Annotated in this window: 49 protein-coding genes and 1 tRNA gene (1 of these 50 running past the window's edge); 20 read left to right on the top strand and 30 right to left on the bottom strand. The window is 46.3% G+C overall.

Translation table 11 applies throughout. The features are described from left to right. Positions 1-1,528, bottom strand: partial view of a DUF294 nucleotidyltransferase-like domain-containing protein gene (locus tag R7Q41_RS21435; RefSeq protein ID WP_318144656.1) — the 5' portion only. 299 nt of this gene lie to the left of the window's left edge; the window shows 1,528 of its 1,827 coding nt (coding positions 1-1,528); it begins with the start codon at positions 1,526-1,528; its stop codon lies off the left edge, out of view. 233 nt (positions 1,529-1,761) lie between these two features. Between R7Q41_RS21435 and R7Q41_RS21430 the strand changes: the two genes are divergently transcribed. Together R7Q41_RS21430 and R7Q41_RS21425 are read left to right on the top strand one after the other, a co-directional pair. After that, positions 1,762-2,949: a 3-phenylpropionate MFS transporter gene (locus R7Q41_RS21430; protein WP_169628950.1), complete on the top strand. Its 1,188-nt coding sequence runs from the start codon at positions 1,762-1,764 to the stop codon at positions 2,947-2,949. A gap of 135 nt (positions 2,950-3,084) precedes the next feature. After that, positions 3,085-6,516, top strand: a complete 3,432-nt coding sequence (locus R7Q41_RS21425; RefSeq protein WP_169628951.1) for a PAS-domain containing protein — start codon at positions 3,085-3,087, stop codon at positions 6,514-6,516. 91 nt (positions 6,517-6,607) lie between these two features. On the opposite strand, the gene R7Q41_RS21420 is transcribed toward R7Q41_RS21425, so the two are convergent. The 5 genes from R7Q41_RS21420 to R7Q41_RS21400 form a co-directional block, all read right to left on the bottom strand. Continuing rightward, positions 6,608-7,993, bottom strand: a complete 1,386-nt coding sequence (locus R7Q41_RS21420) for a class II fumarate hydratase (protein WP_005386369.1) — start codon at positions 7,991-7,993, stop codon at positions 6,608-6,610. A gap of 17 nt (positions 7,994-8,010) precedes the next feature. Further along, positions 8,011-8,388 (bottom strand): hypothetical protein, encoded by a 378-nt coding sequence (locus tag R7Q41_RS21415; protein ID WP_005382370.1) that lies wholly within the window; start codon positions 8,386-8,388, stop codon positions 8,011-8,013. A gap of 199 nt (positions 8,389-8,587) precedes the next feature. Next, on the bottom strand, positions 8,588-9,070 hold the full coding sequence (locus R7Q41_RS21410; RefSeq protein ID WP_005382371.1) for a hypothetical protein: 483 nt from the start codon (positions 9,068-9,070) through the stop codon (positions 8,588-8,590). Positions 9,071-9,178: 108 nt separating this feature from the next. Next, complete coding sequence (locus tag R7Q41_RS21405) at positions 9,179-10,906, bottom strand: sodium:solute symporter family protein (RefSeq protein ID WP_005382372.1); 1,728 nt, start codon at positions 10,904-10,906, stop codon at positions 9,179-9,181. A 12-nt stretch (positions 10,907-10,918) separates the two neighbouring features. After that, the gene (locus R7Q41_RS21400; RefSeq protein ID WP_005382373.1) at positions 10,919-11,182 is read right to left on the bottom strand and encodes a DUF4212 domain-containing protein; all 264 of its coding nucleotides are present in this window, start codon (positions 11,180-11,182) and stop codon (positions 10,919-10,921) included. A 519-nt stretch (positions 11,183-11,701) separates the two neighbouring features. On the opposite strand from R7Q41_RS21400, the gene R7Q41_RS21395 reads away from it, so the two are divergent. Further along, positions 11,702-13,453 (top strand): potassium/proton antiporter, encoded by a 1,752-nt coding sequence (locus R7Q41_RS21395; protein WP_017821771.1) that lies wholly within the window; start codon positions 11,702-11,704, stop codon positions 13,451-13,453. Here the strand turns inward: R7Q41_RS21395 and R7Q41_RS21390 are convergent. The 4 genes from R7Q41_RS21390 to aspA all read right to left on the bottom strand — a co-directional run bounded on the left by R7Q41_RS21390 (position 13,450) and on the right by aspA (position 19,203). Next, positions 13,450-14,079 carry a response regulator gene (locus tag R7Q41_RS21390; RefSeq protein WP_005382375.1) on the bottom strand — a complete coding sequence of 210 codons (630 nt, stop codon included), beginning with the start codon at positions 14,077-14,079 and terminating at the stop codon, positions 13,450-13,452. The two genes, R7Q41_RS21395 and R7Q41_RS21390, sit on opposite strands and share 4 nt — an antisense overlap. A 194-nt stretch (positions 14,080-14,273) precedes the next feature. Next, positions 14,274-16,106, bottom strand: a complete 1,833-nt coding sequence (locus R7Q41_RS21385; RefSeq protein ID WP_017821772.1) for a protein-disulfide reductase DsbD — start codon at positions 16,104-16,106, stop codon at positions 14,274-14,276. 161 nt (positions 16,107-16,267) lie between these two features. Continuing rightward, complete coding sequence (locus R7Q41_RS21380; protein WP_005382378.1) at positions 16,268-17,575, bottom strand: anaerobic C4-dicarboxylate transporter; 1,308 nt, start codon at positions 17,573-17,575, stop codon at positions 16,268-16,270. 176 nt (positions 17,576-17,751) lie between these two features. Beyond that, positions 17,752-19,203, bottom strand: coding sequence for an aspartate ammonia-lyase (gene aspA, locus R7Q41_RS21375; protein ID WP_005382379.1), 1,452 nt, complete (start codon positions 19,201-19,203; stop codon positions 17,752-17,754). Between the two features lie 431 nt (positions 19,204-19,634). Between aspA and R7Q41_RS21370 the strand changes: the two genes are divergently transcribed. After that, positions 19,635-20,153, top strand: coding sequence for an FxsA family protein (locus tag R7Q41_RS21370; RefSeq protein WP_005386383.1), 519 nt, complete (start codon positions 19,635-19,637; stop codon positions 20,151-20,153). Positions 20,154-20,223: 70 nt separating this feature from the next. Here R7Q41_RS21370 and trmL read toward each other — a convergent pair whose 3' ends face one another. The 4 genes from trmL to R7Q41_RS21350 all read right to left on the bottom strand — a co-directional run bounded on the left by trmL (position 20,224) and on the right by R7Q41_RS21350 (position 23,706). Further along, positions 20,224-20,703: a tRNA (uridine(34)/cytosine(34)/5-carboxymethylaminomethyluridine(34)-2'-O)-methyltransferase TrmL gene (trmL, locus tag R7Q41_RS21365; protein WP_005382381.1), complete on the bottom strand. Its 480-nt coding sequence runs from the start codon at positions 20,701-20,703 to the stop codon at positions 20,224-20,226. Between the two features lie 136 nt (positions 20,704-20,839). Beyond that, the gene (locus tag R7Q41_RS21360) at positions 20,840-21,448 is read right to left on the bottom strand and encodes a superoxide dismutase (protein ID WP_005382382.1); all 609 of its coding nucleotides are present in this window, start codon (positions 21,446-21,448) and stop codon (positions 20,840-20,842) included. Between the two features lie 174 nt (positions 21,449-21,622). After that, positions 21,623-23,017, bottom strand: a complete 1,395-nt coding sequence (gene cpxA, locus R7Q41_RS21355; RefSeq protein WP_005382383.1) for an envelope stress sensor histidine kinase CpxA — start codon at positions 23,015-23,017, stop codon at positions 21,623-21,625. Beyond that, positions 23,017-23,706 carry a response regulator gene (locus R7Q41_RS21350; RefSeq protein ID WP_318144655.1) on the bottom strand — a complete coding sequence of 230 codons (690 nt, stop codon included), beginning with the start codon at positions 23,704-23,706 and terminating at the stop codon, positions 23,017-23,019. Before R7Q41_RS21350 ends, cpxA begins: the two co-directional genes overlap by 1 nt. 190 nt (positions 23,707-23,896) lie before the next feature. On the opposite strand from R7Q41_RS21350, the gene R7Q41_RS21345 reads away from it, so the two are divergent. The 3 genes from R7Q41_RS21345 (at position 23,897) to pfkA (ending at position 26,675) form a co-directional block, all read left to right on the top strand. Continuing rightward, positions 23,897-24,409 (top strand): CpxP family protein, encoded by a 513-nt coding sequence (locus R7Q41_RS21345; RefSeq protein WP_017821773.1) that lies wholly within the window; start codon positions 23,897-23,899, stop codon positions 24,407-24,409. Positions 24,410-24,520: 111 nt separating this feature from the next. Further along, a complete protein-coding gene (gene fieF, locus R7Q41_RS21340; RefSeq protein ID WP_025768809.1) occupies positions 24,521-25,429 on the top strand; it encodes a CDF family cation-efflux transporter FieF in 909 nt (302 codons plus the stop codon). 283 nt (positions 25,430-25,712) lie between these two features. Beyond that, on the top strand, positions 25,713-26,675 hold the full coding sequence (gene pfkA, locus R7Q41_RS21335) for a 6-phosphofructokinase (RefSeq protein ID WP_005381521.1): 963 nt from the start codon (positions 25,713-25,715) through the stop codon (positions 26,673-26,675). 90 nt (positions 26,676-26,765) lie between these two features. Here pfkA and R7Q41_RS21330 read toward each other — a convergent pair whose 3' ends face one another. Then, positions 26,766-28,148, bottom strand: a complete 1,383-nt coding sequence (locus tag R7Q41_RS21330) for an MATE family efflux transporter (RefSeq protein WP_017821828.1) — start codon at positions 28,146-28,148, stop codon at positions 26,766-26,768. A 240-nt stretch (positions 28,149-28,388) separates the two neighbouring features. On the opposite strand from R7Q41_RS21330, the gene R7Q41_RS21325 reads away from it, so the two are divergent. The 4 genes from R7Q41_RS21325 to R7Q41_RS21310 all read left to right on the top strand — a co-directional run bounded on the left by R7Q41_RS21325 (position 28,389) and on the right by R7Q41_RS21310 (position 34,487). Continuing rightward, positions 28,389-28,679 (top strand): co-chaperone GroES, encoded by a 291-nt coding sequence (locus R7Q41_RS21325; protein ID WP_005381516.1) that lies wholly within the window; start codon positions 28,389-28,391, stop codon positions 28,677-28,679. Between the two features lie 77 nt (positions 28,680-28,756). Beyond that, positions 28,757-30,403 carry a chaperonin GroEL gene (groL, locus tag R7Q41_RS21320; RefSeq protein WP_005381509.1) on the top strand — a complete coding sequence of 549 codons (1,647 nt, stop codon included), beginning with the start codon at positions 28,757-28,759 and terminating at the stop codon, positions 30,401-30,403. Between the two features lie 1,122 nt (positions 30,404-31,525). Then, a complete protein-coding gene (gene ltrA, locus R7Q41_RS21315) occupies positions 31,526-33,190 on the top strand; it encodes a group II intron reverse transcriptase/maturase (RefSeq protein ID WP_144361825.1) in 1,665 nt (554 codons plus the stop codon). 733 nt (positions 33,191-33,923) lie between these two features. After that, entirely contained in the window at positions 33,924-34,487 is a 564-nt protein-coding gene (locus R7Q41_RS21310; protein WP_017821829.1) for a VC2662 family protein, read from the top strand. A 100-nt stretch (positions 34,488-34,587) separates the two neighbouring features. Here R7Q41_RS21310 and R7Q41_RS21305 read toward each other — a convergent pair whose 3' ends face one another. Both R7Q41_RS21305 and epmB read right to left on the bottom strand, forming a co-directional pair. Next, a complete protein-coding gene (locus tag R7Q41_RS21305; RefSeq protein ID WP_005381504.1) occupies positions 34,588-35,085 on the bottom strand; it encodes an MgtC/SapB family protein in 498 nt (165 codons plus the stop codon). Between the two features lie 94 nt (positions 35,086-35,179). Further along, complete coding sequence (gene epmB, locus R7Q41_RS21300; protein WP_017821830.1) at positions 35,180-36,202, bottom strand: EF-P beta-lysylation protein EpmB; 1,023 nt, start codon at positions 36,200-36,202, stop codon at positions 35,180-35,182. 32 nt (positions 36,203-36,234) lie between these two features. Here epmB and efp point away from each other — a divergent pair, with 32 nt between their 5' ends. Both efp and R7Q41_RS21290 read left to right on the top strand, forming a co-directional pair. Then, positions 36,235-36,801 carry an elongation factor P gene (efp, locus tag R7Q41_RS21295; protein WP_005381500.1) on the top strand — a complete coding sequence of 189 codons (567 nt, stop codon included), beginning with the start codon at positions 36,235-36,237 and terminating at the stop codon, positions 36,799-36,801. Between the two features lie 267 nt (positions 36,802-37,068). Next, positions 37,069-38,472, top strand: a complete 1,404-nt coding sequence (locus R7Q41_RS21290) for an SPFH domain-containing protein (RefSeq protein WP_005386397.1) — start codon at positions 37,069-37,071, stop codon at positions 38,470-38,472. A gap of 102 nt (positions 38,473-38,574) precedes the next feature. On the opposite strand, the gene frdD is transcribed toward R7Q41_RS21290, so the two are convergent. The 4 genes from frdD to frdA are packed head-to-tail and all read right to left on the bottom strand — an operon-like array spanning position 38,575 to position 41,907. After that, positions 38,575-38,952 carry a fumarate reductase subunit FrdD gene (gene frdD / locus R7Q41_RS21285; RefSeq protein WP_005381493.1) on the bottom strand — a complete coding sequence of 126 codons (378 nt, stop codon included), beginning with the start codon at positions 38,950-38,952 and terminating at the stop codon, positions 38,575-38,577. Between the two features lie 11 nt (positions 38,953-38,963). After that, a complete protein-coding gene (frdC, locus tag R7Q41_RS21280) occupies positions 38,964-39,347 on the bottom strand; it encodes a fumarate reductase subunit FrdC (protein WP_005381491.1) in 384 nt (127 codons plus the stop codon). Positions 39,348-39,349: 2 nt separating this feature from the next. Further along, positions 39,350-40,108, bottom strand: a complete 759-nt coding sequence (locus R7Q41_RS21275; protein WP_005381489.1) for a succinate dehydrogenase/fumarate reductase iron-sulfur subunit — start codon at positions 40,106-40,108, stop codon at positions 39,350-39,352. Further along, entirely contained in the window at positions 40,108-41,907 is a 1,800-nt protein-coding gene (frdA, locus tag R7Q41_RS21270) for a fumarate reductase (quinol) flavoprotein subunit (RefSeq protein WP_017821831.1), read from the bottom strand. The genes R7Q41_RS21275 and frdA overlap by 1 nt, the downstream gene beginning before the upstream one ends. Before the next feature lie 435 nt (positions 41,908-42,342). Between frdA and epmA the strand changes: the two genes are divergently transcribed. From epmA to R7Q41_RS21250, 4 genes are all read left to right on the top strand, one after another. Continuing rightward, the gene (gene epmA / locus R7Q41_RS21265) at positions 42,343-43,314 is read left to right on the top strand and encodes an elongation factor P--(R)-beta-lysine ligase (RefSeq protein WP_005381485.1); all 972 of its coding nucleotides are present in this window, start codon (positions 42,343-42,345) and stop codon (positions 43,312-43,314) included. Positions 43,315-43,323: 9 nt separating this feature from the next. Then, complete coding sequence (locus R7Q41_RS21260; protein WP_213896509.1) at positions 43,324-43,698, top strand: VanZ family protein; 375 nt, start codon at positions 43,324-43,326, stop codon at positions 43,696-43,698. 21 nt (positions 43,699-43,719) lie between these two features. After that, positions 43,720-44,355, top strand: a complete 636-nt coding sequence (locus tag R7Q41_RS21255; RefSeq protein ID WP_005381480.1) for a TetR/AcrR family transcriptional regulator — start codon at positions 43,720-43,722, stop codon at positions 44,353-44,355. A 144-nt stretch (positions 44,356-44,499) separates the two neighbouring features. Then, positions 44,500-45,456 carry a DHH family phosphoesterase gene (locus R7Q41_RS21250; RefSeq protein WP_318109339.1) on the top strand — a complete coding sequence of 319 codons (957 nt, stop codon included), beginning with the start codon at positions 44,500-44,502 and terminating at the stop codon, positions 45,454-45,456. A 73-nt stretch (positions 45,457-45,529) separates the two neighbouring features. Here R7Q41_RS21250 and R7Q41_RS21245 read toward each other — a convergent pair whose 3' ends face one another. The 5 genes from R7Q41_RS21245 to R7Q41_RS21225 all read right to left on the bottom strand — a co-directional run bounded on the left by R7Q41_RS21245 (position 45,530) and on the right by R7Q41_RS21225 (position 49,959). After that, positions 45,530-46,675, bottom strand: coding sequence for a murein hydrolase activator EnvC family protein (locus R7Q41_RS21245; RefSeq protein ID WP_065274934.1), 1,146 nt, complete (start codon positions 46,673-46,675; stop codon positions 45,530-45,532). Between the two features lie 27 nt (positions 46,676-46,702). Further along, positions 46,703-47,524 carry a serine O-acetyltransferase gene (gene cysE / locus R7Q41_RS21240; protein WP_318109341.1) on the bottom strand — a complete coding sequence of 274 codons (822 nt, stop codon included), beginning with the start codon at positions 47,522-47,524 and terminating at the stop codon, positions 46,703-46,705. A gap of 78 nt (positions 47,525-47,602) precedes the next feature. Beyond that, positions 47,603-48,640: an NAD(P)H-dependent glycerol-3-phosphate dehydrogenase gene (gene gpsA, locus R7Q41_RS21235; RefSeq protein WP_005381474.1), complete on the bottom strand. Its 1,038-nt coding sequence runs from the start codon at positions 48,638-48,640 to the stop codon at positions 47,603-47,605. Positions 48,641-48,835: 195 nt separating this feature from the next. Next, positions 48,836-49,300, bottom strand: a complete 465-nt coding sequence (gene secB / locus R7Q41_RS21230) for a protein-export chaperone SecB (protein ID WP_005386410.1) — start codon at positions 49,298-49,300, stop codon at positions 48,836-48,838. A 224-nt stretch (positions 49,301-49,524) separates the two neighbouring features. Further along, positions 49,525-49,959, bottom strand: a complete 435-nt coding sequence (locus R7Q41_RS21225; protein WP_005386415.1) for a rhodanese-like domain-containing protein — start codon at positions 49,957-49,959, stop codon at positions 49,525-49,527. A gap of 547 nt (positions 49,960-50,506) precedes the next feature. Here R7Q41_RS21225 and gpmM point away from each other — a divergent pair. Continuing rightward, positions 50,507-52,039 (top strand): 2,3-bisphosphoglycerate-independent phosphoglycerate mutase, encoded by a 1,533-nt coding sequence (gpmM, locus tag R7Q41_RS21220; protein ID WP_258662959.1) that lies wholly within the window; start codon positions 50,507-50,509, stop codon positions 52,037-52,039. A gap of 86 nt (positions 52,040-52,125) precedes the next feature. On the opposite strand, the gene R7Q41_RS21215 is transcribed toward gpmM, so the two are convergent. The 4 genes from R7Q41_RS21215 to rsgA form a co-directional block, all read right to left on the bottom strand. Further along, positions 52,126-53,013 (bottom strand): DMT family transporter, encoded by an 888-nt coding sequence (locus R7Q41_RS21215; protein ID WP_025768800.1) that lies wholly within the window; start codon positions 53,011-53,013, stop codon positions 52,126-52,128. A gap of 132 nt (positions 53,014-53,145) precedes the next feature. Continuing rightward, complete coding sequence (locus tag R7Q41_RS21210; RefSeq protein WP_318105798.1) at positions 53,146-54,561, bottom strand: SLC13 family permease; 1,416 nt, start codon at positions 54,559-54,561, stop codon at positions 53,146-53,148. 165 nt (positions 54,562-54,726) lie between these two features. Continuing rightward, positions 54,727-55,584, bottom strand: a complete 858-nt coding sequence (asd, locus tag R7Q41_RS21205; RefSeq protein WP_033907177.1) for an archaetidylserine decarboxylase — start codon at positions 55,582-55,584, stop codon at positions 54,727-54,729. 116 nt (positions 55,585-55,700) lie between these two features. Beyond that, positions 55,701-56,765, bottom strand: a complete 1,065-nt coding sequence (gene rsgA, locus R7Q41_RS21200) for a small ribosomal subunit biogenesis GTPase RsgA (RefSeq protein ID WP_005386419.1) — start codon at positions 56,763-56,765, stop codon at positions 55,701-55,703. A 129-nt stretch (positions 56,766-56,894) separates the two neighbouring features. Here rsgA and orn point away from each other — a divergent pair, with 129 nt between their 5' ends. Both orn and R7Q41_RS21190 read left to right on the top strand, forming a co-directional pair. Further along, positions 56,895-57,440, top strand: a complete 546-nt coding sequence (gene orn, locus R7Q41_RS21195; RefSeq protein ID WP_017635574.1) for an oligoribonuclease — start codon at positions 56,895-56,897, stop codon at positions 57,438-57,440. Positions 57,441-57,596: 156 nt separating this feature from the next. Continuing rightward, positions 57,597-57,669: transfer RNA gene (locus tag R7Q41_RS21190), tRNA-Gly, on the top strand. The last annotated feature ends 2 nt before the right edge of the window (positions 57,670-57,671 follow it).

Raw genomic sequence — 57,671 nt, 5'->3', positions numbered from 1 at the left:
CAATTGGGAAAATACCGCCGCGTTTAATGTCCAATCCGTCTTTAGCACTTTTTACGTTGCCAAATAGAGTTAGGGGCACCGAAAACTGCAAGGCAGGGCGAGTAAAGTCAGACAATATCAACATGCGATCTTTCATTGTGTCACGAAGATGCGCCGCAATTGGAGCCAGCAGCTCGCAATTCCCAGCAACAGCATGGGCGTCACTGAAAATAGCTAAGTCCATGATTTGTTCTGGTTCGGCTTTAGCTATCCAGTGGTTTAGGGTACTTATCCATTCTTGCTGTGTTTTGACCCATTTCGGGTTGTTAACCATCACTTTACCAGGGCAAAGTGGATAACCGAGCTGTTGTAGGGTGTGTGTGAAGGATCGCATCACTTGTTCGCAATGAGGCCATTCCAAACCATCTTGAATAATCAGGGCATTGTCTTGATCGGTTTTGAGAATTTGCTCTCCTCGGCCTTCAGAGCCGAGTACGATCAAGCAACAATGGTCGTGCAAGGCTGGTGGTATCACTAACTCGAACGCTTTCTCGATAATTTGTTCGTTTACGGCTGAGATAAGCTCCATGATGAAGCGAGTGCGGATGCCGTTTTTCAATAAGCTCTCGACCAATTGACGTTGGCGGTTTGAGGCCAAAGCGAGCTCTTCCACGCTGCTTGCTCGAGCAATACTGAGCGTTAACACGTGAGAGTGGGTTGAGAACGCGCTGAGAATTTGGGTCATATCCAGCATGCCGACGGCTCTGTTGCCTTCACATACCATGAGGCGTTTCATTCTATTTCTGGTCATTGTGATCATGGCGTTGAATAGAAAGTCACCATCATCAACGTGATAAACAGGAAAGCTCGCGATCTCACCCACTGGTGTGTCGAGCGCGCAACCATCTATCATCACAGAATGCAGCATATTAGTACGAGTCACTATTGCGTACGGGTGGGCTGATGGCCATTTTTCCAATCGTGGATCATCGCCATGGAGTTGAACCAATGCAGCGTCAATCCCATTTTCTTTTAAGGCACGCGTTACCTCGTGAATTGGTGTATTTGGTTCAAGAATCATCGGTGGGTGATAAATGCTGCGGTCAACTTTAGTGAGAATAAACTCCGCTAAGTTTTGCTGTTGATGGGCCGCTTCGGTGAGCTCTTGCCGTTTCGATAAATTGTTATCGAAATAGGCTGCAAACTGGCCATTTTCGTTGTAAAGGGCAAGGAAAACTTCTTTCGGCAGTAGGTAAGAGAGCGTGTCCTCAAGCGCGATGTAGTGATGACGTACCTTGTCTTCAAGTAACGAGCGTACATCGAACATATCGTCGTTGGCATAATGTGCGAACACTTCCTGTTGATCGTTGGAGCGCTCTTCTACCGCGCCTTTGATCAGAATATGTAAGTGGGGGTTCTTCTGTCCGCAGGATAAAATAACATCTCGAGCTCGATAGTAGGCGACGTCCAGAGAAGATCGCAGTCGCGTTTGTTGTGCTTCAGTTAAGCGATCGAACGGTGGAGATTGCATGTTAAATTTGTCAGGCATGAGAACACCCAATAATGATGGAAGGAACACTCTCTAAGTCTGACAAATTTCTTACCGGAAGCCAGACGACTTTGGTCTAAATTACGATGTTTTCGCTTGAAGATGCCAAATGTCGCAAAGTTAGTATTCCATCGAGGAAACGATAAGTTTCTTATTCTTCCCTTTTTATAATACGCATGGCGATCCATAATTCCCGGCTCGAACGTTGGTGTTCCCGTTTTAGGATATTAGTAATGTTGAAACCTTCTCCGTATGGCTGGATTTCCCAGTACTTTCTCGGATTCTTCTTTGCGTATGGCGTGTATCTGCCATTTTGGTCACTTTGGTTTAAGGATCAGGGCGTATCTTCGACAGATATCGGTTTGCTGGTCGGGTTAGGCCTTGCGACACGTTGTGTTGCCAATATCGTGATCACCCCACGAGTACACAAAGTCGAACATCTTATGCCTGCTTTACGTTGGTTGAGTTTCGCTGCCCTCCTTTTTGTTGGATTTCACTTTTTTACGGGTGGTAGCTTTTGGTTAATGGCACTAGCGACAGTGTTGTTCAATCTTTGTTGTGGACCGATTATTCCGTTGTCGGACGCGATGGCAAATTACTACGCTCGCCTGAAAATGCTCGATTATGGCCGCACGCGGCTATGGGGTTCGATCGCCTTTATCGCAGGCTCGACGGCAGTGGGCTACCTGGTGGCTGAATTTGGCTCCGATATGATCTTGTACACTGCGATGTTCGGCGTGTTTATCTCGTTGCTGTTTGCTATGCGACCGACTAACCCAATGCCTGTAACGCACGGTGGGCAAAGCGCAGAACGTCCAAAGCTGACCGCTCTTTTGACCGACAAGCCGATACTAAAATTCTTAGTGTTGGTGTCACTAATTCAGGGCAGTCATGCGGCTTACTACGGCTTTAGTGCGATTCACTGGAAGGCCGCTGGTCACTCGGAAGATGTCATTGGCTACTTGTGGAGCTTAGGAGTGGCCGCAGAAGTGGCAATGTTTGCATTGAGTAAGCGCTTATTCGTAGGTTGGTCAATACGCGCGCTGTTTATTGCTGCTGCCGTTGGTGTAATGATGCGTTGGGGTATTACGGCGTCGACAACATCAATTATTGCTTTGGTGGTTGTTCAACTATTGCATGGTGTGACTTTCGCTACCGCACACATTGCCGCGATCCAATATATCCAAAACTCCGAAGAAAATAAGATCGTAGCGTTGCAAGCGTTGTATAACGCGATTCCGTTGGGCGCATTTATCGCGTTAATGACCGTATTGAGTGGCTGGGGTTATGAGCACTGGGGACCGCTTGTGTTCTGGGGCATGGCCGCGATGGGGTTATTGGCTCTGTTCATCAAGCTTGATTCGCAAGACCCACATCAGGTGGTTGATGTATCAGACAAGCCACTTGAAACACAGAATTAGACTTATGTAACAAAGGTTAAAAACTAAGCTTTGTCTCCGTTATCAAAGCAGTGTTAAATGAAACCTCTCCCTCATGGAGAGGTTTTTTTATTCTCTTGCTTTAAAAGTAGCAAGAAAGGCAAGAAAGGATATCGGATGCAAGGATGGCTGGTGGTTCCCGTTTCTTTAGCGTATTTGGGAGCTTTATTTATCATCGCGTGGTACGGCGACATTCAGAAAAGGTGGCTAGCGCGCTGGCGGCCTTGGATTTATAGCCTTTCCATTGCGGTGTACTGTACATCGTGGACCTTCTACGGCACGGTCGGGCAGGCCAGCAGTAATCCTTGGTCTTTCTTACCCATCTATATTGCTCCCATTTTAGTGTTTACCATCGGATGGCGCGTTTTAGCTCGGCTTATTTTGATTGCTAAACGGGAACACATCACGTCGATTGCTGACTTTATCGGAGCACGCTACGGTAAATCCCAAGGTTTGGCCGTGGTTGTTACGCTCATAGCGGTTGCGGGAATTTTGCCGTACATCGCTTTACAGCTGCGTGGTATCACTATGGGGCTTGAAATTATTGCTCCGGAGCTGGCTACTGATTTTGGTTATCAAAACGATAGCGTGTCGTGGTTTGTTGTGGTCGCATTGGCGATTTTTACGATGCTATTCGGTACCCGCCACATTGATAACACGGAACACCATCGTGGGATGATGATGGCAATTGCCTTCGAATCCATTATCAAACTGCTGGCTTTTTTAGTGGTTGGTGTCTTCATTGTTTGGTTGGCGATGAACACCGAGAATTTGAGCTTAATTGATGTTGCCGCACAGACGTATCAGTCACCAAATATCCCGACTATATTGATTCATACTGTACTCACGATGCTGGCGATCGTTTGCCTTCCGCGACAATTCCATACGATGGTGGTGGAAAATGAACGTGCTCAAGATTTGCATGTGGCTCGTTGGTTGTTCCCCATTTATCTGATCTTAATGGGGATTTTTGTTTTACCTATTGCGTGGGTAGGGCAAGGTCTCTTGAGTGGCGCTTCGCCTGATACTTATGTCATCAGTGTGCCGATGTCGGTCGGGGCGAGTGAAATCGCCTTGCTTGCGTTTCTAGGCGGTACTTCAGCGGCAAGTGGCATGGTTATCGTATCGACGATTGCCTTAGCGATCATGGTCTCGAATGACTTGGTTATGCCATTGCTATTGCGTCGCATGCGACTGACGCAGCGTAACCATCACCATTTTTCTGAATTATTACTGCGGATCCGCCGTGGTTTGATTTTAGTTTTGTTGATTGGCGCGTGGTGTTTCTATCAAGCGTTGGACACCATTCATTCACTTTCTGCTATCGGCTTTCTCTCGTTCGCGGCTATCACGCAATTCGCTCCTGCGCTGGTTGGCGGTATGTATTGGCGTCAAGGGAATAAGAAAGGTGTGTATGTTGGCCTCGCGGTGGGTTTTGCTACCTGGTTGATTACGTTAATGAGCCAAACAGACATGCTTGCCGGAGACGCCAGTAATAACTTCCTGATCTGGTTGATTACGCCACCAGAGGTATTGGCTAGTTTTGATATCGCGATTTCAGATTGGGGGATGATCCTCAGCGTGGTCGCTAATGCAGTGTGTTTTGTTGTGGTTTCTATGGCTACCCGACCAAGCCTAAGTGAGCGCTTACAATCGGCATCATTCGTTGGTACACCGTTGCCTGAAAGCGAAAATATGAGTCTGTACCAGAGCCGCGTTACGGTTGCAGAACTGGAAATGCTAGCGTCCAGATTTGTAGGACGAACGCGAGTTAAAGCGGCGTTTCAAGCCTACTGGAGCCAGCAACGAGAAGAGTTGATGCCGAATCAACAAGCGCCATCTTCTCTGATTCGGCATACGGAGCGTGTGCTAGCAGGGGTATTTGGAGCATCTTCTGCTAAGTTAGTACTTACTTCCGCTCTGCAAGGAAGAAACATGCAGCTTGAAGAGGTGGCGACTATCGTCGATGAAGCCTCTGAACTGTACGATTTTAGTCGGGGTTTACTCCAAGGCGCGATTGAGCATATTGGGCAAGGTATTGCGGTCGTCGATAAGCAACTACGCTTGGTAGCGTGGAACCAACGCTATTTAGAACTCTTTGAATTTCCGCCAGGCCTGATTCAAGTAGGTCGACCGATTGCGGATGTGATTCGGCACAATGCAGAGCAGGGGTTGTGTGGCCCTGGTGACCCTGATGACCACGTCCGTCGCCGTGTTTATCACCTTGAGCAAGGGACTCGGCACACCTCCTCTCGGGTTCGTCCCGATGGTCGCGTGATAGAGGTGCAAGGTAACCCAATGCCAGGTGGTGGCTTTGTGATGAGCTTTACCGACATCACCGTATTCCGTGATGCAGAGCAAGCACTGAAAGACGCCAACGAGACATTGGAAGAAAGGGTACGTCTGCGGACTCGAGAATTAGAACAACTTAACAAGCAGCTGGTGGAAGCGACGCAGCGCTCGGATTTGGAATCGAAATCCAAATCACGGTTCTTGGCGGCAGTAAGCCATGACTTGATGCAACCGCTCAACGCGGCGCGTCTATTCGCTTCTTCACTATCGGAAGTCGCCAAAGACAGCGAAGCCAAAAAGCTGTCAGCACACATTGAAAGTGCTTTAGAGGCTGCCGAAGACTTAATTGGAGATTTGCTGGATATCTCGCGTTTGGAATCGGGCAAGTTGGAAGTCAACGTGCATGGCTTTGCGTTAAATGATGTGTTATCGAATTTGAATGCTGAGTTTAGTGCGTTAGCCAAACAGCAAGGTATAGAGTTCACCATGATTCCGTCCTCACTCATGGTTAAGTCGGATCCCAAACTGCTGCGCCGTGTGGTGCAAAACTTCCTGACCAATGCGTTTCGTTATAACCCGAATGGCAAAGTCGCACTCGGTGTTCGCCGCGTGAAAGGGCGAGTGCGTATTGATGTATGGGATAATGGAGTGGGGATTGAAGAAGAGAAGCAGCAAGAGATTTTTGAAGAGTTTAATCGCGGAACTCAAGTTCGTTCCGACCAAGGTCTCGGACTTGGTTTGGCGATTTCGAAAGGAATTGCTCAGGTACTTGGGCATGAAATTTCGATGCGCTCTTGGGTTGGAAAAGGCAGTGTTTTTTCCATCACCCTAGATAAAGCTGATCATGTTCAGCCTCATCCAGTTCGCGTGGCGATGAATAAGCAATCTGAACTTGGTCATCTGAGAATCCTATGTGTCGATAATGAGCCTGACATTCTAGTCGGCATGGAAAACTTACTTTCCCGATGGGGTTGCGATACACGAGTTGCGATTGATTTAGTTGAAAGTCTACAAGCGCTTGAGGATGGTTGGATTCCGGATGTAATTTTCTCCGATTACCGACTTGATGATGGTCGTACTGGTTTAGAAGTGCTACAGCAATGCCGCCTGAGATTAGGCCACAGCTTTGAAGGCGTCATCATCAGTGCAGATCGTACCGATGATATGCTTGATGGCATCAAAGCAAATGGGTTCAGCTTTATTGCTAAGCCAGTTAAGCCGCTTAAGCTGCGTTCGGTGCTCAATCGAGTCGCTTAGGATTGGAGTGTTTGAAAAATCGCTATAAAAAGAGACCTCCGAATGGAGGTCTCGATGTTTGTAATCTTAGTTGATAGGCTGAGTTTGCCGCTTATTCTGCGACGCCGCCTTGGGTCAGTTTGGCTGGATTAAGCAATCGCTCTAGTGTGGCTCTATCCAAATCAGTTTCTTCTTCCGCGACATCAATAATCGCGCGCCCCTGTTTGTAGGCTTTTTTCGCGACTTCTGCCGCTTTTAGGTAACCAATGACCGGGTTGAGAGCCGTGACCAAAATTGGGTTTTTGGCGAGTGCTACATCCAAGTTATCTTGGCGAACTTCAAACGTCGCAATGGCTTTGTCAGCTAAAGCGGTTGCGCTGTTAGAGAGTAACTCGATGCTCTCCAATACGTTATGAGCAATAACTGGCAACATGACGTTAAGCTGGAAGTTGCCCGCTTGGCCTGCGACGGTAATGGTGGTGTCATTACCAATGACTTGCGCTGATGCCATAGCTGCGGCTTCTGGGATCACAGGATTTACTTTGCCAGGCATGATGGAAGAACCCGGCTGCAAGCCTTGTAATTCAATTTCACCTAAACCAGCCAATGGGCCTGAATTCATCCAACGAAGATCATTTGCGATCTTCATGATCGCAACTGCTGCTGTTTTGAGCTGTCCCGACAGAGCGACGATCGCATCTTGACTGCTTAAATTGAAAAAGAAGTTATCACTGGCCGTGAACTGAATGCGAGTTGATTGGGTTAGGTTGCTAGCGAATAAGTCTGCAAAGCGTGGATCGGCATTGATCCCCGTTCCAACCGCCGTACCACCTTGGGCTAAGGCTTTTACAGCAGGAAGTGTTTGTTCAATCGCTTGTTTTGCATGCTCGATTTGGAACTGCCAACCGCCAAGTTCTTGAGCAAAGGTAATTGGCATCGCGTCCATTAAGTGGGTGCGACCGGTTTTTACAACATCTTTCAATGCTTGCTGTTTAGACTCTAGTGTTTGGCTGAGGTGTGACAGGGCCGGGAAGAGCTGTTTTTCGATGGCTAATGCTGCGCTAACTTGAATGGCCGTCGGTACCACATCGTTGCTGCTTTGCCCCATGTTGACGTGATCATTAGGGCTAACAGTGCCGCCTAGATGCTGGGAGGCCAGTGTTGCAATTACTTCATTCGCATTCATATTTGAGCTAGTGCCTGATCCTGTTTGGAACACGTCAATTGGGAATTGCTCAATATGATTGCCTTCGATAATTGCTTGAGCTGCGTCAGCAATCGCGTTGGCAATATCTCCTTCAAGCAGCCCTAGCTGTGCGTTGGTGAGTGCCGCAGTCTGCTTGATGTGTGCTAACGCTTTGATAAAACCAGATGGCATTTTATGTTGACTGAATGAGAAGTTATCGACGGCGCGTTGAGTTTGGGCTTGGTAGAGAGCATCTGCAGGGACCGTTACTTCGCCCATACTGTCAGTTTCTATGCGGAATTCGGTGCTCATGGTAGGGATCCTTTTGGTTAATCGAGTGAGATTTGAATCAGGCGTAATTGTTGTTGTAGTGCGAGAAATTTCACGTCGCCTTGTTCAAACTGGTAGTAATAGCGTTTGAGGCAGAATAATGGCGTATGGATAGAATCGAGACAGACACGACGGAAGATACGGCTGCGAGTTGAGTCTTGAATTGCGTCTAGTAAATGGAAATAAACCTGACGTAAAAACAGCTCACACAACAATAGATTTTCTTCATCGGCATCGTGTTCATAACAAGAAGACAACACCATTCCCCAATGAATATAGTCATGAATCACGTCTGGCTCAAAGCCATGTGGTGCGGCGAGAAGGAATCTATCTTGGGCTTTAAAAAATGCGTTAAAGATGTCCCGTTTGTTGTCCATAACCACCTCTCATTAAATGTAATGATAATTATTATCAATTAAGTTGTGGGTTGGCAACCCTTTTTAGAGTAAGAGGTTGTTGAAGAAAGACTTACGGAAACAAAAGCCGACGCAAAGGCGTCGGCTGAGTAGGAATTCATTTATGCTGAGTGAAACTAAGTCACTGTCGTTTGAATACCGGTGAATTAGCTTGTCGCCGTTATTCAGTAAATAAGGTTTCGTACTTCACAAATGCGGTTTGTGTTTCACCATAATACAGTGTGCCGCCTGATTGAATGACGACTCTTAACCAGCTTTCTGCAGATGCAGGCTTTGGTAAGGTGATGTACCAGCTTTGGCCTGCTTGATCGGCGGGCTTCATATCAATCGGTTGAGCGTTTTTCTCTTTGTCACTCACAATAGAAACTTTAACCCCTTCGAGTGGGTAAGCGGCGTTGAGTGACAATTCTAAGTTATTTTTAGTGAGTTTTTCAGAGCGAAATTTCACTTTAAAATCGCCATTTTCCATATCACACAGACCACTGGTGTAACGACAATTAGACTTACTCGCGAGTTTGTAAGTTTCCCCTTCTTGCGCCGCGTGGGGTTTCTCGCTGAGGGCCATATCGGTACCGAAGTAAGCGATCAAAGAGAGAACTGGCGCAATCAGTAGAGCGAGAATAAAGTGCTTGTTTTTGAACATCTTGGCTTCCTTGCAACGACATACTGCGAATATGGTAACTGAAAAGTGAGAATAAAAAAGCCCCGGACGGCTGGTTCCAAACGGGGCTTTTGTGGTTTTGATTAGTTTTTAGTGATCCACTGCACTACCAGCACCTACTGGTACGCGAACGTGTTCGACTAGGTCTTTTACTTCTTGTGGCGTTTCTGCAGTTACTTTGGATACAGCGAATGCAACAATGAAGTTAAATAGTGCGCCGATAGCACCAAACGCGTTTGGCTCAATACCCAGGAACCAGTTTGTTCCCCAGCTTTCTAGATATTTCCAATCAGCGACGAAAAGAATGCCTTTGTGTTGGAATACGTAGAACAGCGTAATACTGATACCTGCAATCATACCGGCGATTGCGCCTTCTTTGTTGATGCTCTTGCTGAAGATGCCCATCATCAATGCAGGGAAGATGGATGAAGCGGCAAGACCAAAGGCGAGTGCTACCGTACCTGCGGCAAATCCAGGCGGATTTAAACCGAGATAGCCTGCGGCTGCTATCGCTACTGCCATTGATATTCGACTAGCAAGTAGCTCTTTTTTCTCGGATATGTTCGGATTGATAACCCCTTTGATTAAGTCATGGGAAATAGCTGAAGAAATGGCGAGTAGTAAACCTGCTGCGGTAGATAGTGCAGCTGCAAGACCACCTGCTGCCACAAGTGCAATCACCCAGTTTGGTAGTTTAGCGATCTCTGGGTTAGCCAATACCATGATGTCGTTATCAACGCGCAGTTCGTTGGTGGACGCATCTGAAGTGTATTGGATATTGCCATCGCCATTTTTATCGTCAAAACCGAGTAGTCCAGTTGTTTCCCAGTTTTTGAACCACGCAGGACGCTCGTCATACGCTAGGTGCTGACCCGGAGCTGGATTTACCGTATTCATTAGGTTGAGGCGAGCCATCGCTGATACCGCTGGTGCAGTAGTGTAAAGGATTGCGATGAAGATCAGAGCCCAGCCTGCTGATGTACGTGCGTCGCGAACCTTCGGCACGGTAAAGAAACGGATAATTACGTGTGGTAGACCGGCAGTACCAATCATCAGTGACATGGTGTAGACAAACATATTAAGTGTGTCGCCACGTACTTGGGTCGTGTATTCACTGAATCCGAGTTCGGTCACCACTTGGTCAAGCCGATCGAGTAGATAGACATCGGTACCAGCCATGGTACTCCCCAGACCAATTTGTGGGATTGGGTTACCAGTGAGTTGCAGAGAGATAAAGATTGCAGGGATAGTGTAAGCAAGAATGAGTACGCAATATTGAGCAATCTGCGTGTAAGTGATGCCTTTCATGCCGCCAAGAACCGCGTACATGAAAACGATACACATACCAATTAATAGGCCGGTGGAGTAATCCACTTCTAAGAAGCGACCAAACGCAACGCCCACGCCTTTCATCTGACCGATAACATAAGTCACTGATGCGATGATAAGACAAACAACCGCTACGATACGTGCTGTGTTGGAGTAAAAGCGTTCACCAACAAACTCTGGCACCGTAAACTTACCAAATTTGCGTAGGTAAGGTGCTAGCAACAGCGCAAGCAGAACGTAGCCACCAGTCCAACCCATTAGAAATACTGAGCCGCCATAGCCCATGAAGGCAATTAAGCCTGCCATTGAGATAAACGACGCTGCGGACATCCAATCGGCTGCGGTTGCCATACCGTTTGCAATCGGGTTTACACCGCCACCAGCAACATAAAACTCTTTGGTTGATCCGGCGCGAGCCCAAATAGCAATCCCGATGTACAGGATGAACGTGGCGCCAACGACCAGGTAGGTAATAGTTTTCAAATCCATCTGAGTGACTCCTTATTCGTCCACGCCGAATTCACGGTCAATTTGGCGCATCTTCCATGCGTAATAGAAAATAATTCCTAGGAAGGCATAGATGGAGCCTTGTTGAGCAAACCAGAAACCGAGTTTGTAACCGCCTAGTTGAAATTGATTTAGTACGTCGACAAATAAAATGCCGCAGCCGAAAGACACGACGAACCAGATGACCATTAGGCCGATCATGAGCTTCACGTTTTTGTCCCAATAGGCTTTGGCTCTTTCTTCGCTTTCAAATGCCATTGCCGTCTCCTTACGATTGGTATTGTTGTTAATGAAATGTTTCAATATGTACATTAGCAAGGTGTTGGCAATAACTCTTTTCAACTTTAGTCGGGGTGTTAAAAATGAAGAACCCCCATATTATGGGCTTTTGCAGCGAACAAAGGGGTAAAACGTTATGTTAATAAACTGTTAAGTTAGCCAAAGGTCTAAAGGTTGATTGGATAAACAGGCATGATTAAGACGGGCCATTAATCTTTTCTTCATTGAACTTGGAGATGCTGTGTAAGTATTGGTGGTGATCTTGTGGCTCTTAAAGAGAGAAGGCGTAGATAAGAAAGCTCACAAGTAATTTATTTACATAAAGTTTTCGCATCAAATCACCGTTTTAACGCACAATAAAGTAATATAACTGAGTCATTCTCGTACAACCTCGCATTTTGAGACGGTGTAAAGGGGAGGCAGATTAGGGCATTACCTCATTAACGAAGTAGCCTGCTCATCACAATTATTATCGTTTTTCATTAAGGGAGGGTGAGAATGGACGCAGACACCATTAACAGTTTTTTTCTAATAGGTGCGTTGTTAATCGCACTTAGCGTTCTTTTAAGCCCAGTGTCTTCTAAGTTGGGAATCCCAATTCTTTTGGTATTTTTAGCCGTTGGAATGCTAGCGGGGGAAGACGGCTTAGGCGGCATTTTATTCGATAACTTTTCGATCGCTTATTTGGTTAGTAACCTCGCATTAGCCATCATTTTGCTTGATGGTGGGATGAGAACGCGGGTCGCCAGCTTTAGGGTTGCGTTATGGCCCTCGGTCTCTTTGGCGACATTTGGCGTTGCGATCACCACCATTTTAACCGGGCTGATGGCAACGTGGTTATTCGACTTAGATTTATTGCAAGGCATATTGGTTGGTGCGATTGTTGGTTCCACCGATGCTGCCGCGGTCTTCTCTCTACTCAAAGGTCGTAGCCTGAACGAACGTGTTGGTTCAACGCTGGAAATTGAATCCGGCACCAATGACCCAATGGCGGTGTTTCTGACCGTAACTCTGATTGCTATTTTAGCGAACCCTGGCGCAGATTTAAGTGCGGGCTTTTTGGCGTTCAGTTTTCTTAAGCAGTTTGGTATTGGCGCGTTACTTGGCTTCGCTGGTGGCTGGCTCTTATGGAAAGTTATCAATCGCAATCAATTACCAGATGGGCTGTATTCTATTTTAACGGTCAGTGGTGGCTTGCTTATTTTCGCTTTATCTAACACTTTGGGTGGCAGTGGTATTTTGTCGATTTACCTTGTTGGTCTTTTATTAGGTAACCGTCCAACACGCAGCCGCCACTCTATTCTTCATGTTTTAGATGGTATGACGTGGCTAGCTCAAATTGGTATGTTCTTGGTGCTTGGTTTGTTGGTTACGCCATCCAATTTACTCTCTATTGCGTTGCCAGGTCTTGCGCTTGCTTTCGGGATGATTTTGTTTGCCCGACCAATCTCAGTTTGGATTGGTTTACTGCCATTCAAGAGTTTCACGCCACGTGAAAAGTGGTTTGTCTCTTGGGTAGGATTGCGTGGCGCTGTACCTATCATCCTCGCGGTATTTCCGATGATGGCAGGGTTGCCAGATGCTCAACTGTACTTCAATTTGGCATTCTTTGTAGTAATGGTGTCTTTGATAGTACAAGGGGGCACGTTGACTAAGGCGATGTCTCTTGCAAAGGTCGAGCTACCTTCTAAGCCTGAGCCAATTTCGCGTACGGGTGTAGAGATTTACCCGACCAGTGAGTGGGAGCTGTTTATCTATAGACTTAAAGCAGATAAATGGTGCATTGGTGAGCCATTACGTAGTCTTTCGATGCCGGAAGGAACGCGTATCGCCGCTGTATTTCGCAGTAAAGAGCTATTGCACCCATCCGGCAGTACGCGTCTTGAGGAAGATGATACCTTGTGTGTATTAGCACAAGAAAAGGATTTAGATGCACTGAGCTTACTGTTTAGTGAAGCCCCAGAGAAAGCGTCGCTAGCGCGATTCTTCGGTGACTTCTTCCTCGATATTGAAGTGAAGCTTGCCGATATTGCCGTGATGTATGGTTTGAATCTGGGGGATGAACCGCTGGATAAAAGTTTGAGAAACCTTGTCGAAGAGCAATTAGGTAGCACGCCAGTATTGGGAGACCATTTCGAGTGGCAAGGTTTGCATTGGATCGTCGCTGATGTTGTTGATCAGCAGGTCACTAAAGTCGGTATCCGATTGCCAAACGAAAAAAGTAAGTCTGACGATAAGACGTCAATCTAGTCGCTCATTTCCGTCAGCATAATCACGGCTTGCGTGCGGTTCTTTACACCGAGCTTACGGAAAATCGCTGTCATGTGCGCTTTTATGGTGGCTTCTGAAACATTCAATTCGTAAGCGATTTGCTTGTTCAGCAAGCCATCGGACAACATTCCCAACACTTTATATTGCTGCGGTGTTAGCGCAGCAATCTTTTCCGCTAAGTCATTACATGCCGCGTTATTGGTGATCAACCCTTCAGGGAAGTATGGGTCGCCATTCAGCACTTGATTGAGCGCGTTCACTAATTCGCGCATGTCGCTGGACTTGGGAATAAAACCAAATGCACCATGGCTTTTCACTTGCGTCACGATCGCCGGCTCTTCACTCGCTGAAACGACGACGATAGGTAAATCTGGATGCTCTGCTCGCAAATGAATCAAGCCAGACATACCATTTGCTCCTGGCATTTTGAGATCCAATAGCACTAAATCTGGCTCTTCCTCTCGCTCCAACAAAGCCAGAAGTGCGTCGAGTGAGTCCGCTTCCAGCAAATTTGCACCACTAATAGCCATGTGGATAGATTGAAACAAGGCATTCCGGAAGAGTGGGTGATCATCTGCAATAATGATGGTGTAGGTCGAATCCATGACGTTAAACACTTTTGACTATTTCGTTAAATTTATTATTGTCCAGCTTTGAGAGAGTGGACAATATTTATTCGCTAAAAGTCTGAACCAAATCGACTTTTATTAGGAAAATTGCATATAAACGCAATGTTCTTATTCAAATCTGAGCAACAAAAAAAGCCAGTGGACATCACTGGCGTTTGAATATCTGGTTATCAGAACTGCTTGATATGCTCTAAGAAAGGCTCGGCTTGCATAAAGCCCGTCAAACGAGCGTTTGAAACGTGTTCACCACTGGCATCCCAAAACTCAATTGTTGGTAAACCAAGCACACTCATGTGCTTCAGTAGTTCGATGTCTTGCACTTGGTTTTTGGTCACGTCTGCTTGCAGAAGAACGAAGTCTTGCAGTTTGGCTTCGACGCTTGGGTCATGGAAGGTGTACTTTTCAAACTCTTTACATGCTACACACCAATCGGCGTAGAAATCGAGCATGACGGGTTTACCTGCCGCTTTCGCAAGTGCCAGTTGTTCTTCAAGCTCCGCCACGTTAGCAATGCGAGTAAAGCTAACAGTGGCTTGCTGAGTTTGTGTTTTGCTGTTGCCAAACCAGTAATTTAAGATAGGTTGTGCTGAGGCTAGCAAACCTAAGACGGCGATTATGCCCACGGCACTTTGTTTCCAGCCACCAAACTCTAGACTGTTTTTGATGTGGTATAGCCAACCAAAAGCAGCAATACCCAGTGCTGACCACAGAATCGTTGACCACATTTCTGGCATGATGCGTTCTAGTAAGAAGATAGGCGCGGCAAGCAGAATAAAGCCGAAGAGTGTTTTCACACGGTCCATCCAACCACCTGCTTTTGGTAGCAACTTGTTGCCAAATACCGCTACAAGGATCAACGGAATACCCATGCCCATCGCTAGCGCGTAAAGGGCGACCCCACCGGTGAGTAAGTCGCCACTTTGTGCGACGTAAAGCAGCGCACCAGAGAGTGGGGCGGTAGTACACGGAGAACAAACCAAGCCAGATATTGCCCCCATTGCAAACACGCCAGCACTGCTACCACCTTGCTGCTTGTTACTTAAGTTATTCAGCCACGTTTGCACGCTGCTTGGTAGCTGTAATGAGTACAGACCAAACATAGAAAAAGCGAGTGCGATGAACAGTACGCTCAAACCAATCAGCACATAAGGGTGTTGCATTGCCGCTTGGAACTGCATGCCAGCAGACGCGACCACAAGGCCGAGTAGGGTGTAAGTCAGCGCCATGCCTTGCACGTAGACGAATGACAAGCCTAGCGCGCGGCGTTGGCTTAGTTTGCCACTGCCAAGCACTATGCTGGTCAGAATTGGGTACATCGGTAGCACACAAGGTGTAAATGCCAAGCCCACACCAAGCGCCAAGAACAGAAGTGGTGTCCACCAGTTATCAGCAAGGTTGGCTGCAAGGCTATCTTGCTGTGTTACTGGCGCCGATGATGTGTCACCAGACGTAGATGATTGCGCCGCTGGTGGCGTTGCTGTTGGTGCCTGTTCTGCTTTTGATGCAGTTGTCGCCGTTGTTGAATCTGAGTTCGACGAAGTAAACGCGCTGATAGGAATCACGCGAGTTTCTGGCGGGTAACAGAAGCCTGCTTTCGCACAACCTTGGTATTGCACGACTACGCGAGCACCGTCTTGCCAATCATGCATTGGTACATTAACGAAGAGAGGTTGAGTATAGATATGCACGTCACCAAAGAATTCATCTTTATGCGGTGTGCCGTCTTCCATTTGCAGTTCGCCTAGCGATACTTTCTCACCAGCTACAGACAAGCGCTCTTGATATAGGTAGTACCCGTCACGTACCTGCCAATCGAGCATCAATTTGTCATCTTGCTGGTAGAAGTTAAATGGAAACGCCTGATCAACCGGAACAAAGCTGTCGCTGCTGCTACCAAAACTGTTGTTCTGGCTACTGTTAAACTGGTCTTTGCCAAATAAAGCTAAAGACGGAGTGGAAAAGGTAATGAGCCCTAAGAGTAAAACGGAAAGTAATGCGCGCATAAAAGAGTCAATTCATCTTAGATAATTGCCGTTAGTGTAACTCAATCAGACCCGGAGGCGAGTCAATAAGTTTCATGAAAATGAAGATTTATTGAGCATAAATCAAGACAACAGGGAATAAAAAAGGGAGCCGAAGCTCCCCGAGTAAGACTCTGTTTCTACTAGATCAGTAGACCACCGAATGCGAAGCCAAGTGCTACCGCAGAAGCGATGGTTACCACACCAGGTACAAAGAATGGGTGGTTGAATACGTACTTACCGATACGAGTTGAACCCGTGTCGTCCATCTCAACCGCTGCTAGAAGCGTTGGGTAAGTTGGCAGCACGAATAGCGCACTTACTGCTGCGAAAGATGCAACTGCGGTAAGTGGTGCCACACCGATTGCTAGTGCTGCTGGCATCAGCGCAACAGTAGTTGCACCTTGCGAGTAAAGCAGCATTGAAGCGAAGAATAGAACAAGTGCTAGCATCCATGGGTAGTCTGCTAGTAGCGCACCAGCCACTTCTTTGATGCCGTCAACGTGCGCGTTAACGAACGTAGAACCTAGCCATGCCACACCAAGAACACACACACACGCTGTCATACCAGAGCGGAATGTTGCTGCGGCTGGGATTTTGCCAGCATCGATTTTACAGCTCATTACGATAGCTGCCGCAGCTGCTAGCATTACCGTCATGATAGCTTCGTTACGACCTAGAGCAGGGTTCTCGATAAGGCCAACAGAGCCAGAAATTGCTGCTGCGTAACACACGACAAATGCGATTGCGCCTAGGAAGATGAAGGTTGCTTTCTTCGCTGTTGGTAGGATTTCGCGTTTTGCTTCTGTATTTAGCTTGATTAAGCCTTTTTCTAGACGCTCTTGGTATTCAGCATCGTCTTTTAGCTCACAGCCCATGAAGTTCGCCACGAACGCACCGATCATGCACGCGATGAACGTCGTTGGGATACAGATTGCTAGTAGTGTTAGGTAGTCAACGCCAAATGGGTGCAGCATTGCCGCGAACGCTACAACAGCCGCTGAGATTGGTGATGCGGTGATAGCGATTTGCGATGCCACGACCGCGATAGACAGTGGACGAGAAGGGCGCACGCCTTGGCCTTTCGCTACTTCTGCAATCACTGGCAAAGTAGAGAATGCCGTGTGGCCAGTACCCGCCATTAATGTCATTAGGTAAGTTACGATAGGCGCATAAAAGGTGATGCGCTCAGGATGCTTGCGCAAAAAGTTTTCAGCAACTTGCACCATCCAGTCTAAACCACCAGCTACTTGCATTGCTGCGATAGCGGTGATTACAGACATGATGATCAAAATTACGTCAACGGGAATGTAAGCTTGGCTTGTTGGTACGCCCAAGATCAAAGACAACGCAATGACCCCAGCACCACCGGCAAAACCAATGCCGATACCACCGATTCTTGCCCCCAAATAGATGAAGAGCAGAACCACGAAGAGTTCGACCATGACCATATTGATACCTCTTTAGTTTTTTATTTGATTCTGATTTTTTGAACACTCAGGAACAGGAGTAAATGCTCAGAGAATGAGAACCTAGTGGTTTAGCGGCAATAAAAGCATATAAAAAATGTGGTTAACCGTATGAGAGCCTAAAAAAGGGGCCTGAGTGGCCCCCTTCGGATTCGTTATTACTCGTAACGTTTTGCTTTGTAAGTAGGATGCATGAAGTTTTCTACTGACAAGATTTCATCAAGCTCCTCTGCTGTAAGCAGACCGCGCTCTAGCACGACTTCACGAACACTTTTACCAGTTTCCGCACAAATCTTACCTACGATGTCACCTTCGTGGTGGCCGATGTATGGGTTTAGGTAAGTGACGATACCGATAGAGTTGTAAACGTAGTTTTCGCAAACTTCTTTGTTCACAGTGATGCCGTCGATACATTTATCACGTAGGTTCACACACGCGTTGTGTAGTAGAGAGATAGACTCAAACACACTTTGTGCGATCACAGGTTCCATTACGTTTAGCTGTAGCTGACCGCCTTCTGCTGCGAAAGAAACCGTGTTGTCGTTACCGAGAACTTTGAAGCAAACTTGGTTTACTACTTCTGGGATAACTGGGTTTACTTTAGCTGGCATGATTGAAGAGCCTGCTTGCATTTCAGGTAGGTTCAATTCATTTAGACCCGCACGAGGACCAGAAGAAAGTAGACGAAGGTCGTTACAGATCTTCGATAGTTTCACTGCTAGGCGTTTTAGCGCGCCGTGAGTCATTACGTATGCGCCACAGTCAGACGTTGCTTCGATCAGGTCTTCTGCTGCAACAACATCAAGGCCTGTTACTTCCGCTAGGTGTTTTACTGCAAGCGCTTGGTAGCCAGTTGGTGTATTTAGACCAGTACCGATTGCGGTTGCGCCTAGGTTGATTTCTAGGAGGAGTTTAGATGTGTAATCTAGAGCACGAATCTCTTCGTTTAGTGTTACCGCCCACGCATGGAACTCTTGACCAACTGTCATTGGTACCGCGTCTTGAAGCTGAGTACGGCCCATTTTCAGTACATCTTTAAACTCAACGGCTTTAAGTTCGAATGCGCCTTTTAGGTACTCAATTGCTTCCATTAGCTTGTGTACGCTGTTGTATACCGCAATACGGAAACCTGTTGGGTACGCACAGTTGGTTGATTGGCTCTTGTTTACATGGTCATTTGGGTTAACAAATTCGTATTGGCCTTTCTCTTTACCCATCAACTCAAGCGCAACGTTTGCGATCACTTCGTTCGTGTTCATGTTAACTGAAGTGCCTGCACCGCCTTGGAATACGTCTGATGGGAACTGATCCATACACTTGCCAGTTTCTAGGATCAAATCACACGCTTCGATGATGTAGTTTGCAACGTCTTTTGGAATAGCGCCAAGTTCTTTGTTTGCTAACGCTGCTGCTTTTTTGGTCATTACCATGCCGCGTACAAATTCTGGTACGTCAGAGATGGTCATATTAGAGATGTTGAAGTTCTCGATCGCACGTAGCGTATGAATACCGTAGTACGCATCTGCAGGGACATGACGTTGACCTAATAGATCTTCTTCAATACGAGTGGCTGGGTTTGCTGTTTTTGGAGCATCAGATAGGGTAGCCATAGCAGGATCCTTAGATGATAATTCTGATAATAAAGTTATTTATTAGCCATTTCTGCAATCTAGAATCCATTCATCAGAATTTTTGGCTGGAAAATCCGTCCTGACTTATGTGGCACATGATACTGCACCTAGCGCATAAAAATAGTAACTAGATCACCTTTTTCGTTTTTCATGAGTCAATAATTTGCAAAGTATGAACGGGTTATTAATAACCCTTTATAGGTACTCGATTTTCCTCGACAAACATGAGTTTTTAGAGTTCGAAATTAGCACTTTAAAAGCACGAAAAAATCGGTATGCAATTGAATGAAACGCGTTCCCGCTACTTTGTCTAAAAGAGAAGGAGACCAGTATGAACACGCTTTTTTACAACGATTCGTTTGAGCTTAGTCTGCTTTTACCATTACACTGAATTAAACAAAGGAGGGCGTGTGTTTCCTATCTTATTATTAGCGTTTATTTTTGTTCCGATCATTGAAATCGGCTTATTTATTCAGGTGGGCGGCTTTTTAGGTTTATGGCCGACCATTGCACTAGTCTTAATCACTGCATTTGTTGGTGCGTCGTTGGTTCGTAGCCAAGGTATACAAACACTGATGTCAGTACAGGGGCGTCTTGAACAAGGTGAAATTCCAGCCCAGCAAATTTTTGAAGGCGTAATGCTAGCGGTGGCTGGCGTGCTACTGTTAACCCCGGGCTTTATGACCGATGCCCTTGGTATGTTGGTGTTGCTTCCTGCGCCACGCGCCGCGATAGCTAAATACTTGATGAGCAAAATGGTGGTGAAAACCATGCATGGTGGTGGCTTCCAAGGTGGTTTCTCTAACCAGGGGCCATTTGAGCAAGACCCGTTCCGTCGTGACCCTTTTGATTCCCAGTCAGATAATGGCAAGACCTTCGAAGGGGAATACGAGCGTAAAGACGATGATGATCGCAACAAGCTCAACTGATTGAGTTAGACAGTAAAGAAAACAAAAGGGCGCACCAAGCGCCCTTTTCTGTATTTGGAATTCGTGCTGCTTACAATGCGCCTTCAAAGCCCATTTGACGCCATGCTTCAAAAGCAATGATCGCAACGGCATTCGAAAGGTTTAGGCTGCGCGCATCTGGCATCATTGGAATGCGAATACGCTGCTCCATTGGCAAGCTATCGATGATTTCAGCAGGCAAGCCACGAGTTTCTGGACCAAACATCAAAACATCACCCGCTTGGTATTGTGCATCAACGTGGTGACCTGTGGTTTTGGTGGTGCAGGCAAACAATCGATAGTTACCTTGCTTCTCTTTCTCTAAATACTCTAAGAACGCTTGATAGTTTTTATGGCGTGTTACGCGAGCTAAATCATGGTAATCCAAACCAGCACGGCGGACTTTTTTCTCTTCAAGATCGAAACCCAGAGGTTCAATTAAGTGAAGGTTTGCACCGCAGTTGGCGCATAGTCGAATGATGTTGCCGGTGTTCGGCGCGATTTCTGGTTCGTATAAAGCGATATCAAACATGGTATTGAAATAGAGTTGGTCAAAGAGAGGGGCAGTATATACCCAAGTCACCGAGATATGCGAGATTCAGCAAGATTGACCTGGGTATGAAAGCAGGCATTAGCGCGGATGTTAATACCGTGAGTAGTGATGCTCTTTATAAGAGAGCGTGAGCATAGTTTTCTTCAACTGCTCGCCAGTTGACGACGTTCCACCACGCATCAATATATTCTGGGCGACGGTTTTGGTAGCTGATGTAATACGCGTGCTCCCACACGTCTAATGCGAGGATTGGTTCACCGCGCACATCCACTACGTCCATCAGAGGGTTGTCTTGATTACTGGTGGACGTAATGTGAATCTCACCATCTTTTACGATCAGCCATGCAAAGCCAGACCCAAAGGTATTGATGGCAGCTTGGGCAAACGCCTCTTTAAATTGCGCAAAGCTACCAAATTTATCGTTAATTGCTTGAGCAAGCGCGCCTTGAGGCTCTCCGCCACCGTTTGGTGACATGCAATTCCAATAAATGATGTGGTTGTAATAGCCGCCACCATTATTACGTACTGCTGGACTGAGCTTAGAGATATTGTCAAAGATCTCGTCTAATGACTGAGTTTCGAGCTCGCTCCCTTCAACGGCATTTACAAACTTATCAAAGTACGTCTTGTGGTGTTTGCTGTAATGCACTTCCATGGTTTTCGCGTCGATGTACGGCTCTAGTGAATCGTACGGGTAAGGCAGAGCGGGAAATGTATGTGACATAGTAAATCCTCCTTAATTGGAAAATTTACTTTAATGCTAACGATAATTATTATCAACTTTGATCTTTGTAAGGGTATTCTAAGAAGCCTCGCCAATTTCTAAAGTGAGGGTGGGGCTGTGAATCACTCACTCTAGAAATATGGTGCGAATTATTGTTAGTTCATCAAATTGAGACTAACAATTGATCGGTAAGGTGATACTCATGCGCAATCCGCCTAACGGACTTCGGCTGGCTGCGATCGTGCCACTGTGCTGGCGAATGGCACTTTCGGTAATGGTTAGGCCGAGACCTGTGCCGCCAGAGTGGCGATCGCGTGCCGTGGAAACGCGATAGAACGGGCGAAAAATCGCGGCCAGTTCCTCTTCTGGTACACCTTCTCCATTATCGTCAACCGTGATACGAAGCGTATCGTCATCGGCTTTGATGTCGATTTGTACCTCATCTTTTCCGTAGTAAATGGCGTTACGAACGATATTTTCCACCGCACTCATCAGCAGTTTAGGGTTACCGGAAATATTGCGCTTAGGTAATTCTGAATAGTGTAGCTGTTTGCCCATTTGCTCTGCTTCAAACTGCGCATCTTTAATGATTTCTTCCCATAAACTTTCTAGTGGCTGTGTTTCGCGAGTCATATGACTGTTCGCCTGCATGCGAGAAAGCTCTAATAGTTCACTGATCATCTGTTCCAAGCGCTGCGCTTCGGTATCGATACGAGTCAGTTCTGGGCTTTCGCCTTGTTTACGCGTCGCTAATGCGCTTGCCATGCGCAGACGAGTTAAAGGTGAGCGCAGCTCGTGAGAGATATCGGATAGCAAACGTTGTTGTCCTGAAATCATTTGATTAACCGCTTCGACCATCTGGTTGAAGCTGCTGCCTGCTTGACGAAATTCCGCCGTACCTTTTTCTAAATTTGGGTCTGTGACAAATTCACCTTTCGCCACACGTTGAGCAGCGGCTTCAAGACGACGTGCAGGCTGACTCAAAGCCCAAGCAAGCCATAACAGCAATGGTGTACTAACCAGCATGACTGCAAGCAAGAGCTGGAATGGGTGATCAAACAGACGCAGGAGTAGAGGTGGTGGCTCATTCCATTTGAAGCCCACGTACATCAAGATATCGGAACCTGCCAAAGTGATAGGAATTGGGCCCGCAATCATGTATCGACCATACAGCTTCTGCTTTGGATTATTGTAATCTTCGATACTGGTGACAAAGTTTTGCATGGCACGCAATTGAAAATTGCTGCGTTTTTCTGTCGTAAGAACATTACCGCTGTAGTCAGAAAAAAAGACTCGTGGGCGAGGGTCGTGCTTGCCGTGACGGTTGCCCTCGATACGAAAAAGTATGCGGCCTAAATCAGTTTGCTGGCTGTATTTTTGTTGGATTGAGTCACGCGTTTCTACCATACGTTTGTAGTGTTCTTCTGGAATATCGCGAGCTTTGCGTGGGTCCAAATGTGGCAGTGATAGCACGGCTATCAATACTAATAACATGGTGAACCAAAAAATGGCAAAGATGCGTCCATACAGGCTATTGATGTTTGGCAGTTTGATGCGTGATAGGCGCATTAATCCTCCTCAAGCAGCATGTAGCCACGACCACGCAGGGTTTTAATTCGCGGCTTGCCATTGCTTTGATCTGGTAATTTTTTACGTAAGTTCGAGACATGCATATCGATAGCGCGATCAAAAGCAGCGAGTCGTTTACCAAGCACATCTAAGCTCAGTGTCTCTTTGGTCAGCACTTGTCCTGGGTTTTGTACGAAGTGGGTGAGTAGCGCAAACTCGGTTGCTGTGAGATCGAGTAACTGTTGCTCACAATACGCTTCTTGCTTACCGGGATAGAGGCGGATTTCTTGATACTCAATGCAATCGCTGTTTTTGGTATTTTTTTGTGTGCTGCTAGTGCGGCGTGAAATCGCGCGGATTCGCGCTAACAGCTCTCGGTCACTAAAAGGTTTTGGTAAATAATCATCCGCGCCCAGTTCCAAGCCGATCACGCGATCAATTTCTTCCCCTTTAGCGGTCAGCATCAAGACGGGAGTTTCCCAATTTTCACGTAAGCGTTTCAGCGTTTCCATGCCATTGAGTTTTGGCATCATGACATCCAACAAAATCAAATCAATCTTATCATTGATCGCGGCTAAGCCGGCTTCACCGTCATTTGCTTCGCTGACGTCAAACCCTTCGAAACTGAGTACTTCTTTTAATAAGCTAGTTAGCTCGATATCGTCATCGATTAAAAGAATGTTTGCCATGGGGGCACCTATAGTAAGTTACCGATAGCCTAATATTACATTGGAATGATGCGCAACGAAGAGGAGAAAAATCACTCTTTACGATTCTTTACGCTCCCTATACGTCGCTTTACCTAGCGGGTCGTATTCTATACTCAAGCGCTGTGAGAACAGCTCAGAAGAACCACTCACCTGTGTAAGGAATCGTATTATGAAGTCTGCAAAAAAACTTGTGTTAGCTGCTGTTGTTCTACCTCTTACTCTTGGCGCCGCAAGCGCATTCGCTTACGGTGGTAAAAACCATCATAAAGGTCCTCGTGACGAATGCGGCATGGGTATGGACCGAGGTGTCATGCGTCAACTAGACCTGACTGATGCACAAAAAGATCAGCTAAAAGAAATGCGTGAAGCAAACAAAGCAGAAATGAAAGCAAAATTCGCTGATGGCAAAGAAGCACGTATGGCTGAGCGTCAAGCGCATCACGCAAAAGTGCAATCGCTTTTGCTGGCGGATAATTTTGATGAAGCTCAAGCTACCGAATTAGCAAAAGAGATGGTTGAGCGCCAAACGGAACGTCGCGTGCAAATGCTAGAAAGAAAGCACCAAATGCTTAGCGTATTAACACCTGAGCAGAAAGCGAAATTTGTTGAGCTACAAAATGAACGTATGCAAGAGTGTGGCGACAGAATGCACAAGCTCATGGAAAAGTCGCGCAATAATTAAGTCATGAATTGATGTTATATAAAGAGGCAGCCATTGGTTGCCTCTTTTTGATCTGGTTATTTCATGGTCATTCAATATACTCAACGTATGGTTTTAGTTAACTCTTTGATTATGAAACAGCAATACGCACGTTTAGTTACGACCGCCGCTTGGACTGCAACCATTGTGGCGACGCTTCTTCTGATAGTAAAAGTTATCACGTGGTGGGTAACCGGCTCAGTGAGCTTATTGGCGTCATTGATTGACTCCATGTTAGATATCGCGGCTTCGGTTGTGAATCTTGTGGTGGTTCGTTACGCCTTACAACCGGCAGACCGCGAACATACGTTTGGACATGGTAAAGCTGAGTCCTTAGCGGCCCTAGCCCAAGCAATGTTTATTTCGGGCTCGGCAGTATTTTTGATTCTTAACGGGATTGACCGATTTTTCCGCCCACATGCTTTACACGCACCGGAGTTAGGTGTGTATGTATCGCTGTTTGCGATTGTGGTCACACTTGGCTTGGTGATGTTCCAAAAACATGTGGTTCGCGTGACGGGGAGCCAAGCAATAGCGGCGGATTCTCTGCATTATCAGACTGACTTGTATATGAATGCTGCGATCATGGTTGCTCTGGGGCTCAGTTATTTTGGAGTGACTCAAGCGGATGCTGTGTTTGCGATTGGTATTGGTGTCTTCATTCTTTATAGCGCTTTCAAAATGGTCAGCGAAGCGATTCAAACCTTACTTGATAGAAAGTTGCCCGATGAAGAGCTTGAGCAAATTAACCAAGCTTGTTTGAGCGTAAAAGGGGTATTGGGCGTGCATCAGTTACGCACGCGAATGTCAGGACCGACGCGCTTTATACAGTTGCATTTAGAGCTAGACGATAACTTACGATTAATTGAGGCGCATTACATTGCTGATAAAGTGGAAGATAATTTATTGGCTCTGTTTCCTGATGCGGATGTATTGATCCATCAAGATCCATTGTCTGTCGTTTTCGGACCAGAGAAAGAGCAGAAAGCACAAGATTGGTAGGCTTGAAAAATCCATCAGTGCCCGACGACAAACAGGTACTTATTGACTATCTTTCCATCAATACTTATTAAGATTCGTGATCCTGATATGAATCAACAAAGTTTCATAGAGAAACTGTAATACTCTTACATAAGTAGAAAAGTTACATAAAAAAGTGCGTTTTCATTGGTAATCCTGTAGAGGAAATGTAACATAACGCACAGTTCTGGATTATGCAGGTTGCTTGGTAACAAGGGGCCTAAAAGAAAATTAAATAATTGATTGCCAAAGATCGAGGGTGAGCATGATTAAGAAGATCGGTGTTTTAACAAGTGGCGGTGACGCACCTGGTATGAACGCTGCGATACGCGGCGTAGTACGTACAGCACTATCCGAAGGATTGGAAGTATTCGGTGTGTACGACGGCTACCTAGGCCTATACGAAGGCCGCATCGAGAAGCTAGATCGTTCTAGCGTTTCAGATGTGATCAACAAAGGTGGTACGTTCCTAGGTTCTGCACGTTTCCCTGAATTTAAACAAGTGGAAGTTCGTGAAAAAGCGATTGAGAACCTGAAAAAACATGGTATCGATGCACTAGTGGTAATCGGTGGTGATGGTTCGTACATGGGTGCGAAGAAACTGACTGAAATGGGTTACCCATGTATCGGTCTTCCGGGCACAATCGACAACGATATCGCAGGTACGGATTACACTGTGGGCTACCTAAGTGCACTAAACACCGTTATCGATGCAATCGACCGTCTACGTGATACTTCTTCATCTCACCAACGCATTTCAATTGTAGAAATCATGGGCCGTCACTGTGGTGATTTGACTCTGATGTCTGCAATTGCGGGCGGTTGTGAATACATCATCACTCCGGAAACTGGTCTAGACAAAGACAAGCTGATCAGCAACATCCAAGATGGTATCGCTAAAGGTAAGAAACACGCGATCATCGCGCTTACTGAGCTAATGATGGATGCTAATGAACTAGCACGTGACATCGAAGCCGCGACAGGTCGTGAAACTCGTGCAACAGTACTTGGTCACATCCAACGTGGTGGTCGTCCAACTGCATTTGACCGCGTACTAGCATCTCGTATGGGTAACTACGCTGTTCACCTATTGATCGAAGGTCATGGTGGTCGTTGTGTAGGTATCGTGAAAGAGCAACTTGTTCACCACGATATCATCGACGCAATCGAAAACATGAAGCGTCCAGTACGCAACGATCTATACAAAGTTGCTGAAGAGTTGTTCTAAGCAAGCTTGAAATAGATAAACAAAACCGCGGCTTTCCGCGGTTTTTTTGTATTTGAGAATCAACAAAAAGAAACTAGTGATAGACGAGTGTTAAGACACGCTGCTCTGCTCTATGAGCGTTAATTTTCGCTCGCGCAGCGCAAACAAGTAGCCCAGTAGCCCACCCAACGTATTCCCAACCGCGATACCGATAAACAAGCCTTCAATGCTGTAGATTTGGCTCCCGATCCACGCCGATGGCAAGGTAAAAATGAACAGCCGCATAAAGCTCCACTGGAATGCACGCAATGGCTTGTGCATCGCATTCAAACCACTGACTAACATCATTACGATGCCTTGGAAGCCATAACTAAATGGCACCACCAGTAAATAATGCCAAAGCAGGTTTTTCACCGCATCTTCCTGAGAAAACAGCGCAGCCAGAGGAATGCTCAGTGGCACCATCATCAAGAAGATAAACCCTTGGAATACCACTGCAAAACGCATGCTAATAAATAAACCGGAAAAGGCTCGTTGCGGTTGTTTGGCTCCTAAATTTTGTGCCATAAACGGTGTGAGGGCAGAGGTCAGCGACATCAATACTAAAATCAATATAGACTCAATACGCTGCGCTGCGCCGTAAGCAGCAACCGCCGCTGTACCGTGGTTGGATAACAGCATCATCAGAATGGCACCGGACAATGGATTCATCGCGTTTGATAGCGCTGCAGGGGTACCAATTTTTAGTGTCTGTTGCCAGTCTTGTTTCAGCAAAGCCCATTGGGGTTGAGCAAGCAATTTTTCCCGTTTAATTAGCACATAGAATGAGCCACACAAAGCACCTAACCAGCTAAAGGCACTTGCTATGGCTGCGCCTTGAATGCCAAGTTCCGGAAAAGGGCCATAACCGAAAATCAACAATGGATCGAGCATGCCATTAATCAAACCAGCCAACATCATGACTTTTGCTGGTGTTTTTGTGTCGCCAGTAGCTCGGATAGCACTGTTGCCCGCCATTGGGATCACTAGCAGAGGAATGGTGAGATACCAGACCTGCATATATTGCTCAATAAGAGGGATGAGATCATCAGACGCACCAAGAAAACGAAACAATGGCGCAATGGTGGTAAAGCCAATAGAAGACGCGATAGCCACAAGTAACACGGCTAACAACAAACCGTGGGTGGTGAACCGAGCAGCTTGTGGTGCATGACCTTGCCCAAGCAAGCGACCAATATTGGTCGATAGTCCCATCCCAATCCCCATCGTAATGCAGTTAACCGCAAAGGTGACAGGGAAGGTATAGCTGATAGCTGCTAGCGCTTGAGTGCCAAGCAACGAGATAAAAAACGTGTCCACCAAGTTAAACATCAAAATTGCGATCATGCCCATGGTCATGGGTACGGTCATTTTCCGCAGCGTTTCAGGAATGGGTGCGGTCAACAAACCATGCTTATCGGTCGCTTGGGGTTCCAGCTTGTTATTTTCCTGCATGTGTGACAACTATCTGGTGAGCAAACTGCAAGGATACAAGAAAGCGAGATGCCGAGCGAGTGAGCATTTCTAACGCAAACCGTTGCCTAGTTGTTCGTTATTTTAACTAAGTCACAAAAATTTTGTGCCACCCCCTTGGGATCGCTGCTTCGACCCCTTATATAGGGATCACGTGTCTGGGGCTACAGTCCCTAAGGACAATTATCAAATAAACATGGAAATTTTCAGGAGAGACGACCGATGAACATTCGTCCATTACATGACCGAGTTATCGTTGAACGTAAAGAAGTTGAATCTAAGTCTGCTGGTGGCATCGTTCTGACTGGTTCTGCTGCAGAAAAATCGACTCGCGGTGTTGTTCTAGCTGTGGGTAAAGGCCGCATCCTAGAAAACGGCACCGTACTGCCACTAGACGTTAAAGTCGGTGATACCGTTATCTTCGCTGAAGGTTACGGTACAAAAACTGAAAAAATCGACGGTAAAGAAGTGCTTGTCATGTCTGAAAACGACATCATGGCGATCGTTGAATAATAGCAATCATTGAGTAATTTTTTGCTCAGATTCAATTACGAAATTACACACAAAGAATTTTAGAAAGGAAATCAAAGATGGCTGCTAAAGACGTTAAATTTGGTAATGACGCACGAGTTAAAATGCTGGAAGGTGTAAACGTTCTGGCTGACGCAGTAAAAGTAACACTGGGTCCTAAAGGACGTAATGTCGTTCTAGACAAATCTTTTGGTGCACCGACTATCACTAAAGATGGTGTATCAGTAGCGCGTGAAATCGAGCTGGAAGATAAATTCCAGAACATGGGCGCACAAATGGTTAAAGAAGTTGCGTCTAAAGCAAACGACGCAGCGGGTGACGGTACAACAACAGCAACGGTACTAGCACAATCTATCGTTAACGAAGGTCTAAAAGCAGTCGCAGCGGGCATGAACCCAATGGATCTTAAGCGTGGTATCGACAAAGCTGTTGCTGCGGCAGTTGAGCAACTAAAAGAGCTTTCTGTTGAATGTAACGACACAAAAGCGATCGCGCAGGTTGGTACTATCTCTGCAAACTCAGACGCAAGCGTAGGTAATATCATTGCAGAAGCAATGGAGCGTGTGGGTCGTGATGGCGTTATCACGGTTGAAGAAGGTCAGGCGCTACAAGACGAGTTAGACGTAGTAGAAGGTATGCAGTTCGACCGCGGTTACCTGTCTCCTTACTTCATCAACAACCAAGAATCAGGCAGTGTTGATCTAGAAAACCCATTCATTCTTCTTGTTGATAAGAAGATCTCAAACATTCGTGAGCTTCTTCCAACGCTAGAAGCTGTCGCGAAAGCATCTCGTCCACTGCTTATCATTGCAGAAGATGTAGAAGGCGAAGCGCTAGCAACATTGGTTGTGAACAACATGCGTGGCATCGTAAAAGTTGCAGCTGTGAAAGCACCTGGCTTCGGTGACCGCCGTAAAGCAATGCTACAAGACATCGCTATCCTAACTGGCGGTACTGTGATTTCTGAAGAGATCGGTCTAGAGCTAGAAAAAGTTGCACTAGAAGATCTAGGTCAAGCGAAGCGTGTTTCTATCACGAAGGAAAACACGACTATCATCGATGGTATCGGTGAAGAAGAGATGATCTCAGGCCGTGTTGCTCAGATTCGTCAACAAATCGAAGACGCAACTTCAGACTACGACAAAGAGAAACTACAAGAGCGCGTAGCTAAACTGGCTGGCGGTGTTGCAGTAATCAAAGTTGGTGCTGCGACTGAAGTTGAAATGAAAGAGAAGAAAGACCGTGTAGAAGATGCGCTAGCCGCAACTCGCGCAGCGGTTGAAGAAGGTGTTGTTGCTGGTGGTGGTGTTGCACTTATCCGCGCGGCATCTAAGATTGCTCACCTAACGGGTGACAACGAAGAACAAAACGTTGGTATCCGCGTTGCACTACGTGCAATGGAAGCGCCAATCCGTCAAATCACGAAGAACGCAGGTGAGGAAGACTCAGTTGTTGCGAACAACGTGAAAGCGGGTGAAGGTAGCTACGGCTACAACGCGGCAACAGGCGAATACGGCGACATGCTAGAAATGGGTATCCTAGATCCAACTAAAGTTACTCGTTCTGCACTACAATTCGCAGCATCGGTTGCAGGTCTGATGATCACAACTGAAGCGATGGTTACTGACCTACCGCAAAAAGACGCGCCAGCGATGCCTGACATGGGCGGCATGGGTGGCATGGGCGGTATGGGCGGCATGATGTAGTGCGACGAGAGTCGCGTAGGTAGCTAGCCGAGCGGGCTACGTCCATAGTAACCACATAATTTTATGTCGTGGTTACTATCCCACCCGCCGAAATAGCAAATAAATAAAACCCGATATTCGGGCTGAACCCAAGCCCGAATATCGGTCCTCGTAAGAGGTCCGATTTTAGGCATGGGCGAAAGTCTGTGTCCCTCGCTTTAGGCGAATGATATACGTTGAAGCAGCGCTACTAGTGTCTGTGAAGTAACGGGAATATTCGTGTCTTATTTAAGCTTGAGCCACCTGCACGGTGCGAAGCTGTTTTCATTATTGTCTTAGCCAATCTCTTACTCGGACGGGTAGGTGATTGGATAGTAAGACCTGTTGTTCAGCCAATAGTAGCCTAGGGATAGTGCATCTGCGGTAACGCTGTGTTCGGAGCTTCCTGACAATGTACCCCCACGCAAGTGGTTAATTTTCGCTGTGAAGTGAAGGTTAAGACAACCGCCAATAGCAGGCGGTTTAGGGGCTAGGCTGAGTTATATGGTTAACGTAAGTGAACTACTGATAAACACCGTCAGCCGCGACGAGCGTAACGCTATTGTCGTGTCGATTAATTGTCCCCTTGGGAGGATTAGCCGTCACCAACGCTCTGACCAAAAGGTATATGGCCGGTTATCTCTTTTACATCTGGGGATACGCTGACTCATGCGCCATCGGTGAATAGGTAGAACCTAAGTAACTCGTGTAATGAAAACGGAACTCGGAAACCCCGTATCTTTGCCCCAATAGGGCAGGCAACTCGTAAGAGGCGCTGTTGAGGATGCGGGCACAGGAGAGCAGAAAAAGCGAAAGTCAGCTTGTAATGAGCTGGATAGAAAGCCAACGTGCTTTCACCGGAAACGGGGCCCACGTCTGCTTGGTCTTTAATTGCGTGAAAATCAGTAAAGCCGTCAAGTTTTACGGTAGTCGAAACTGTCAGAGTCCAATTGTGGGCGTTACCTTTCCTATTTGAGGATCTAGGGTACTGTCAGCAACAAGTTCAAGCCTCATAGGGTAAATCTCTGCCCTATGGGGCACAGATGCGCCTTGTGTTGCTTGTTTAACTTATCGTTAATGGAGGAAAGCAAGGTGCATACTTCAATGCAAATTGACGTATCTGCATCCTCCCACCAGACACAGCAGTGGCACAGCATCGACTGGTCACTAATGTATCGTACGGTGAGAGGGCTACAGGTACGGATCGCAAAGGCAACGAAAAAGTCTGACTGGCGACAGGTCAAAAGACTGCAACGCATGTTAACTCGTTCGTTTGCTGCCAAGGTGATAGCCATTCGGCGCGTCACTGAAAACAGAGGGAAAAACACACCGGGTGTTGATGGAGAAATCTGGAACACTCCTGCCTTGAAATGGGGAGCTATAGACCAACTAATGCGTAAAGGCTATAAGCCAAGTCCGTTGAGGCGAGTCTATATTCCTAAAGCTAATGGCAAGCGTAGGCCGCTGGGAATACCAACCATGCGTGATAGAGCAATGCAGGCACTATACCTGTTAGCTCTTGAACCCATATCGGAAACCACGGCGGATCGAAACAGCTATGGCTTTCGCCCGAATCGCTCTTGTGCTGATGCTATCGAACAATGTTTCGTGAACCTCAGTCGCAAGGCCAGTGCCCGTTGGGTACTGGAGGGTGATATCAAAGGGTGTTTTGACTTTATCAGCCATGACTGGCTTATCGCCAATATTCCTATGGATAAGGCGATACTTAAGAAGTGGCTGAAAGCCGGATTCATGGAATCTGGGAAGTTTAACTCGACGGAGGCGGGTACACCGCAAGGTGGGATTATCTCACCTGTACTCGCCAATATGGCCTTAGACGGACTGGAAACGGTGCTCGAATCCCACTTCGGGAAGAAGAACACAAAAGCCAGTTACAAAACTAAGGTCAACTATGTGCGTTATGCAGATGACTTCATCGTCACTGGGATCTCGAAAGAGCTACTAGAAGATAAGGTCTTACCAATAGTTGAAGCCTTTATGGCAGAACGTGGGTTGCAATTGTCAGCAGAAAAAACGCTGATCACGCATATAGACGACGGGTTCGATTTTCTCGGGCAGAATTTGCGTAAATACGACGGCAAGATGTTGATTAAGCCGTCAAAGAAAAACGTGAAGAATTTTCTGCGCGGTATACGAGATTATCTCAACAGCCATAAAACGGTGCCAGCTTCAGTTGTGATAGCGAAGTTGAATCCGATGATCAGAGGATGGTGCAACTACCACCGCTGGGTATGTGCGAGTGAGACATTCAAGTATATCGACTACCGTATCTGGAAAATGTTATGGCAGTGGTGTCGCCGAATCCATTTGAATCGCCGTAAACGCTGGATTAAAGAAAAATACTTTAAAACAGTGGGTGATAGAAACTGGGTATTCAGCGCACCGAAACCGAAAGGGGAAGATGGTCACTATCGCTTGTTGAGTGCAGCGAAAGTGAAAGTCGATAAACATGTGAAAATTCGGGCAACAGTGAACTGTTACCTACCGGAGGACGAACAATACTTTGAGCGTCTGAAGATGCAAAGATTGAAGAAATCTTTGTCGGGTAACTGGAAGCTATGGAAGATTGTCGAGAGACAAGACTACAAATGTGCGGTGTGTCACCAGCAGTTTCACTCAGAAGATGAATGGGATATTCACCATATCGTCAGAAGAGTGGATGGCGGCACGGACATAAGCTCGAATTTGATGATGTTGCATATTAACTGTCATCGGCAATTACACTCGAAATCACTTGAGTGCAATTAGTTTTATAAGGTAAAGTTATGTTCGTCACCCAGAGAGATTCAGGAGGTTTCCCTTGGAAGCATTTTTGAATGTCTCCAATTCATATATGTGCTAGCACATGTAGTCTTGGCCGAGAGGGGACAAACAAGAAGGTAGCAGGAAGGAGTGGGCTGCGCCCGGCGTGGATAACCTTGTGGGTTTGAAGCTGCCCCGACTCTGACTGCCAGTGCTAGATGGCAGTTTTGACTGGGATGGTTGTGAGGTAGGCCAGGTGAAAATTGAATCCGATCAACCCCTTCACTTACTTTATAACTCATAGACATTAGTTGCTGGTTTGCTTTCTTAAGCAAGCTTATAAAGGCTTGAGCCGTATGCGGGGAAACTCGCACGTACGGTTCTTAGGGGGCGGTGGCGCAGTAATGCGTCTCTGCTACCCGACAGCCAGCTTATCTCATCGCTCTAAGGGACCCCTTATAGCGGAAAGATAACCGACCAAACCTTTAAAAGTCGAGGCAGATGCCTCGACTTTTTTATGCGTATCACCTGAGAAACATGACGTTCTGGTGTGGCTTATCATGAAATTTTTGAGCGTAAAAAGCGCCATTTCAGAAGCAAAAAATCGAAGAGAAATATTTTTTCTTTTGAGTCAGATGGTTAAATCTGACCTATTGCTAACACTTTTTGAACGGGGACAGAGCAAAATCTGAACATTACACTATGTTGTAAATTGTTGCTTCCCATCATGGAGATGAAAATGAAAAAGCTTATGACGTCATTGGCGATTGCAGCCGCTATCGCATCACCTGTTGCTTTTGCCGACAGTACACCTGTGATGTTCTCTACTATCGATAACACAAACGCACCTTCGAATTCTTCAGTTGGTGGTGTTCGTTTAGCTGTGTTGCATGGACAGGTAAATGAGGTTAAAGGTGTCGACTTTTCACTGCTTGGTATGTCAGAAACGGATCGTACGACAGGTGTGAACTTCGGTCTGTTTTTTGGTGCAGCAAAAGTAAATCAAGAAATGAAAGGCGCGTCTTTAGGCTTAGTTAACTGGAACCAAGGTCAGACGACGGGTGTTAACTTGGGTGCTGTTAACATTACGAACAACGTAAAAGGCTTGAACTGGAGCGCGGTGAACTATTCTGAAGGCTACACCATGGCGGATGTGGGCTTAGCGAGTATCTCTAAGAAGTCTAATTTCCAGTTTGGGTTCTTCAACATGACCGATCAAATCGATGGCGTGCAAATTGGTCTTTTGAACTGTGCGGATAACGGTTTCTTCAAGTGTTTCCCACTCATCAACTTTGCTAAGTAATCCCTGAGAAAGTCAGAATCTTTATATACAGAAAGCCCTCGATGTTCGTCGAGGGCTCTTTAATTACTGATGAGATGAAGCGAGTTTCTCGGAGCGTTAACTATTTAATTAATCGTGATGAAGTTTTGCGTTGTTGAATTCTTTGATGAACACCGCGGCGTAATGCTTTGATGTGGTTTTCTGCTTTATCCACACCTAACAACACGGTTAATGTCAGGAGAGTAATAACCACCGACTGCGTTAAATAACCCAAACCTATCATCAAACCTAAACCTGCTAGCACCCATATTACAGCCGCGGATGTTACGCCATGGATTTTTCCATCAAGTGTCATCATAACGCCAGCGCCTAAGAAGCCGACGCCAGTAATGATCTGACCAAGCACTCGTGCTTGATCAAGTGTATTTGGCGATAACGACACTGCCATCGACATAAACAGGTAGGTGCCTGAAATAATTAATATTGCTGTGCGAATGCCAACCGGTTTACCACGAGTTTGGCGCTCTATACCGATCATGAGCCCATTAATGGCGCAGCATAGTAGGGCAGGCCAACTGAATGGGCCAAGATCGAAAATTTGTTCGAATGCTGTATGCATCTTGACCTCCAAAGTGCGGAGTATGCATAGACTTACCGTGCAAAGCGAACAAAAATAATCAATCTAGACGACAAATTTAATTGAGTGTCAGAGCTTATTCTAAATGCAAATCCAACGGCGTTTTACTTGGCCTGCCACCAACTTCTCGTGTGAGTTTTGGTACCAGATAACCCGATACACGCGTGATGAGTCCGCGCATAATAGCTTTCGCTTCTGCGTCCGAAATAAAGTAGTGCGCTGCGCCTTGCACCTTATCAAGAACGTGGAGGTAATAAGGCAAGATACCCGCGTCAAATAAGGCCTCACTTAACGCCACTTGAGCTTCTACCGAATCATTCACGCCTTTCAGCAGAACGCCTTGGTTTAGAAGCGTAACGCCCGCTCTTTTGAGCTTGAACATCTGTTCAGCAAATTCGTCATTGATTTCGTTGGCATGGTTGATGTGAGTGACGAGGATGATTTGTAACCTTGATGCTTGCAGAAGTTGGCATAGTTCATCAGTGACTCGAGCTGGAATCACCACAGGTAAACGGCTATGAATACGCAGACGTTTGATGTGAGGAATGTGAGCAATGTGCTCTAAAAGCCAATGAATCTCATCGTCTTTTGCCATTAATGGATCACCACCTGAGAAGATGACTTCGTTCAACTCTGGTTGTTGTGCCATGTACTCTAAGCACTTGGTCCAGGCTTGTTTCCCGCTTTTGTTCTCTTGATAAGGGAAGTGACGACGAAAACAGTAACGGCAATTTACCGCGCAGCCACCTTTGACAATCATCAGGGCGCGGTTGCGATACTTGTGTAGCAGGCCAGGGACTTCATTGTCCTGCTCTTCCAATGGATCATTGGAGTAACCCGGATGCACCTCAAATTCGTCGCTCAGTGGTAAAACCTGACGTAAAAGAGGGTCTTTAGGGTTGCCTTTCTCCATCCTATCGACAAAACTTTGCGGTACACGCTGTGCAAACAGCTTGCGCGCGGCAAACCCGTCTTGCCACGGTGAAGGATCAATTTCCAGTATTTCGAGCAATTTTGCAGGATCAGAGATCCCATTCGCCAACTGTTTGAGCCAGTTTTGCTCAACAGATTCGACTTTTCGGGTTATTATGTGCGGCATTGAATTTAGCTCTAAGAATGTAAGAGGAAAAAATGGCTACAGTTAGCACCAATGAATTTAAAGGCGGTCTTAAGTTAATGCTTGATAACGAGCCTTGTGTAATTCTGGAAAACGAATACGTTAAACCAGGTAAAGGCCAAGCGTTCAACCGTGTTAAAATTCGTAAACTTCTTTCTGGTAAAGTGCTAGAGAAAACATTCAAGTCTGGTGACACTTGTGAAGTGGCAGACGTAATGGATATCGACCTAGATTATCTATATTCAGACGGCGAATTCTACCACTTTATGAACAGTGAAACGTTTGAACAGATCGCAGCGGATGCAAAAGCGGTAGGTGAAAACGCTAAGTGGTTGGTAGAAAACAACACTTGTATGATCACTCTTTGGAACGGTAACCCAATTACTGTTACTCCACCAAACTTCGTTGAGCTAGAAGTTGTAGACACAGACCCAGGCCTGAAAGGTGATACTCAAGGTACTGGCGGTAAACCAGCGACGCTATCAACTGGCGCTGTTGTTCGTGTTCCTCTGTTCATCTCAATTGGTGAAGTGATTCGCGTAGATACTCGTACTGCTGAATACGTAGGTCGTGTGAAGTAAGCACTTTATATGATTGTTAGAAAGGTCGCTTCGGCGGCCTTTTTTATTGCCTGTGATTCTTCTCTTTTAATCCCTCTGCGTAAAACATCGATATCCTCCGCAAATTTTTGATGATTTTGTATTATTCGTAAAAATCTTATTTATTCCATGAATCTGTCGATTATTCCTTAATGTAACATTTTGATACATTAGTACTTGTTGCTGAGTTGCATAGCAATCTGATTTTTATCGATTTAACTCAGTAACAATCCAAAAAAGGAGAACAAAATGGAAAGCAGAGGTTTAGGAAGGGGTTTAAAGGTGGAAGAAAGACGTCAGTTACTACATAAAGGATTAAAAGCAGCCGTATTTGGCGTACCGCTGTTGGCAATAGGCTTAACGATTAATAGCTCGGTGCTGATGACCGATGCGGGTTACAGCTACGTGCATCAGAATAATATTACTGGTGAGTTGGATGTGTTTACTGAACCTGGCATTCATTTTCGTATGCCATTTCTGTCCAAAATCACCAAGTATGACCAAGTGATCACCGTGTCATTCGGTAACAGCAAGGGCGAAGATTTTTATCAACGTCTTGATGCGATTCAGGTTCGATTTGCCGACACCTATATTGGTCAGATCCCCGTAACATTCCGCTTTAAGCTCAGTAATGACCCTGAAGCGGTGAAGAAGATGCATAAAGAGTTCCGCAACAACAGTAACTTGATCGATGCGCTGCTTGTAAAGAACGCACGTAACGTAACGGTGATTACCGCAACCCAATACACGGGTGAAGAGTTTTTCCAAGGTGGTTTGAACCAGTTCAAATCGAAACTTGGCGATCAGTTACGAGAGGGGATTTATCTAACAGAGCGACGTCAGGTTGAAGTGGAAGAGTTGGATCTTGCGCCTGTTGGGGCGAATCAAGCTAATCCGAACCAATTACAGCGCACCAATCAACTGGTTTGGAAAACCGTACCTGTCGTAGACAAAACCGGGCAACCGATTCGTCAAGACAATCCGTTACAACAATACGGTATTCAAGTGACGCAGGTGACCATTGGTGACCCGCAGCCAGAAAAGCAATTAGATCAGCTATTGGCAGATAAAAAGCGTTTAGTGGCGGATCGTATTCGCGCGATTCAGGAACAAGAAACGTCGAAAGCACAGGCAGAGACCGAGCAGTTACGCAAAGAGATTCAACGAACACGTGAGGTGCAAGACGCTCAGCGTGGTAAAGAACTCGCAATTATTGCTCAGCAAAAAGAAGTGGAAGTTGCACGTCAGATTGCAGAGCGTGAAATCGTTGAAGTGGAAAAAACCAAACGACTTGCTGAAGTCGAGAAGGAGAAAGAGCTAGCTATCGCAGAGGCTAACTTAGCGATTCAAAAAGCGAACGCACTTTCTGCTGAGTTTGAAGCGAAAGCGATATTAGCGAAAGGTCGCGCAGAATCTGAAGTCCTTAAAGGTAAGTATGCGGCGTTAGGAGCAAACCGTGAAGTTTACTTGGCAGAATTGAATCGAGACGTAGCGAACTCGCTGTACAACAATTTGCAAAACTTCCAAGTTCAGATGCCACAAAATTACATTGGTGGAAGTGACGAAACGGGCTTGAAAACAAACCTAGATGTGATTACTGGCTTTGGTGCTCTGGGTCTTATGGACCAGACAAAGAAGGTCGCACAACAATAAGATCATGGGTGGTCAAAAGCTTAAAAAGCAAAAAGATCATAGGTAACCCAAAGCAATAAAAAAGCTGGCATTTAGCCAGCTTTTTCTTTTTTGGTCAGTCTCTTAAATCATGAAGATAAAGATAACTGCTAGTGCAGTGATGAGGCCTGCAAATGCATAGCATGCAATTTTACCAATCACACCAGTGTGGAACTTAAGGTCGTGCATGCCGTGGTGTACACGGTGCATTGCATGCCACATTGGCAATGCTAGCGTGCCAATGATGAATAGCGCACCGATGATGCTGGTTGCGAATGCAGAGACACGCTCGTAGCTCATCGCTTCTGCATCAATCACGCCTAGTGGGACCAAGATACCTAGCACAAGAACAGTGATTGGCGTGATCATCGCGAACCAAGTACCACCTGCGCCAAACAGACCCCACCAGATTGGCTCATCAGAACGTTTTGGTGATGTGTTTACACTATAATTCGGTTTCATTGCTCAGCTCCTTACACCACGATGAGAACGATCAGTGAGATGAACGCAACCGCGGCCCACTGAGTCAATACGATGATCTTCTTGTCCACGGGTTTGCCTTTCAAACGAATTGGCATTACTTGTGGCATCATGCTGAAGAAAGTTTGAGCGTGGAATAGGCTACCGAGTAGTGCAACGATGTTGATTGCGACGACGATTGGGTTCGCCATGAACGCTAACCAACCTTGCCATGCTTCAGGACCTTTCACCAAGCAACCTAAACCGAAAGTTAGGAACAGAGTGAATAGGATTAATGGAAGCACCGTCGCTTCACGTAGCATGTAGAAGCGGTAGAAAGGATGGTTCTTCCACCAAGTGCGTTTTACTTCACGAACGTAAGGTTTACGATTGCTCATCCTTATGCCTCCACTTTCTTTGGTGAACCATCAGGTTTCAACATAGCAATCACGAAGTCCATAGAAGACTCCACTTTGCCTTGGTTTACTGCCGCTGCTGGGTCAACGTTCTTCGGACAAACTTCAGAACAGTAACCAACAAACGTACAACCCCAAGCACCGTTTTCACCGTTGATAAGCTTCATGCGCTCATCTTTACCGTTGTCACGGCTGTCTAGGTTGTAGCGGTGGGCTAGCGTTAGTGCAGCAGGACCGATGAACTCTGGGTTAAGACCAAACTGAGGACATGCGGCATAGCACAGACCACAGTTGATACAGCCAGCGAACTGCTTGTATTTCGCCATCTGTTCTGGCGTTTGCAAGTTCGTACCGTCTTCTGGTTTACGATCGTTACCAATGATGTATGGTTTGATTGCTTCTAGGCGCTCGATGAATGGCGTCATATCAACAATCAAGTCTTTCTCGATTGGGAAGTTCGCTAGAGGCTCGATAGTCACACCGTCTGGGTAGTCACGTAGGAAGCTCTTACAAGCAAGTTTCGGTACGTTGTTCACCATGATGCCGCAAGAACCACAGATCGCCATACGGCAAGACCAACGGTAAGACAGATCTTTGTCTAGGTGGTCTTTGATGTAGCCAAGTGCGTCAAGTACAGACATGGTTTCATCGAATGGTACTTCGAATGTTTGCTTGTATGGTTCTGCATCTTTTTCTGGGTCGTAACGCAGGATGTCTACTTTTTGAATGCGATTTGCTGACATTATGCTTGCTCCTCTGCGTTCTTCTCTTCAGCCGCGGCTTTTTCTGCTGCTTCACCGTATAGACGAGCTTTTGGTTGTGACTTAGTGATGGTCACATTGCTGTAATCGATACTTGGTGCTGACTCTGGCTTGTAGAAAGCAAGTGAGTGTTTTAGGAAGTTCACGTCATCACGTTCTGTACAACCGTCGTCTAGACGTTGGTGCGCACCGCGAGATTCTTTACGTAGAATCGCAGAGTGAACCATCGCTTCTGCGACTTCTAGGCCGTAGCCTACTTCAATGGCGTACAGAAGGTCAGTGTTGAACACTTTACCTTTGTCTTTGATGCTGATGCGTTTGTAGCGTTCTTTCAACTCAGTGATCTTGTCGATAGTCGCTTGCATCAAATCTTCTTGGCGGTAGATACCACAACCCGCTTCCATGGTGTGACCCATTTCCGTGCGGATTTCTGCCCAGTTTTCGTCGCCTTCTTGGTTCATTAGGTTAGCGATGCGTTCTTCAACCGCTTTTACTTGCGCGTCAATTGCCGCGTCGTTCCAGCCTTTGAATTCTGCCGCACGTTTCACGGCGTTTTCACCTGCTACGCGGCCAAATACCACGAACTCAGCCAGTGAGTTAGAACCTAGACGGTTTGCACCGTGAAGACCAACAGACGCACATTCACCCACCGCGAATAGGCCTTTAATGCGAGTTTCACAACTGCCGTCCGTTTCAATACCACCCATGGTGTAGTGAACGGTTGGACGAATTGGAATTGGCTCTTTTGCAGGGTCCACGTTTACATAAGCTTTTGCTAGCTCACAGATGAACGGCAGACGTTCTTGTAGGTACTCTTCACCAAGGTGGCGAAGGTCTAGGTGCACCACGTCACCCAGTGGGTGTTTGATGGTGTTGCCTTTCTGTTGTTCGTGCCAGAAAGCTTGAGAAACTTTGTCACGAGGACCCAGTTCCATGTATTTGTTCTTCGGTTGGCCAACTGGAGTTTCTGGGCCCATGCCGTAGTCTTGTAGGTAACGGTAGCCATTCTTGTTAACGATGATACCGCCTTCACCACGACAACCTTCCGTCATCAGGATACCTGTACCAGGAAGACCTGTTGGGTGGTATTGAACGAATTCCATATCACGTAGAGGAACGCCGTGACGGTAAGCCATTGCCATACCATCGCCCGTTACGATACCGCCGTTGGTGTTACAGTGGTAAACACGGCCCGCGCCACCTGTTGCTAGAACAACAGATTTTGCTTTGATAGTAACAAGCTCGCCTTCAGACATGTGAATAGCAATCAGACCTTGAACTTCGCCTTCATCAACAAGCAGATCCACCACAAAGTACTCATCAAAACGTTTGATGTTGCTGTACTTCATTGATGTCTGGAATAGCGTATGAAGCATGTGGAAGCCAGTTTTGTCTGCAGCGAACCAAGTACGTTCAACCTTCATACCACCAAAGCGGCGTACGTTGACTTCACCGTTCTCTTTACGACTCCATGGGCAACCCCATTGCTCCATTTGGATCATTTCGCGAGTCGCGTTCTCTACAAAGTATTCAACAACATCCTGTTCACATAGCCAGTCACCACCGCCAACAGTGTCGTTGAAGTGGTTGTCTAAGCTATCTTCATCCTTGATAACTGCTGCTGAGCCACCCTCTGCAGCGACCGTGTGGGAGCGCATTGGATAAACTTTAGAAATCAGAGCGACTTCTAAGTCTGGGTTTGCTTCAGCCGCTGCAATAGCAGTACGAAGACCAGCGCCGCCTGCGCCGATGACTGCGATATCTGTGGTGATAATTTGCACAGTTATCCTCCAGTGTGTGATTGCGGAAATCCGCTTGTTATTGTCATTACGAGGCGCTCCTTAAAAAGAACTCCCCAAAAGTAGTAGGGTTAGTGTAGATGAGCCACATGGCAGAAAAATTGATGTAATTGGGTTTTTGCTTCGGTAATGCACTTAAGGGCATAGAATTTATAGGTTATGTGACTGCTATCACGGCATCGAGGTTTTGGTCCTCAAGCATTAATATTAGGGATGTTAAACCCGTGTTGCGTGACATTAACCGCATGGATAATAGGATTTTAACTGAGTGTTTTTTGTTCTGCGGCACGAGTAATGCTTGCCTCAAATTGGCGAGCACATTAGTAAAAAGAAGAAGGGATATTCCTCTCTTCTTGAAGAGTAAAAAGCATGTAGAATGAGACTTTCCTCGCTGAATTAAAGTTTGAGAGACTTGTTATGCAAACCAACTGGCAACCTACTGCTTCCATTGACCAACTTCGTCAACGTGCGACGTTAATCGCGTCGATTCGACAATTCTTCGCTGACCGACAGGTGATGGAAGTCGATACGCCAGCCATGAGTCACGCAACCGTGACTGACATCCATTTGCATACTTTCCAAACCGAGTTTGTTGGCCCAGGCTATGCCGATGGCAGTAAGCTGTTTTTTATGACCAGCCCAGAATTCCATATGAAGCGCCTTTTGGCTGCGGGTAGCGGTTGTATTTATCAAATCAACAAAGCATTTCGTAATGAAGAGAATGGTCGCTACCACAACCCTGAATTCACGATGTTGGAGTGGTATCGCGTTGGCTTTGACCATCATAAATTGATGGATGAAATGGATGACCTGTTGCAGCTGGTATTGAAGTGTGGCGCAGCGCAGCGCATGACGTATCAGCAAGCCTTCATTGATGTATTGGGTGTGTGTCCACTGGAAGGCTCGATGACTGAGCTGAAAGCGGCGGCAAGCAAGCTGGGTTTGAGTGACATCGCTGAGCCAGAAGAAGATCGCGATACGCTGCTGCAACTACTATTTAGCGTGGGAGTAGAAAACAAAATTGGTCAGGACGTGCCGGCTTTTGTGTACGACTTCCCTGCATCACAGGCGGCGCTTGCGAAAATCAATCCTCAAGATCATCGCGTCGCGGATCGTTTTGAAGTGTACTTTAAGGGGATAGAGCTGGCGAACGGATTTCATGAACTGGATAACCCGAAAGAGCAATTAGCGCGCTTTGAACAAGATAACGCAAAGCGTATCGAAATGGGTTTAAAACCACAGCCGATCGATTATCATCTGATCTCTGCACTGGAAGCAGGGTTGCCAGATTGTGCAGGGGTCGCGTTGGGTATCGATCGTTTGATCATGCTGGCGCTAGGCTGTGACCACATTGATCAAGTGACGGCCTTTCCATTTCCAATTGCATAAGGACGTCCAATGAACCTGACGGCTGCACGTTTCGTCATCTTTAGCTACGCCATATTGATCGCTTTTTTATCTCTGAGTTCAGGTAAACTGCAAGACTGGGGCAATATCGCGTATCTCGACAAAATGCAGCACGCTATGGCGTACAGCGGCTTTGCGTTTTTAGGTTGTTTTTGTGTGTGGCGTTGGCGTCAACGTTGGGCGGTGGCGATTAGTATTTTGCTATTCAGCGCCGTTATTGAGTGGTTGCAAGGGTATGTAGGGCGACAAACTTCTTGGTTAGACCTTGTCGCCAACTCAACTGGCATCTTAACTGGTCTGTTATGTTACCGTATTTGGAGCCTCTATCGACCTAGGTTGGTGAAGTCGCTATACTCGATTCGTTAATGAAGAGGGAACACGATAACAATGAAAACGCGCGACAAAATCGTCTACGCGGCACTGGAGTTGTTCAACCAACATGGTGAGCGCAACATCACCACCAATCACATTGCCGATCACATCGAAATTAGCCCTGGTAATCTGTATTACCACTTCCGCAATAAGCAAGAAATCGTTCGTGAGATCTTTGCGCTTTATTCAGCAGAACTTTTAGAAAGATTTACCCCTATTCAAGGTTCGCAAGAGAGCCTGACTATGCTGAAGAGCTACCTAGACTCTATTTTTACCTTGATGTGGAAATACCGCTTTTTCTACGCAAACTTACCAGAAATCTTGTCACGAGATGAACAGCTACACGAACAGTACATCGATGTGCAAGAGAAGCTGCAAGCGAACCTCATTGCTATTATGCAAGAGTTCGTAACGATGAAGCTGTTGAATGTCGATCAACAACAGTTGAAGTCATTGGTATGTACATTGCACTTGATTGCGTGTAGTTGGTTGGCGTATCAATCCGCGATGGCTTCAAAAACCAACATTACCGAACAAATGGTGAAGCAAGGGATGTTGCAGATGCTTAATGTCGTTAAGCCATTAGCAACTGAGCAGGGCTTAGAGCAGCTACTGTTATTAGAAGATGCGGTTAGCAATCTACACAGTTAAACGTCAAACTGCTTAATATTTCGAGAGTCACTCTCATTTTCGAGTCGTGGCTCGAGTTGACTTGTCAAATATGCCACGCACAATAGTCCCATACGCTAAAAACCCTTGCAGGGATAAGATTCTCGATAAAGGAACTATCGCCCCATGAATTACGACATTTTTAATGGTGATGCTGATGGCATCATTGCTCTTCTGCAATTACGTTTGGCTGATCCTGTCGATGCCCAGTTAATAACCGGTGTAAAGCGCGACATCAAACTGGTGGAAAAAGTAGACGTGCAAGCGGGTGATGAGCTGACTGTGTTAGACATTTCGATGGAAAAGAACATGGCAGGTCTAGAGCAAGCTTTGGCTCAAGGCGCGCACGTCTTTTACGCCGACCATCACAAAGCTGGTGACATTCCTCAGCATGGTAATTTGGATGCGCACATCGATCTCGATGCCAACATGTGCACGGCGTTGATTGTCGATAAGTTGCTTGATGGGCGTTTTCATGACTGGGCGATTACGGCGGCTTATGGCGATAACATGATTGCTAAAGCCAATGAGTTAGCGAATAACGCGGGCTTGTCGCAGCAACAGAAAGAGCAGCTAAAAGAGCTGGGTACTTTAATTAACTACAACGGCTACGGCTCGAAAGTCGAAGATTTACACTTTCATCCTGCGGAGCTGTACCGAGCTTTGCTGAAGTACATGTCACCATTTGAAGCTATTGAAGATACGGCCTCGCTATACTACCAATTGCAATCGGCTTACCAACAAGACATGGAGGCGGCTCTCGCAGTGCCTGCCATGCATGAGAGCGGTAAGCTGAAGTTGTTTGAGTTACCAAACACGGCGGCATCACGCCGAATCAGTGGTGTTTATGGCAACTGGCTAGCAAACCAAACCCCTGACTCTGCGCATGCGGTACTTACTGAAAATGCAGATGGTACTTATACGGTTTCACTCCGTGCCCCGTTAAACAATAAACAAGGTGCCGTGGCCGTGTGTGGTCAGTTCCCGACAGGTGGGGGGCGAGAGGCGGCGGCAGGAATCAACGCGTTAAGCAAAGATGATGTGAATGCTTTTATTGATGCGGTAGAAACCTACTACGCATAGCATTTTCCAAAACATGAATACAACAAAGGAGCCGAGTGGCTCCTTTTTTATGACAAGTCAATAAGTCAGATAATCAGCGCTTTAACCAAGATTTCGGATTCTGCGCTTCACTATTACGACGAATTTCAAAGTACAGCGATGGCCTGTCTTGACCACCTGTATCACCCGCGAGAGCAATCACTTCGCCGGCGGTGACTCGGTCGCCTTCTTTTTTAGTTAAGGCTTGGTTGTAACCATAGAGGGTCATGTCACCTTTGCCGTGGTCGAGCAGTACCACTAAACCGTATCCGCGCAGATACTCCGCAAATACGACAGTACCAGGATAAACGGCTTTCACTTGTTGACCATAGTTGGCAGACAGCACCATGCCCTTCCAGTTTACCTGCCCGGTTTGTCGCGTACCAAAGTTGTGTAACACACTGCCTTTGAGTGGCCAAGGCAACTTACCGCGCTGTTTGCCGAGTCCGTCCATTGGCACCGCATTACGCTTCGCTGCTTTGGCGATCTCTGCTTTTAAACGGGTTTCGTTGCGTTGCAGCTCGGCTAAGTAGCGTTTGTCATTCTTGATACTGCTCTGAATTTTAGTCAGGGTTTGTTTACGCTTGGATTGTGTACTCGCTAGCGCTGTACGTTTTTCGGATTGCTGCTTGAGCAGAGTCTCGATTTGCTCTTTTTCTAGCTCGAGCTGGTTTTTGTTGTGCGCTAATTCTTGGGTTATTTTGGTGATCGCATCAATCACTTCAGCACGTGCTTTAGCTAAATGCTGGAAGTATTGGCTCATGCGGTCTTCTTCCACACCTTGATTTAACAAGTGACCATTGGCCTTCGCTCGCTCGGTTACGTAATACGTTTGCAGCAGCTGTTTGAGTTCTTCTTCTTGCTCTTGACGCTGTGCTTCTTGCAAGGCAATTTTCTCTTCCAGGTTTTCTATGTTTTTGTCTGCTTGTGCGAGGTTAGACTTGGTTTGTCGTATTTCACGCTCAAGCTTAGAAATACCAAGCTCTTGATCTTTTAGTGATTTCTGTAACTCATTGAGCTGCTTTTCTTGGGAAGAGAGCGATTTGCGCTGGCGGCTTATCTCACTGGATACGCCTTTGAGCTCTTGCTGACTCACAGCAGAGGAGGTAATGGGATAAGTGGCAGATAAAGCACAAGTTAATAAAATAGCCGAGCGTAGAACAGGGTGATTTTGTTTTCGCACTTGAGAGTTACCTACCACGTTGTTGTCAAAAAGGTTTGTTGACGATTAAATACCATCTCCATGGATAAAGCTTTGCGACTTGCCGTTAAAGCCTTGATCCATATCGAGAGAGGGTTTGTCCGTTTTTGGACGTCCGACGATTTTTGCAGGCACGCCAGCCACCGTTGTGTGAGGAGGCACGGCTTGCAATACCACAGAGCAAGATCCGATTTTCGCGCCTTCACCGACTTCGATATTGCCAAGAATCTTTGCACCAGCTCCGATCATCACACCCTCGCGAATTTTCGGGTGACGATCACCGCATTCTTTACCAGTACCACCAAGGGTGACATCTTGCAGTATAGACACGTCGTTTTCGACCACGGCAGTTTCACCAATCACGATGCCTGTTGCATGGTCGAGCATGATGCCACTACCAATGCGCGCTGCAGGGTGAATATCGACCTGACATGCTACCGAAATCTGATTTTGTAGGTAAGTCGCAAGAGCGTGACGACCTTGCTTCCACAGCCAGTTTGCTACTCGGTAGCCTTGCAGTGCGTGATAGCCTTTTAGGTACAGCAATGGCATTGAGTACATTGAAACAGCAGGGTCGCGATTGACCGTGGCACAAATATCACAAGCCGCGCCGTCAGTGATGGTTGGATCAGCTGAAAAGGCTTCTTCAACCACTTCACGCACAGCCATCGCTGGCATGGAAGCGGTGTTCAATTTGTTAGCCAGAATATAACTCAGAGCGGCACACAAACTTTCATGCTTGATAATGGTGGCATGATAGAAGCTCGCCAGCATAGGCTCTTGTTCTGACATTTCACGGGCTTCTGAGACAATTTTGTTCCAGACTTTTTGTTTTTCGCAGTGTTTCATTCTCAATATCCAGAGTGGTTCTTCCGTGACCCGACAACTTCAATTTTTCTCAGATGAGCTGCAAAGGGCGGTAGATTGCTACTTTCCTTCGGCTTTTTTGTCACGAGCAAGTAAATCTTGCGCTGCTAAGCGCGCATCTTTTCCTTGATACAATACTTGATAAATTTGATCAACTATCGGCATCTCAACACCCATACGTTGAGAGAGTAGCCATACTTCTTTTGTATTGCGGTAACCCTCAACCACTTGGCCAATTTCTTCTTGAGCCGTATCAACGTCTTTACCTTGGCCTAATGCCAAGCCAAAGCGTCGGTTACGTGATTGGTTATCGGTACATGTCAGGACAAGATCGCCTAAACCCGCCATGCCCATAAAGGTTTCTGGCTGTGCACCCAGCGCAGCACCAAGGCGACTCATTTCAGCCAAGCCACGAGTAATTAATGCAGTACGGGCGTTGGCGCCAAAACCGATACCATCAGACATACCCGCACCAATCGCAATAACGTTTTTCACAGCACCGCCCAGTTGCATACCAATAAAGTCACTATTGGCATATACGCGGAAGGTTTTGCTACAGTGGATTTTTTCTTGTAGATCCGCAACAAATTCAGAATCTGGAGACGCAACAGAGATTGCAGTCGGCATACCCATTGCGAGCTCTTTCGCAAACGTTGGGCCAGACAATACTGCTAGTGAGTAGTTTTCACCGATAATGTCATAAGCGACGTCTTTCAGCAGGCGCCCCGTTTCAGGTTCAAGCCCTTTGGTTGCCCAACAGATGCGAGAGTCTTCGCGCAAGAATGGTTTACAGCTGTTTAGCACGATGCCGAAGACATGGCTTGGAACCACAACCAACAAATCTCGGCTTGCTTGAACGGCTTTTTCTAAATCCGATTCAATGATCAAGCTTTCAGGGAAATCAACACCTGGTAAGAAGGCATGGTTAGCTCGGTCTGCTTCTAGGCGAGCCATGTGCTCTGGCTCGTGTCCCCAAAGGACAACGTTCGCGCCGTTACGAGCGAGTGAGATTGCCAAAGAGGTGCCGTATGAGCCTGCGCCAATCACAGTCATTGCGATGTCTTTACCGTAAGCATTGTTTGTATTTGCTTGTGTCATGCTACCGCCTAATTGTCTTGCTACTAGTAGAATCTAGTTCCTAATCGTCAAATTTTACGCCTTCTGGCGATTAGGAACTAGGAACTTTTGTCAGAAATAAAAAATGCACATTGCATCGGATGGTAGACGCTCTGTGCATTTTATTTGATTCGGTGACGTCAGCACTGTGGCTATTCGTCACTTATAAAACGTGAATTACGCTTCAGCTTCGCCTTGTTGAGCTTGCTGTTGTAGGTAGTTCATGAATAGCGCGTCAAAGTTTACTGGCGCTAGGTTCAGTTGAGGGAACGTACCTTTAACGACTAGGCTTGAGATAGTTTCACGAGCGTATGGGAATAGGATGTTCGGGCAGAATGCGCCTAGGCAATGTGCAAGTTGACCAGCTTCCATTTGTTCAGCAGTGAAGATACCACCTTGTTGAACTTCACATAGGAACGCAGTCTCTTCTTCGTTCTTCACAGTAACGGTTAGACGTAGAACAACTTCGTACACGCCTTCACCAAGCTCACGGCTTTGAGTGTCTAGGTCTAGTTTAACGTCTGGGTTCCACTCTTTCTGGAAAATTACTGGAGAGTTCGGCGCTTCAAAAGAAACGTCTTTTAGGAAGATGCGTTGAATTGCGAAGTTTTGTTGTGCGTCTTGAGGTGCTGCTTCAGCCATTTTTTAATCCTTAAATCAATATTTGTTGAGCCTAGAAACGTCTAAGCTCAGAAAACTGGTATGTCCTGAGACTAACTGAGCCAATCTACCTTGACTAGATGAAGCGTGTATTACGTGCAAAGCGTCACAACTTAGTGCTCCAACTGCTTTCAATTTGCTCAGTTTTTTGTCCGCGAGGCTTGTAAAAGCGCGTTTAAACGCGAACTTTCGTTCTTGCCACGTTCCTACTTCTTACCGCGAACTAACGGCAGGTTCGCTTCGTTCCACGCAATCAAACCATTTTTTAGTAGGCTCACGTTTTCGAAGCCTGCTTTTACTAGTAGGTTTGCGCTTTCTTGAGCGGTCTGTCCTGTCTTACATACCACAATGATTGGGTCTGATTTGTGGTTTTCAAGGCTACCCAAGTTACCCGCTTTGATGTCTGACGGTAAAATGTGAAGTGAGTCGGTGATATGACCTTTTTTGAACTCGTCTTTGGTACGGATATCCACTACAACGCCGTTTTCACGGTTCATAAGATGAGTCAGTTGGTTTACGTTGATTTCTTTGTATGCGGCTGTCGCTGATTTCACGATGTTCATGATAAAGGCGACAAGAAGACCTACCCAAACCAAAGATAGAATCATGTTCTGTTGGAAAAATTCAATGTACTCTTGCATGTCTTGAGCTCTTACGCTGTTGGCGGAAAAATAAAGCAGGAGTATAGCGAGGTTACGGCTCTTAGGCGAGAGGGTTAAAATTTTCTAACGAATAATTGAGATCTCTATAAACCCGTTATGCCCTTACTATCCGTACATTTTGCTCTGGTAGCTTGATTGTTTTTGCCTATTGGACTTATCGGTTTAAGTGACTTCTGTTTTACTGAGAAAAGAGAACAATAGGTATTAACCCATCTTGTTTGATGTTGCTTTAAATTAGCGCTGTTTCAAGTGCAAAAATAAGAATGAGAAGCGTAAGAAAACCGAACTTAGACTGGGGTGTACAAAGCGTATTAGAAATGACTATGCTTGTGGAACACGATTGTCGGCACTGACTCGTTGTTCGCTTAACTTGTAAGATAGCAACAATAAATCGCAAACATTATTTGATCTTAACCTACAGTTTTGGTTAAAAAGTGTAGTAAAATTACGCTAGTTTTGTTTCAAGGTTAGATAGGGCAGCGAGGCCCTACGCCAAAAGTTACTTAAATTTGATGAGGTCATCACTATGTCAGCTAAGAAGCCATTGGCTCTAGTTATCCTTGACGGTTACGGTTACCGTGAAGACACAGCAAGTAACGCAATTGCGAATGCGAAAACACCAGTAATGGATGCTCTGATTGCGAATAACCCACACACATTAATCTCTGCTTCAGGCATGGATGTTGGCCTTCCTGATGGTCAAATGGGTAACTCTGAAGTTGGTCACACTAACATTGGTGCAGGCCGCGTTGTATACCAAGACCTGACTCGTATCACTAAATCAATTGCTGATGGTGAGTTCGAACAAACGCCTGCGCTAGTTGAAGCAATCGACTCTGCTGTGAAAGCTGAAAAAGCAGTACACATCATGGGCCTGATGTCTCCAGGCGGTGTTCACTCTCACGAAGACCACATTTACGCAGCAGTTGAAATGGCAGCGGCGCGTGGCGCAGAGAAAATCTACCTACACTGCTTCCTAGACGGCCGTGACACACCACCACGTAGTGCTGAAAACTCACTACAACGTTTCCAAGACCTATTTGCGAAACTAGGTAAAGGCCGCGTTGCTTCTCTAATAGGTCGTTACTACGCAATGGACCGTGACAACAACTGGGATCGCGTCCAAGTTGCTTACGATCTTCTAACTCAAGCTAAAGCTGAGTTCACAGCAGAAACGGCAGTTGAAGGTCTAGAAGCGGCTTACGCTCGTGAAGAAAACGACGAATTCGTTAAAGCAACAGCTATCAAAGCGGAAGGTCAAGAAGACGCAATCATGCAAGATGGCGATGCGGTTATCTTCATGAACTACCGTGCTGACCGTGCACGTCAAATCACTCGTGCATTCGTTCCTGCATTTGACGGCTTTGAGCGTGCAGCATTCCCTGCAATTAACTTTGTGATGCTGACTCAATACGCGGCTGATATCCCTCTAGCTATCGCATTCCCACCTGCGTCTCTAGAAAACACTTACGGTGAGTGGCTATCTAAACAAGGTCAAACTCAGCTACGTATCTCTGAAACAGAGAAATACGCACACGTGACTTTCTTCTTCAACGGTGGTGTTGAGAACGAATTCGAAGGCGAAGAGCGTCAGTTGGTTGCTTCTCCAAAAGTTGCAACGTACGACATGCAGCCTGAAATGAGCTCTCCAGAACTAACAGAGAAGATGGTTGCGGCTATCAAGTCTGGTAAGTTCGATACCATCATCTGTAACTACCCGAATGCAGATATGGTTGGTCACACTGGCGTTTATGAAGCGGCTGAGAAAGCAATCGAAGCTCTAGATGAAAGCGTGGGTAAAGTGGTTGAAGCAATCAAAGAAGTTGGCGGTCAACTATTGATCACTGCGGACCACGGTAACGCAGAAATGATGATCGACCCTGAAACTGGCGGCATCCACACTGCTCACACTAACCTACCAGTGCCTCTAATCTATGTAGGTGACAAAGCGGTTGAATTCAAAGAAGGCGGTAAACTGTCTGACCTTGCACCAACCATGCTTTCTCTAGCTGGTCTAGAAATCCCAGCAGAAATGACGGGTGAAGTATTAGTTAAATAAATAATTAACTAACGGCTCCGAATGATAAAAGCCCGAGTTTAAACTCGGGCTTTTTTGTATCTGGCAATAAGGGCTGGTCTGTAAGGTTACTGAACCAAAATGCCCGCACCAATCACAGCTAGGGCTGCGCCCAACCATGCAAATCGGTTTGGTCGGCGTTTAGTGTAAATCCAGAGCAGTGGTAGCAACATAATTGGCGTGGTTGAAGATAGAAGTGCAACCATACCTACATTTCCTTCTTGCAGTGCGTATAAGATTAGCGTCATGCCGACGGCCATCGCCAAGAAACCATTAAGCGCAGTAATACCAAATATGCGCCAAGTAATGTGTTGCGTCGAGCGAGCGACTTTGACCCCTAGAACTAACAACATGCTGTGGGCGAAAAAGGCACTGATCATTCGAATAGCAGAAGCCGCAACTGGGTCAATACTGGTTTGCATTACTGGCTTGGCGATAATGCCTCCCAATGCTTGGCACATTGCTGCGGTTAAGCCAAGTCCAATACCTACCCAGATGTTACCTTTAATGTCTTCCAAGACGTTATTCACTTGACCTCTTCGGCCAAAGAATATCGCCATCACCACGCCGCTAAATACCAATGATGCGCCCAGTAGTTCTATTGTGGTCATGACTTCGCTAAATAAGAAGTAGCCCAAGATGGCAGAGAACACGGCGTGGCAAGAGAAGAGTAACCCGGCTTGTCTTGGCCCCATACGATTCAAACACGCGAATAGAGCGGTATCGCCAATAAAAATACCAATCAGTCCTGAGGCCATCATTGGCGTTACATGTTCCCAAGAAACCGTTAACCAGCCGCCAGTTATCCAGGCCATTGTTGATAAGATCACGGCTGTGCAGCCCATACGCCAGCGGCTGTAAGAAAATGCGCCTAGGTGTTGTGCAGGAATGACCGAAATTAGGCTAGAAACTGCCCACAGAAAAGCGGCGCATAAAGCAAGCCATTCGTAACCCATGATGTGTCGACGTCCTTGTAGAGTAGAGGAGTCTTAATATGCACGAAATTTATGGGATGTAAAAGCCGCTCTGTAAGGGCAGTAGCTGGAGAGCAGCTCCATGACAACACGCTTTTTCATGGAGCTCTTCGATTAAAACAGTACCAAAACTGCGCCATACACGATAATTAGACCAATCAAACCGAGAATCAGGCCTACTTTCGCCATGTCTTTGCTCTCGATGAGGCCTGTTGAATAAGCCAAAGAGTTTGGTGGTGTGGAAACCGGTAAGATCATGCCAAGTGATGCGGAGAAGGCGACGACAACCAGTAAACCTTGTAGGCCACCAACCGCAATAAGGCTTGGCATGGATGTACCAATAGCGGCAGCAATAGGCATCAATAAGTTTGCCGTTGCGGTATTAGACATAAAGTTCGCCATTAACCAGCACACTACCGATAGGGCTAAAACAACGGCAAATGGTGATAGCAGGCTGTAATCAATGGCGTGCGCTAATGTTTCGGCTAAGCCCGTTTTGTCTAAGGCAATACCAATTGCTATACCACCGGCAACCAGCCATAAAACATCCCAGTTAATCAGCTTGAGTTCTTCTTTGCCCATAATGCCCGTTAAGGTGAAGACCGCAAGCGGGATAATCGCAACAACATACGTGTTCATGCCGTGCACTTTTGTCGTCATCCAAAGCACAATGGTTAGTGCAAAAGTGATGTAGACGACGATCGCGCGCCAGCTCCTTTTGAATGTACCATCTAGCTTTAGTTTCATTTCTGGTTCGCTAGACGGAAACAGCTTTTGCAACAAGAACCAAGCTACAGTGAGTTGTACCAACACAAAGGGTAGACCCATTGTCATCCACGATAGGAAGTCTATCGCGTTTTCTCCAGTGAGATATTGAAGCGCTATCGCATTAGGTGGCGTGCCTATCGGAGTCGCAATGCCGCCTGTATTCGCGGCAATTGGAATGCACAGCACCAGCGCTTTAATCCCTAAATCCCCTTTAGGTGCTGAAGCGACGATGGGGCCAAGCAGGGCTAGCATCATCACGGTCGTGGCAGTATTGGACATAAACATTGAAAAAACGGCGGTAATTAACATCAAGCCCAGCATGATGAACTTAGGTTGGGTGCCGAATGGTTTTAATAGTACTCGGGCGAGGTTGTTGTCGAGCTCGTATTTGGAAGCCGCAATCGCGAGAGCAAAACCACCCATAAAAAGAATAATGATCGGTGAAGAGAAGGCCGAGAAAATATCGGTGTAAGCAATTAACTCTCCTAAATCATGCCCCGCTGGTGGATTGCGAAATAGATGCAAACCTTTATCCGATATCATGATCAGTTCAAGAGCGATAATAAGAATGGACGTAGCAAAAACGGGAACCGGCTCGAGAACCCAAAGTAGGGCAGCAAGAAGAAAAATAGCTAACAGGCGATGCTGAATTAAAGTGAGATCGTCAATAGGAATAGCATCGATCGGCATCATCAAAACACCGAGCGGAATTAAAAAGCACACCAGCAATTTCGCCAACGTGTTTACACTCATCTTTGGCATTGGCTGCCCCTCTAAATATTCATTCTAAGCGCAGGATAATTGATTGTGGAATGAGGGTCTTAGAGGCAGGTATGAGTTTGAGAAATAGAGGCTAAATTTCGAACGGAGTTTTGCTTTTTATCAATAAAAAGAGCCCTGAATAAAGGGCTCTTAACGGTGTTTTACTCAATTTTTTAAGGCGTAAGGTGTGCCCATAACGGTTGGCTTACCGTTTTCCATGCTTGCGTCAAACTCAATCGCGTCTTTGGCAAACAGGTTAATAACAGTAGAACCCAGTTTGAAGCGGCCCATCTCTTCGCCTTTTTTCAAGATCACGGCCTTGTCACCCTCTGCTGGGTAATCCCATTTGTAGACAGTGTTTCCACGAGGCGGAGTGATCGTGCCAGCCCATACTTGCTCAATGCTACCAACAATTGTCGCACCAACAAGCACCTGTGCCATTGGACCAAACTCAGTATCGAAGATACACACCACACGCTCGTTACGTGCAAATAGGTTTGGTACGTTTTCTGCTGTCAGAGGGTTTACTGAGAACAGGTCACCTGGTACGTAAATCATTTGGCGCAGAGTGCCGTCACATGGCATGTGTACACGGTGGTAATCGCGCGGAGATAGGTACAATGTCGCAAAAGAACCATCTTTAAATTCGTCAGCTAAATTCGCGTCACCGCCCAGCAATTCTTGTGCTGAGAAGTGATGACCTTTTGCTTGGATAAGTTGACCATCTTCAATAGGGCCAAACTGGCTAACACAAGCGTCGGCTGGATGAGTGATGACGTTTTCGCCTTCAGAAATTGGGCGTGCGCCTTCTTTTAGCTCACGAACGAAAAACTCGTTGAACGTTTTAAAATGCTTAGGATCTGAGTGCTTTGCCTCATCCATATTCACATTGTATTGTTTGATAAACCAACGAATAACTGCTGTTGTTAGACCGCCAGCTTTTGCTGAAGCCAGTTTACCCATTAGGCGAGTGAGGCCGTGTTGTGGGATCCAGTACTGCAGTCCAACTTTAAACTTGTCCATCTTTAATTCCGATACTTCTGTTAGATTCGCGCTTTAGGGCGCGTGATGTTACTGAAATTTAATTTGCTTGTCAGTATTAGGTGAAGACTTTTTACACAGTTACAGCCTTAACTCAATTACAGATCGGCTTTTTTATTACGTGAATACTGACGATTTGCTTTGTTTTCAACCATGCTTTCCAAAATGCGATGATAGTTTTCAAAGCGAGTTTCGTTAATTTCCCCGTTCTCGACAGCTTCGCGTAGAAGGCAGCCTGGGTCATCATTGTGTTTACAATCTCGGAACTTGCAACCGCCTAAATATGGTCGAAATTCAACGAATGCTTTTGTTACTTCTTCTGCTTCCAAATGCCAAAGACCAAATTCACGTACTCCAGGTGAGTCGATCAAATCGCCACCCGTTGGAATGTGGTATAAACGTGCAGCCGTCGTGGTGTGTTGGCCCAAGCCAGAGTTCTCAGAGACTTCGCCTTCTTCCACTTCGCTCTCTAGTTCCGGCATTAACGCGTTGACTAAGCTGGATTTCCCTACGCCTGATTGACCAACAAAGATATTAATTCGATCACGCAGTAGGGTTTCTAGTTCAGCAATGCCTTCTCCAGACTTCTTGCTGACCAGAAGCACTTTATAGCCAATACGTTCATATTCTTTGAGCCATTCTTCATACATTGCACGGTCATCGGCTTCTAGAAGGTCGACTTTATTTAAGACCAACAATGGCGCAATATTCAGTGTTTCTGATGCAACGAGATAGCGGTCAATAATATTTAGCGATAGCTCTGGTAATACCGAAGAGACAATGACCATTTGATCAATATTGGCTGCAACGGGTTTTAGGCCATCGTAATAATCTGGACGAGTGAGCACTGAAGAGCGAGGTTCTACCGCTTCAACAACACCAGAGATGCCCGCCATAGACTCCAATCCTTCGCGCCATAAAACACGATCGCCAGATACTAGAGACTCAATACCACGGCGGAGGTTACAGCGTTGAATTTCGCCTGTTTCAAGGTCTTCAATGTCCGCGTGCTGACCAAAACGAGTGATCACGAGACCTTGCTTGCTGGCGCCTAGCATGTTTTCATCCCACTGGATGGAATCTTCTTGCTTCTTCAAACGCTTTTGTTGGTTGCTACGTACGCGTCGCACCTGACCTTTGGTTAACTTTTTCTTCTTTGCCACAATTCTGTACTTTATGTGAATTTACTCAAATGGTTGAGCCGTACTCTTGGCTCCGTGTATGAGTATCGTGTTTCTCGTATTTTGAGGTATAGTACCTCTTTTATCGATAAACAAATAGGCGGCGTAACCATGTCCTTTAGCGATCAAAACCTAATTTGGGTTGATTTAGAGATGACAGGGCTTGATCCTGAAACGCACAAAATCATCGAAATTGCTTCTATTGTCACGGATAGCGAACTAAATATTTTGGCTGAAGGTCCAGTGTTAGCGATTCATCAGCCGGAAGAAGAACTGGCGAAAATGGACGACTGGTGTACTAATACGCATACGGCAAGCGGTTTGGTGGAGCGCGTTCGAAACAGTCAAATCTCAGAACAAGACGCAGTCGCACAAACCATTGAATTTTTAGAAAAATGGGTGCCAAAAGGGGCGTCGCCAATATGTGGTAACAGCATTGGGCAGGATCGTCGCTTTTTATACAAGCATATGCCTGAGTTGGAAGAGTTCTTCCATTACCGATATGTTGACGTTAGTACTCTTAAAGAACTAGCACGTCGCTGGCAACCTGAGGTGCTAAATGGGTTCACAAAACAGGGAACACATTTGGCCTTGGACGACATTCGTGAGTCCATCGCAGAACTTAAGTACTATCGAGGTACTATTTTCAAGATTTAACTGTTAAGGTTGCGATCCAAATTGTTGTAATTTATATCGCTTTTGATTGCTTTTTCGTCGTTCAGTAAAAAAATAAAGTTTTTTTGAAGGAAGGACTTGCATCACAAAAAAATGCTCTTATAATTCGCAGCCCTAAACAGCGGAAACGTTGTTGATGCGACACTAGCTCAGTTGGTAGAGCGCAACCTTGCCAAGGTTGAGGTCACGAGTTCGAACCTCGTGTGTCGCTCC

Origin of the sequence: Vibrio sp. 2096, from assembly GCF_033339595.1 — a bacterium.
Lineage (GTDB): Bacteria > Pseudomonadota > Gammaproteobacteria > Enterobacterales > Vibrionaceae > Vibrio > Vibrio alginolyticus.
The sequence above is the reverse complement of the archived record's forward strand: the minus strand, read 5'-3'. Positions and strand labels throughout refer to the sequence as shown.

Bases quoted from the DNA above. Each gene is read 5' to 3' on its own strand.
- R7Q41_RS21430 (WP_169628950.1), top strand. From the start codon at position 1,762: ATGTTGAAACCTTCTCCGTATGGCTGGATTTCCCAGTACTTTCTCGGA.
- R7Q41_RS21425 (WP_169628951.1), top strand. From the start codon at position 3,085: ATGCAAGGATGGCTGGTGGTTCCCGTTTCTTTAGCGTATTTGGGAGCT.
- R7Q41_RS21420 (WP_005386369.1), bottom strand. From the start codon at position 7,993: ATGAGCACCGAATTCCGCATAGAAACTGACAGTATGGGCGAAGTAACG.
- R7Q41_RS21415 (WP_005382370.1), bottom strand. From the start codon at position 8,388: ATGGACAACAAACGGGACATCTTTAACGCATTTTTTAAAGCCCAAGAT.
- R7Q41_RS21410 (WP_005382371.1), bottom strand. From the start codon at position 9,070: ATGTTCAAAAACAAGCACTTTATTCTCGCTCTACTGATTGCGCCAGTT.
- R7Q41_RS21405 (WP_005382372.1), bottom strand. From the start codon at position 10,906: ATGGATTTGAAAACTATTACCTACCTGGTCGTTGGCGCCACGTTCATC.
- R7Q41_RS21400 (WP_005382373.1), bottom strand. From the start codon at position 11,182: ATGGCATTTGAAAGCGAAGAAAGAGCCAAAGCCTATTGGGACAAAAAC.
- R7Q41_RS21395 (WP_017821771.1), top strand. From the start codon at position 11,702: ATGGACGCAGACACCATTAACAGTTTTTTTCTAATAGGTGCGTTGTTA.
- R7Q41_RS21390 (WP_005382375.1), bottom strand. From the start codon at position 14,079: ATGGATTCGACCTACACCATCATTATTGCAGATGATCACCCACTCTTC.
- R7Q41_RS21385 (WP_017821772.1), bottom strand. From the start codon at position 16,106: ATGCGCGCATTACTTTCCGTTTTACTCTTAGGGCTCATTACCTTTTCC.
- R7Q41_RS21380 (WP_005382378.1), bottom strand. From the start codon at position 17,575: ATGGTCATGGTCGAACTCTTCGTGGTTCTGCTCTTCATCTATTTGGGG.
- aspA (WP_005382379.1), bottom strand. From the start codon at position 19,203: ATGGCTACCCTATCTGATGCTCCAAAAACAGCAAACCCAGCCACTCGT.
- trmL (WP_005382381.1), bottom strand. From the start codon at position 20,703: ATGTTTGATATCGCTTTATACGAACCAGAAATCGCGCCGAACACCGGC.
- R7Q41_RS21360 (WP_005382382.1), bottom strand. From the start codon at position 21,448: ATGTCACATACATTTCCCGCTCTGCCTTACCCGTACGATTCACTAGAG.
- cpxA (WP_005382383.1), bottom strand. From the start codon at position 23,017: ATGCGCCTATCACGCATCAAACTGCCAAACATCAATAGCCTGTATGGA.
- R7Q41_RS21350 (WP_318144655.1), bottom strand. From the start codon at position 23,706: ATGGCAAACATTCTTTTAATCGATGACGATATCGAGCTAACTAGCTTA.
- R7Q41_RS21345 (WP_017821773.1), top strand. From the start codon at position 23,897: ATGAAGTCTGCAAAAAAACTTGTGTTAGCTGCTGTTGTTCTACCTCTT.
- fieF (WP_025768809.1), top strand. From the start codon at position 24,521: ATGAAACAGCAATACGCACGTTTAGTTACGACCGCCGCTTGGACTGCA.
- pfkA (WP_005381521.1), top strand. From the start codon at position 25,713: ATGATTAAGAAGATCGGTGTTTTAACAAGTGGCGGTGACGCACCTGGT.
- R7Q41_RS21330 (WP_017821828.1), bottom strand. From the start codon at position 28,148: ATGCAGGAAAATAACAAGCTGGAACCCCAAGCGACCGATAAGCATGGT.
- R7Q41_RS21325 (WP_005381516.1), top strand. From the start codon at position 28,389: ATGAACATTCGTCCATTACATGACCGAGTTATCGTTGAACGTAAAGAA.
- groL (WP_005381509.1), top strand. From the start codon at position 28,757: ATGGCTGCTAAAGACGTTAAATTTGGTAATGACGCACGAGTTAAAATG.
- ltrA (WP_144361825.1), top strand. From the start codon at position 31,526: ATGCAAATTGACGTATCTGCATCCTCCCACCAGACACAGCAGTGGCAC.
- R7Q41_RS21310 (WP_017821829.1), top strand. From the start codon at position 33,924: ATGAAAAAGCTTATGACGTCATTGGCGATTGCAGCCGCTATCGCATCA.
- R7Q41_RS21305 (WP_005381504.1), bottom strand. From the start codon at position 35,085: ATGCATACAGCATTCGAACAAATTTTCGATCTTGGCCCATTCAGTTGG.
- epmB (WP_017821830.1), bottom strand. From the start codon at position 36,202: ATGCCGCACATAATAACCCGAAAAGTCGAATCTGTTGAGCAAAACTGG.
- efp (WP_005381500.1), top strand. From the start codon at position 36,235: ATGGCTACAGTTAGCACCAATGAATTTAAAGGCGGTCTTAAGTTAATG.
- R7Q41_RS21290 (WP_005386397.1), top strand. From the start codon at position 37,069: ATGGAAAGCAGAGGTTTAGGAAGGGGTTTAAAGGTGGAAGAAAGACGT.
- frdD (WP_005381493.1), bottom strand. From the start codon at position 38,952: ATGAAACCGAATTATAGTGTAAACACATCACCAAAACGTTCTGATGAG.
- frdC (WP_005381491.1), bottom strand. From the start codon at position 39,347: ATGAGCAATCGTAAACCTTACGTTCGTGAAGTAAAACGCACTTGGTGG.
- R7Q41_RS21275 (WP_005381489.1), bottom strand. From the start codon at position 40,108: ATGTCAGCAAATCGCATTCAAAAAGTAGACATCCTGCGTTACGACCCA.
- epmA (WP_005381485.1), top strand. From the start codon at position 42,343: ATGCAAACCAACTGGCAACCTACTGCTTCCATTGACCAACTTCGTCAA.
- R7Q41_RS21260 (WP_213896509.1), top strand. From the start codon at position 43,324: ATGAACCTGACGGCTGCACGTTTCGTCATCTTTAGCTACGCCATATTG.
- R7Q41_RS21255 (WP_005381480.1), top strand. From the start codon at position 43,720: ATGAAAACGCGCGACAAAATCGTCTACGCGGCACTGGAGTTGTTCAAC.
- R7Q41_RS21250 (WP_318109339.1), top strand. From the start codon at position 44,500: ATGAATTACGACATTTTTAATGGTGATGCTGATGGCATCATTGCTCTT.
- cysE (WP_318109341.1), bottom strand. From the start codon at position 47,524: ATGAAACACTGCGAAAAACAAAAAGTCTGGAACAAAATTGTCTCAGAA.
- gpsA (WP_005381474.1), bottom strand. From the start codon at position 48,640: ATGACACAAGCAAATACAAACAATGCTTACGGTAAAGACATCGCAATG.
- secB (WP_005386410.1), bottom strand. From the start codon at position 49,300: ATGGCTGAAGCAGCACCTCAAGACGCACAACAAAACTTCGCAATTCAA.
- R7Q41_RS21225 (WP_005386415.1), bottom strand. From the start codon at position 49,959: ATGCAAGAGTACATTGAATTTTTCCAACAGAACATGATTCTATCTTTG.
- gpmM (WP_258662959.1), top strand. From the start codon at position 50,507: ATGTCAGCTAAGAAGCCATTGGCTCTAGTTATCCTTGACGGTTACGGT.
- R7Q41_RS21215 (WP_025768800.1), bottom strand. From the start codon at position 53,013: ATGGGTTACGAATGGCTTGCTTTATGCGCCGCTTTTCTGTGGGCAGTT.
- R7Q41_RS21210 (WP_318105798.1), bottom strand. From the start codon at position 54,561: ATGCCAAAGATGAGTGTAAACACGTTGGCGAAATTGCTGGTGTGCTTT.
- asd (WP_033907177.1), bottom strand. From the start codon at position 55,584: ATGGACAAGTTTAAAGTTGGACTGCAGTACTGGATCCCACAACACGGC.
- orn (WP_017635574.1), top strand. From the start codon at position 56,895: ATGTCCTTTAGCGATCAAAACCTAATTTGGGTTGATTTAGAGATGACA.